Source organism: Ottowia sp., from assembly GCF_035444425.1.
In the GTDB taxonomy this organism is placed as follows: Bacteria; Pseudomonadota; Gammaproteobacteria; order Burkholderiales; family Burkholderiaceae_C; genus Ottowia.
Genome location: NZ_DAOMOQ010000021.1, coordinates 1 through 55,049 on the forward strand (window position 1 = coordinate 1; position 55,049 = coordinate 55,049).

At 68.7% G+C, this 55,049-nt stretch carries 54 protein-coding genes and 1 tRNA gene; 32 read left to right on the forward strand and 23 right to left on the reverse strand.

Features of this window, described 5'->3' with window-relative positions:
- The first annotated feature begins 123 nt into the window (after positions 1 to 123).
- From PK606_RS09710 to PK606_RS09730, 5 genes are read left to right on the forward strand one after another with little or no spacing between them, the layout of a single operon-like run.
- A complete protein-coding gene (locus PK606_RS09710; protein ID WP_324563281.1) occupies positions 124 to 534 on the forward strand; it encodes a DUF1924 domain-containing protein in 411 nt (136 codons plus the stop codon).
- Between the two features lie 15 nt (positions 535 to 549).
- Positions 550 to 1,035, forward strand: a complete 486-nt coding sequence (locus PK606_RS09715; RefSeq protein ID WP_324563283.1) for a diheme cytochrome c — start codon at positions 550 to 552, stop codon at positions 1,033 to 1,035.
- Positions 1,036 to 1,059: 24 nt separating this feature from the next.
- The gene (locus PK606_RS09720; RefSeq protein ID WP_324563286.1) at positions 1,060 to 1,788 is read left to right on the forward strand and encodes a cytochrome b/b6 domain-containing protein; all 729 of its coding nucleotides are present in this window, start codon (positions 1,060 to 1,062) and stop codon (positions 1,786 to 1,788) included.
- Between the two features lie 6 nt (positions 1,789 to 1,794).
- Positions 1,795 to 2,460 (forward strand): winged helix-turn-helix domain-containing protein, encoded by a 666-nt coding sequence (locus tag PK606_RS09725; protein WP_324563289.1) that lies wholly within the window; start codon positions 1,795 to 1,797, stop codon positions 2,458 to 2,460.
- A 15-nt stretch (positions 2,461 to 2,475) separates the two neighbouring features.
- On the forward strand, positions 2,476 to 3,861 hold the full coding sequence (locus PK606_RS09730) for an ATP-binding protein (protein WP_324563291.1): 1,386 nt from the start codon (positions 2,476 to 2,478) through the stop codon (positions 3,859 to 3,861).
- On the opposite strand, the gene PK606_RS09735 is transcribed toward PK606_RS09730, so the two are convergent.
- Positions 3,848 to 5,077 (reverse strand): CaiB/BaiF CoA transferase family protein, encoded by a 1,230-nt coding sequence (locus tag PK606_RS09735; protein WP_324563294.1) that lies wholly within the window; start codon positions 5,075 to 5,077, stop codon positions 3,848 to 3,850. The genes PK606_RS09730 and PK606_RS09735 overlap by 14 nt on opposite strands.
- 52 nt (positions 5,078 to 5,129) lie before the next feature.
- The gene (locus PK606_RS09740; protein ID WP_324563296.1) at positions 5,130 to 6,059 is read right to left on the reverse strand and encodes a hydroxymethylglutaryl-CoA lyase; all 930 of its coding nucleotides are present in this window, start codon (positions 6,057 to 6,059) and stop codon (positions 5,130 to 5,132) included.
- A gap of 142 nt (positions 6,060 to 6,201) precedes the next feature.
- On the opposite strand from PK606_RS09740, the gene PK606_RS09745 reads away from it, so the two are divergent.
- Positions 6,202 to 6,951, forward strand: a complete 750-nt coding sequence (locus PK606_RS09745; protein ID WP_324563298.1) for an IclR family transcriptional regulator — start codon at positions 6,202 to 6,204, stop codon at positions 6,949 to 6,951.
- A gap of 277 nt (positions 6,952 to 7,228) precedes the next feature.
- On the opposite strand, the gene PK606_RS09750 is transcribed toward PK606_RS09745, so the two are convergent.
- From PK606_RS09750 to PK606_RS09770, 5 genes are all read right to left on the reverse strand, one after another.
- Positions 7,229 to 8,047 carry a M90 family metallopeptidase gene (locus tag PK606_RS09750; protein ID WP_324563300.1) on the reverse strand — a complete coding sequence of 273 codons (819 nt, stop codon included), beginning with the start codon at positions 8,045 to 8,047 and terminating at the stop codon, positions 7,229 to 7,231.
- Between the two features lie 27 nt (positions 8,048 to 8,074).
- Positions 8,075 to 8,866, reverse strand: coding sequence for a UDP-2,3-diacylglucosamine diphosphatase (locus tag PK606_RS09755; protein ID WP_324563302.1), 792 nt, complete (start codon positions 8,864 to 8,866; stop codon positions 8,075 to 8,077).
- A gap of 22 nt (positions 8,867 to 8,888) precedes the next feature.
- Positions 8,889 to 9,398 (reverse strand): peptidylprolyl isomerase, encoded by a 510-nt coding sequence (locus PK606_RS09760; RefSeq protein WP_324563304.1) that lies wholly within the window; start codon positions 9,396 to 9,398, stop codon positions 8,889 to 8,891.
- A 146-nt stretch (positions 9,399 to 9,544) separates the two neighbouring features.
- Complete coding sequence (locus PK606_RS09765) at positions 9,545 to 10,222, reverse strand: peptidylprolyl isomerase (RefSeq protein ID WP_324563306.1); 678 nt, start codon at positions 10,220 to 10,222, stop codon at positions 9,545 to 9,547.
- An 81-nt stretch (positions 10,223 to 10,303) separates the two neighbouring features.
- Positions 10,304 to 10,861 carry a tetratricopeptide repeat protein gene (locus tag PK606_RS09770; protein ID WP_324563308.1) on the reverse strand — a complete coding sequence of 186 codons (558 nt, stop codon included), beginning with the start codon at positions 10,859 to 10,861 and terminating at the stop codon, positions 10,304 to 10,306.
- 194 nt (positions 10,862 to 11,055) lie between these two features.
- Here PK606_RS09770 and cysS point away from each other — a divergent pair, with 194 nt between their 5' ends.
- The 3 genes from cysS to PK606_RS09785 all read left to right on the forward strand — a co-directional run bounded on the left by cysS (position 11,056) and on the right by PK606_RS09785 (position 14,358).
- Positions 11,056 to 12,432, forward strand: coding sequence for a cysteine--tRNA ligase (gene cysS, locus PK606_RS09775; protein WP_324563310.1), 1,377 nt, complete (start codon positions 11,056 to 11,058; stop codon positions 12,430 to 12,432).
- Positions 12,433 to 12,481: 49 nt separating this feature from the next.
- Entirely contained in the window at positions 12,482 to 13,132 is a 651-nt protein-coding gene (locus PK606_RS09780) for a DNA-3-methyladenine glycosylase family protein (protein ID WP_324563313.1), read from the forward strand.
- Between the two features lie 251 nt (positions 13,133 to 13,383).
- Positions 13,384 to 14,358 (forward strand): acetyl-CoA carboxylase carboxyltransferase subunit alpha, encoded by a 975-nt coding sequence (locus tag PK606_RS09785; RefSeq protein WP_324563315.1) that lies wholly within the window; start codon positions 13,384 to 13,386, stop codon positions 14,356 to 14,358.
- Positions 14,359 to 14,511: 153 nt separating this feature from the next.
- Here PK606_RS09785 and PK606_RS09790 read toward each other — a convergent pair whose 3' ends face one another.
- Positions 14,512 to 14,805 carry a YkvA family protein gene (locus PK606_RS09790; protein ID WP_324563317.1) on the reverse strand — a complete coding sequence of 98 codons (294 nt, stop codon included), beginning with the start codon at positions 14,803 to 14,805 and terminating at the stop codon, positions 14,512 to 14,514.
- Between the two features lie 201 nt (positions 14,806 to 15,006).
- On the opposite strand from PK606_RS09790, the gene tilS reads away from it, so the two are divergent.
- The 14 genes from tilS (at position 15,007) to PK606_RS09860 (ending at position 28,693) form a co-directional block, all read left to right on the forward strand.
- A complete protein-coding gene (gene tilS, locus PK606_RS09795; protein ID WP_324563401.1) occupies positions 15,007 to 15,963 on the forward strand; it encodes a tRNA lysidine(34) synthetase TilS in 957 nt (318 codons plus the stop codon).
- A gap of 57 nt (positions 15,964 to 16,020) precedes the next feature.
- On the forward strand, positions 16,021 to 17,298 hold the full coding sequence (locus tag PK606_RS09800; protein WP_324563319.1) for an aspartate kinase: 1,278 nt from the start codon (positions 16,021 to 16,023) through the stop codon (positions 17,296 to 17,298).
- 14 nt (positions 17,299 to 17,312) lie between these two features.
- A tRNA-Ser gene (locus tag PK606_RS09805) sits at positions 17,313 to 17,405 on the forward strand.
- Between the two features lie 624 nt (positions 17,406 to 18,029).
- A complete protein-coding gene (gene lepA / locus PK606_RS09810) occupies positions 18,030 to 19,838 on the forward strand; it encodes a translation elongation factor 4 (RefSeq protein WP_324563321.1) in 1,809 nt (602 codons plus the stop codon).
- On the forward strand, positions 19,838 to 20,806 hold the full coding sequence (lepB, locus tag PK606_RS09815; RefSeq protein ID WP_324563324.1) for a signal peptidase I: 969 nt from the start codon (positions 19,838 to 19,840) through the stop codon (positions 20,804 to 20,806). Before lepA ends, lepB begins: the two co-directional genes overlap by 1 nt.
- Positions 20,807 to 20,843: 37 nt before the next feature.
- Positions 20,844 to 21,185, forward strand: a complete 342-nt coding sequence (locus PK606_RS09820) for a DUF4845 domain-containing protein (RefSeq protein ID WP_324563327.1) — start codon at positions 20,844 to 20,846, stop codon at positions 21,183 to 21,185.
- Between the two features lie 3 nt (positions 21,186 to 21,188).
- The gene (rnc, locus tag PK606_RS09825; RefSeq protein WP_324563403.1) at positions 21,189 to 21,905 is read left to right on the forward strand and encodes a ribonuclease III; all 717 of its coding nucleotides are present in this window, start codon (positions 21,189 to 21,191) and stop codon (positions 21,903 to 21,905) included.
- Entirely contained in the window at positions 21,902 to 22,870 is a 969-nt protein-coding gene (gene era / locus PK606_RS09830; RefSeq protein WP_324563328.1) for a GTPase Era, read from the forward strand. Before rnc ends, era begins: the two co-directional genes overlap by 4 nt.
- An 86-nt stretch (positions 22,871 to 22,956) precedes the next feature.
- Positions 22,957 to 23,778: a DNA repair protein RecO gene (gene recO, locus PK606_RS09835; RefSeq protein ID WP_502920821.1), complete on the forward strand. Its 822-nt coding sequence runs from the start codon at positions 22,957 to 22,959 to the stop codon at positions 23,776 to 23,778.
- Positions 23,775 to 24,548 (forward strand): pyridoxine 5'-phosphate synthase, encoded by a 774-nt coding sequence (locus PK606_RS09840; protein ID WP_324563330.1) that lies wholly within the window; start codon positions 23,775 to 23,777, stop codon positions 24,546 to 24,548. The genes recO and PK606_RS09840 overlap by 4 nt, the downstream gene beginning before the upstream one ends.
- Before the next feature lie 58 nt (positions 24,549 to 24,606).
- Positions 24,607 to 25,005, forward strand: coding sequence for a holo-ACP synthase (gene acpS, locus PK606_RS09845; RefSeq protein ID WP_324563332.1), 399 nt, complete (start codon positions 24,607 to 24,609; stop codon positions 25,003 to 25,005).
- A gap of 200 nt (positions 25,006 to 25,205) precedes the next feature.
- A complete protein-coding gene (gene nagZ, locus PK606_RS09850) occupies positions 25,206 to 26,339 on the forward strand; it encodes a beta-N-acetylhexosaminidase (protein WP_324563334.1) in 1,134 nt (377 codons plus the stop codon).
- Between the two features lie 61 nt (positions 26,340 to 26,400).
- A complete protein-coding gene (locus PK606_RS09855) occupies positions 26,401 to 26,808 on the forward strand; it encodes a hypothetical protein (RefSeq protein WP_324563336.1) in 408 nt (135 codons plus the stop codon).
- Between the two features lie 181 nt (positions 26,809 to 26,989).
- A complete protein-coding gene (locus tag PK606_RS09860; protein WP_324563338.1) occupies positions 26,990 to 28,693 on the forward strand; it encodes an AMP-binding protein in 1,704 nt (567 codons plus the stop codon).
- Positions 28,694 to 28,833: 140 nt separating this feature from the next.
- Here PK606_RS09860 and lysS read toward each other — a convergent pair whose 3' ends face one another.
- Positions 28,834 to 30,381 (reverse strand): lysine--tRNA ligase, encoded by a 1,548-nt coding sequence (gene lysS, locus PK606_RS09865; protein WP_324563340.1) that lies wholly within the window; start codon positions 30,379 to 30,381, stop codon positions 28,834 to 28,836.
- A 110-nt stretch (positions 30,382 to 30,491) separates the two neighbouring features.
- Between lysS and PK606_RS09870 the strand changes: the two genes are divergently transcribed.
- Genes PK606_RS09870 through PK606_RS09900 form a run of 7 tightly spaced genes read left to right on the forward strand, consistent with a single transcriptional unit; the run spans position 30,492 to position 37,912 of the window.
- Positions 30,492 to 31,733: a hypothetical protein gene (locus PK606_RS09870; RefSeq protein WP_324563341.1), complete on the forward strand. Its 1,242-nt coding sequence runs from the start codon at positions 30,492 to 30,494 to the stop codon at positions 31,731 to 31,733.
- Positions 31,734 to 31,757: 24 nt separating this feature from the next.
- A complete protein-coding gene (locus PK606_RS09875) occupies positions 31,758 to 32,426 on the forward strand; it encodes a class I SAM-dependent methyltransferase (RefSeq protein WP_324563344.1) in 669 nt (222 codons plus the stop codon).
- A 3-nt stretch (positions 32,427 to 32,429) separates the two neighbouring features.
- Positions 32,430 to 33,443, forward strand: a complete 1,014-nt coding sequence (locus PK606_RS09880; RefSeq protein ID WP_324563408.1) for a glycosyltransferase family 2 protein — start codon at positions 32,430 to 32,432, stop codon at positions 33,441 to 33,443.
- 36 nt (positions 33,444 to 33,479) lie between these two features.
- On the forward strand, positions 33,480 to 34,643 hold the full coding sequence (locus PK606_RS09885; protein ID WP_324563347.1) for a DegT/DnrJ/EryC1/StrS family aminotransferase: 1,164 nt from the start codon (positions 33,480 to 33,482) through the stop codon (positions 34,641 to 34,643).
- Positions 34,644 to 34,651: 8 nt separating this feature from the next.
- Positions 34,652 to 35,398, forward strand: coding sequence for a class I SAM-dependent methyltransferase (locus PK606_RS09890; protein ID WP_324563349.1), 747 nt, complete (start codon positions 34,652 to 34,654; stop codon positions 35,396 to 35,398).
- Positions 35,395 to 36,012 (forward strand): sugar transferase, encoded by a 618-nt coding sequence (locus PK606_RS09895; protein ID WP_324563352.1) that lies wholly within the window; start codon positions 35,395 to 35,397, stop codon positions 36,010 to 36,012. The genes PK606_RS09890 and PK606_RS09895 overlap by 4 nt, the downstream gene beginning before the upstream one ends.
- Before the next feature lie 58 nt (positions 36,013 to 36,070).
- Complete coding sequence (locus PK606_RS09900; protein WP_324563354.1) at positions 36,071 to 37,912, forward strand: polysaccharide biosynthesis protein; 1,842 nt, start codon at positions 36,071 to 36,073, stop codon at positions 37,910 to 37,912.
- 33 nt (positions 37,913 to 37,945) lie between these two features.
- Here the strand turns inward: PK606_RS09900 and PK606_RS09905 are convergent, their stop codons facing one another.
- Complete coding sequence (locus tag PK606_RS09905) at positions 37,946 to 38,587, reverse strand: LON peptidase substrate-binding domain-containing protein (protein ID WP_324563356.1); 642 nt, start codon at positions 38,585 to 38,587, stop codon at positions 37,946 to 37,948.
- Positions 38,588 to 38,734: 147 nt separating this feature from the next.
- Here PK606_RS09905 and PK606_RS09910 point away from each other — a divergent pair, with 147 nt between their 5' ends.
- On the forward strand, positions 38,735 to 39,307 hold the full coding sequence (locus PK606_RS09910; RefSeq protein WP_324563358.1) for a YggT family protein: 573 nt from the start codon (positions 38,735 to 38,737) through the stop codon (positions 39,305 to 39,307).
- Between the two features lie 30 nt (positions 39,308 to 39,337).
- Here PK606_RS09910 and accD read toward each other — a convergent pair whose 3' ends face one another.
- The 7 genes from accD to asd all read right to left on the reverse strand — a co-directional run bounded on the left by accD (position 39,338) and on the right by asd (position 47,840).
- Positions 39,338 to 40,210 carry an acetyl-CoA carboxylase, carboxyltransferase subunit beta gene (gene accD / locus PK606_RS09915; RefSeq protein ID WP_324563360.1) on the reverse strand — a complete coding sequence of 291 codons (873 nt, stop codon included), beginning with the start codon at positions 40,208 to 40,210 and terminating at the stop codon, positions 39,338 to 39,340.
- Between the two features lie 26 nt (positions 40,211 to 40,236).
- Positions 40,237 to 41,046, reverse strand: coding sequence for a tryptophan synthase subunit alpha (gene trpA / locus PK606_RS09920; RefSeq protein ID WP_324563362.1), 810 nt, complete (start codon positions 41,044 to 41,046; stop codon positions 40,237 to 40,239).
- The gene (gene trpB / locus PK606_RS09925; RefSeq protein WP_324563363.1) at positions 41,043 to 42,326 is read right to left on the reverse strand and encodes a tryptophan synthase subunit beta; all 1,284 of its coding nucleotides are present in this window, start codon (positions 42,324 to 42,326) and stop codon (positions 41,043 to 41,045) included. The genes trpA and trpB overlap by 4 nt, the downstream gene beginning before the upstream one ends.
- A 7-nt stretch (positions 42,327 to 42,333) precedes the next feature.
- Positions 42,334 to 43,053 (reverse strand): phosphoribosylanthranilate isomerase, encoded by a 720-nt coding sequence (locus PK606_RS09930; RefSeq protein WP_502920822.1) that lies wholly within the window; start codon positions 43,051 to 43,053, stop codon positions 42,334 to 42,336.
- Between the two features lie 146 nt (positions 43,054 to 43,199).
- Positions 43,200 to 43,982, reverse strand: coding sequence for a tRNA pseudouridine(38-40) synthase TruA (gene truA / locus PK606_RS09935; protein ID WP_324563369.1), 783 nt, complete (start codon positions 43,980 to 43,982; stop codon positions 43,200 to 43,202).
- Positions 43,983 to 44,057: 75 nt separating this feature from the next.
- A complete protein-coding gene (locus PK606_RS09940; protein ID WP_324563371.1) occupies positions 44,058 to 46,541 on the reverse strand; it encodes a FimV/HubP family polar landmark protein in 2,484 nt (827 codons plus the stop codon).
- Positions 46,542 to 46,703: 162 nt separating this feature from the next.
- Complete coding sequence (gene asd, locus PK606_RS09945; RefSeq protein WP_324563373.1) at positions 46,704 to 47,840, reverse strand: aspartate-semialdehyde dehydrogenase; 1,137 nt, start codon at positions 47,838 to 47,840, stop codon at positions 46,704 to 46,706.
- A gap of 590 nt (positions 47,841 to 48,430) precedes the next feature.
- Between asd and PK606_RS09950 the strand changes: the two genes are divergently transcribed.
- Positions 48,431 to 49,516 carry a hypothetical protein gene (locus PK606_RS09950; protein ID WP_324563375.1) on the forward strand — a complete coding sequence of 362 codons (1,086 nt, stop codon included), beginning with the start codon at positions 48,431 to 48,433 and terminating at the stop codon, positions 49,514 to 49,516.
- 79 nt (positions 49,517 to 49,595) lie between these two features.
- Here PK606_RS09950 and PK606_RS09955 read toward each other — a convergent pair whose 3' ends face one another.
- From PK606_RS09955 to PK606_RS09980, 6 genes are all read right to left on the reverse strand, one after another.
- Positions 49,596 to 50,315 (reverse strand): haloacid dehalogenase type II, encoded by a 720-nt coding sequence (locus PK606_RS09955; RefSeq protein WP_324563378.1) that lies wholly within the window; start codon positions 50,313 to 50,315, stop codon positions 49,596 to 49,598.
- Between the two features lie 29 nt (positions 50,316 to 50,344).
- Positions 50,345 to 51,412: a 3-isopropylmalate dehydrogenase gene (leuB, locus tag PK606_RS09960; RefSeq protein WP_324563380.1), complete on the reverse strand. Its 1,068-nt coding sequence runs from the start codon at positions 51,410 to 51,412 to the stop codon at positions 50,345 to 50,347.
- 145 nt (positions 51,413 to 51,557) lie between these two features.
- A complete protein-coding gene (leuD, locus tag PK606_RS09965; RefSeq protein ID WP_324563383.1) occupies positions 51,558 to 52,208 on the reverse strand; it encodes a 3-isopropylmalate dehydratase small subunit in 651 nt (216 codons plus the stop codon).
- A 69-nt stretch (positions 52,209 to 52,277) separates the two neighbouring features.
- Positions 52,278 to 52,412, reverse strand: a complete 135-nt coding sequence (locus PK606_RS09970) for an entericidin A/B family lipoprotein (protein WP_324563385.1) — start codon at positions 52,410 to 52,412, stop codon at positions 52,278 to 52,280.
- A 37-nt stretch (positions 52,413 to 52,449) separates the two neighbouring features.
- The gene (gene leuC, locus PK606_RS09975; protein WP_324563387.1) at positions 52,450 to 53,904 is read right to left on the reverse strand and encodes a 3-isopropylmalate dehydratase large subunit; all 1,455 of its coding nucleotides are present in this window, start codon (positions 53,902 to 53,904) and stop codon (positions 52,450 to 52,452) included.
- Positions 53,905 to 53,930: 26 nt separating this feature from the next.
- On the reverse strand, positions 53,931 to 54,875 hold the full coding sequence (locus PK606_RS09980; RefSeq protein ID WP_324563389.1) for a LysR family transcriptional regulator: 945 nt from the start codon (positions 54,873 to 54,875) through the stop codon (positions 53,931 to 53,933).
- Between the last annotated feature and the right edge of the window lie 174 nt (positions 54,876 to 55,049).

Below are 55,049 nucleotides of genomic sequence, written 5' to 3' on the forward strand. Positions count from 1 at the left end.
TTCGCTCGTTCTTCAAGCATCCAAGTGTCGCCTATATTACTGACTTATGAGTAAGACCGCCTTCAGGTGCGCTGGGGATCATGAACCCGTCCGGCCGAATCGCAGGCCGGCCAGGAGAAGCTCATGGTTCTATTTCGGCCCGTCGGCATGGCTGCCGCACTGTTGGCCACGCTGGTGCTGCCGCCGGGCGCGTTCGCCCAGGGCACCAGCGCCAGCGCGCAACTGCAGCGCTGGCAGGCTGCGGCCGGTGCTCCCGCCGATGCGGCGCGCGGGCAGAAACTGTTCAACACCAAGGCCGGCAACGAGCTGAGCTGCGCCTCCTGCCATGGCCAGCCGCCGACCAAGGCGGCGCGCCACGCCAGCACCGGCAAGCCGATCGACACGCTGGCGCCGGCCTTCAATGCCGAGCGCTTCACCGACCAGGCCAAGGTCGACAAGTGGTTCAAGCGCAACTGCAAGGACGTGTTCTCGCGCGAGTGCAGCGCGGCCGAGAAGGCCGACCTGATGGCCTACCTGCTGAGCCTCAAACCCTGAAAGGAGTGTCGAGTCATGCGAACCCATCACCGCACCCTGTTGCCCGCCCTGTTCTGCGTCGCCGTCAGCCTGCCGCTGGTGACACGTGCCGATGACGAGGGCGCCCGCATGCCGGCCCAGGTGCCCAAGGCCTACACGCAGGAATGTGCCGGCTGCCACATGGCCTTCCCGCCCGGCCTGCTGCCGGCGGCGTCATGGCGGCGCATGATGAACAGCCTGGAACAGCATTACGGCAGCGACGCCTCGCTGGAGCCCGCGGTGGTGAAGGAGCTGTCCGACTGGCTGCAGGCCAACGCCGCCCAGGGTCGGCGTGCCCGCGCCGACAGCGCGCCGCCCGAGGACCGCATCACGCGCACGCGCTGGTTCGTGCGCGAGCACCGCGAGATCGCGCCCAGCGTGTTCCGGCGCCAGTCGATCAAGAGCGCCGCCAATTGCATGGCCTGTCATGCGGATGCCGAGCGCGGCGACTTCGATGACGACGGCGTGCGCATCCCCAAGTGATCTTCTCAAGGACGGGTACCGACCATGAACGCTGCTGAATCCATGGCCGCAGGCACCATCTCCACCACGGGTCTGCCTGCGAAGGCTCCAAGCCGGCGCGTGGTCGATGCACCCACGCGCGCGATGCACTGGCTGCTGGCGCTGAGTTTCCTGGGCGCCTACCTGACCGCCGACGGCGAGCGCTGGCGGCTGGTGCACGTCACGCTCGGCTACACGCTGGCTGGCCTGTTGGTGGCGCGCATCCTGTGGGGTCTGTTCGGGCCGCGTCCTGCGCGCCTGTCAGTGCTGTGGTGCAAGCTGCAGCGTGGGCCGGCCTGGCTGAAGTCGGCCGTCCGTGGCCGCATCGACTGGCGCCAGGGCCAGAACCTGATGCTGGCGGCCAGCATCGCCTTGCTGCTGCTGGTGATCGCACCGCTGACGCTGAGCGGCTTGGGCCTGTACCAGGAGTGGATCGATGCCGAGTGGCTGGAAGATCTGCACGCGCTGCTGGGCGACGGCATGCTGGTCGTCGCACTGGCGCACATCGCCGCGGTGCTGGCGCTGTCGCTGCTGCGGCGGCGCAACCTGCTGACGCCGATGATCACCGGGCGCATGGCGGGCGCGGGGCCGGACCTGGTCAAGCGCTCGTTCGCCGGCCTCACCGCGCTGCTGCTGGCCACGGTGCTGGCGTTCTGGACCTGGCAATGGCAAACCGCGCCGGCGCCCATGGATGATGCCCAGGCTGCACAATCGCTGCACCTGGACGATGATTGACTCGAGATGCGCATCCTGCTGGCTGAAGACGACGATCTGCTCGGCTCGGGCCTGAAGGCGGGCCTGGGTCAGCACGGCTTTGCCGTTGACTGGGTGCGCGACGGCGTCGCCGCCGAGCGCGAACTGCTGACCGGCAACTACGAGGCCCTCGTGCTCGACCTCGGCCTGCCGCGCCAGGACGGCATGGACGTGCTGCGCGCGGCGCGCCAGGGCGGCAACCGCACGCCGGTGCTGGTGCTGACCGCGCGCGACGCCGTGCCCTCGCGCATCGAGGGGCTGGACGCCGGCGCCGACGACTACCTGGTCAAGCCGGTCGACCTGGGCGAACTGGCGGCGCGGCTGCGCGCGCTGGTGCGGCGTGCCCATGGCGTGCCGCAGACGCGGCTGGCGCTCGGCGCGGTGACGCTGGACCCGGCCGCGCGCCAGGTCTGGCGCGGCGATGAACTGGTCGAGCTGTCGCTGCGCGAGTTCGACCTGCTGCACGTCTTCGTGCTGAACGCCGACCGCGTGCTGTCGCGCGAGCAGCTCGAGCAGCACCTGTACAAGTGGGGCAGCGAGGTCAGCAGCAACGCGGTCGAGGTGCACATCCACAACCTGCGCCGCAAGCTCGGCGCCGAGCTGATCGAGACCGTGCGCGGGGTCGGCTACATCGCGCGCCGGCCCGCAGCCTGAAGCCCGAAGCGAAGCATGGCGCGCCGCAACTGGTCGCTGGCCCAACGCCTGACGGCGATGGTGCTCGGCTTCGTGCTGTTGGCCTGGGCCGCCACGGTGGCGATGGCCTGGTTCGTCACCCGGCATGAGTTGAACGAACTGCTGGACGCCCACCTGGCCCAGACCGCCGCGCTGCTGGCCACCGGCGAGGTCGATGACGCCGACGACGACGATGCCTTGGTGCAGGCGCCGGTGCTGCTGCACAAGTACCAGTCGCGCGTGGCGTTCCAGATCTGGCACAAGGGCCGCCTGCGCGCGCGCTCGGTCGATGCGCCCGAGTTGCCGCTGGCGGCGTCCGATGCACGCGGCCTGTCGGACCAGCGCATCGACGGCACCGCCTGGCGCGTATTCACCACCACGCGCAGCGAGGACGGCAGGGTCAAGGATGTGATCCATGTTGGCGAGCATGTCTCGGCGCGCCGCCACGTGCTGCTGGCCAGCCTGCGCGGGTCGCTGATTCCGTTGCTGCTGGCGCTGCCGCTGCTGGCCGCCGGCATCTGGTGGAGCGTGCGGCGTGCGTTGCGGCCGCTGCGCCAGCTGGGCCGCAGCGTAGCCGCGCGCCAGCCGCAGGCACTGGACCGGTTGCCTGAAGCGGGCGTGCTGCCCGAAGTGCGGCCGCTGGTGCGCGCGCTCAACGACCTGTTCGAGCGCGTCGGTGCGCACCTGGCCAGCGAGCGCCGCTTCACTGCCGACGCGGCGCACGAGCTGCGCACGCCGATCGCTGCCATCCGTATGCAGGCCCAGGTGGCGCAGGGCGCGCACGATGATGCCGGGCGCGCGCAGGCGCTGGCGGCCACCATCGCCGGCTGCGACCGTGCCACCCACCTGGTCGAGCAGCTGCTGCAACTGGCGCGGCTGGAAGCCGATACCGCCGACGGCACGCCCGCGCGCAGCCTGCCGACCGACCTGGTCGCGTTGGCCGCCGAGCAGGTGCGCGAACTGCAGCCCGTCGCCTCGGCGCGCGGCCAGCGCATCGTGTTCGAGTCTCCGGCGCAGCCGGTACCGGTGCCGATGGGGGCGACCCTGTTGGCGGTGCTGCTGCGCAACCTGCTCGACAACGCGCTGCGCTACAGCCCTGAGGGCGCGACGGCGCGTGTTGTCGTCGAACCAGGTGCGGCGGGCGAGGGCGCCTTGCTCACGGTCGAGGACAGTGGCCCCGGCCTGGACGACGAGGCCATGGCGCGGCTGGGCGAGCGCTTCTTCCGCGTCCTCGGCAGCGGTCAGACCGGCAGCGGCCTGGGCTGGTCGATCGTGCGGCGCCTCGCGCGCCTGCACGAGCTTCGCCTGGAGCTGGACCGCGGCCCCGAGCTGGGTGGCCTGCGCGTGCGGGTGGGCTGGCCGGCGCCGGTCAGGTCGGCGTAGCTGCCGTGTCGGGCGCCAGCCCGATCACGCCGGCGGCGTGCAGTTGCGCGATCTCGTCCTCGTCGCGACCGAGCTGCCGCAACCAGCGGCGGGTGTCGGCGCCCAGCACCGGCGGGCTCGACGGCGGCGGCAGCGCCTCGTCAAGCAGGAAGCCAGGCCGGGTGACGCGCAGCGGCTGGCCCGCCGGCCCGTGCATCGGCAGCGACTCGACAAAGCCGCGCTCGCGCAGCTGGGGCTGCGCCAGGATGGCCGGCACGCTCATCACCTGGCCGGCCGGCACGCCATGCGCGTTGAACAGCGCCTCCCATTCGGCGGCGCCGCGCATGACCAGGCGCTGCTCGATCAGCGCGCGCAGCGTTTCGCGGTGCTGCTTGCGCGACTGGCGCTCGGCAAAGCGCGGGTCGGTCTTCAGCTCGGGGCTGCCGATCAGATCGCACAGCGTCTCGTACTGCTTCTGCTCGTTGGCCGAGATGTTCAGCGGGCCGTTGCCGGTGCGGAAGGTGCCCGAGGGCGCGGCGGTGAAGTTCTCGTTGCCGATCGGTGTCGGCACCGCGTCGGCGTTGAGGTAGTTGGACACCACCCAGCCCATGGTGGCCAGCGTCGATTCCAGCAGCGAAACGTCGATGCGGCGCCCCCGGCCCGTGGCGCGCTGCTCGACCAGCGCGGCGCAGACCGTGAACGCGGCGGTGAGGCCGCCCACGGTGTCGCTGATCGGGAAACCCGCGCGCAGCGGCGCGCTGTCGGCATCGCCGGTGACGCTCATCACGCCGGCCAGCCCCTGCACGATCTGGTCGTAGGCCGGGCGCCCGGCCCAGGGGCCGGTCTGGCCGAAGCCCGAGATCGCGCAATAGACCAGGCGCGGGTTGCGCGCGGTCAGCACCGGGTAGTCCAGCCCGAGCCGCTGCATCACGCCGGGGCGGAAGTTCTCGATCAGCACGTCGGCGCTTTCGACCAGCTCCAGCAACAGCGCCTTGCCGCGCGCGTCCTTCAAATCCAGCGCCACCGACTGCTTGCCGGCGTTGACGGCGACGAAGGACGCGCCCATGGCCTGGCGCACCATCTCTGCATCGGCGCCCAGGCGCCGCGCCAGGTCGCCGCCCCTGGGGTTCTCGACCTTGATGACCTCGGCGCCCATGCGGGCCAGCTGGTAGCCGCAGAACGGACCGGCCAGTACGTTGGTCAGGTCGATGACGCGGATCTTGTCGAGGGGCAGCATGGAATCGGTTCGTTCGTGTAGGGTGGATGAAGCTCGGATCGTTGCCGGCCGTTCAGGCGAAGCCCTTGGGCAGGCCGGCCTCGGCCGTCATGCCGTACAACGGCTCGCCCGGCAGCCCGGCGGCCAGTGGTGCGCGCGCGGCCAGCAGGCGCTCGAGATCGACGCCGGTGTCGATGCCCATGGCCTCGAACATGAACACCAGGTCTTCGGTGACCACGTTGCCCGACGCGCCCGGCGCGTAGGGGCAGCCGCCCAGGCCGGCCAGGCTGCTGTCGAAGGTGCGCACTCCGACGTCCCAGGCGGCCAGGCAGTTGGCCAGGCCGAGGCCGCGCGTGTTGTGCATGTGGGCGGCGCCGGCCTTCTCGCCCAGTTCGCTGCGCAGGCGCGTGAACAGGCGCCGCACCTGCGCCGGGTTGGCCATGCCGGTGGTGTCGGACAGGCCGACGTCGCCAGCACCGGCCTCGGCGCAGGCGACGGCGATGCGGATCACCTCGTCTTGCGCCACCTGGCCCTGCAGCGTGCAGCCGAAGGCGGTGGAGATGCCAGCCTCGATGGCCACATGCGGCGCGGTCTCGTCGCGCAGGCGGCAGATGGCGTGCAGCTTGCCCACCATCTCATCGGGCGTGCAGCGCACATTGGCTAGCGAATGCGCATGGCTGGCCGACACCGGCAGGGTCAGCTTGTGTGCGCCGGCGGCCATCGCCGCCTCGGCGCCACGCAGGTTGGGCACCAGCGCCATGACGGTGATGCCGGGGTGGCGCACCACCGTCTGGCGCACCACCTCGGCCGCGTCGGCCATCTGCGGCAGCAGGCGCGGCGGCACGAAGGACGCGACCTCGATCTCGCGCAGGCCGGCTGCGATCAGTGCGTCGATCCAGCGCAACTTGTCGGCGGTGGGCATCGTGGTCTGGACCGACTGCAGGCCGTCGCGTGGACCGACTTCGCTGATCAGGACTGAATGGGTGCTGGATGGCGACGGCACGACGGTCTTCTCTTAAATTCTGGTAGACAGAATAATAATCTGATAGATAGAATTATCGGATCGTGGCTGTGGGCTGTCAAGCCGCCTGCTCGGCCACAATGCGCAGTCGCCGGTCGCATGACCGGATTGCGCACGCTTCCAGATGCCCCGCAAAGCCCAGACCCCCTCGCTGGCCGACCAGCGTGCCGCCGCCGGTGGTGCCGCCGCCGTGGACCGCGCGCTGACGCTGCTGTCGGTATTCGGCGACGGCGACACCAGCCTGTCGCTGGCCGAACTGGCCGAGCGCACCGGCCTGTACAAGAGCACGGTGCTGCGCCTGCTGGCCTCGCTGGAGCACGCCGGCTTCATGCAGCGCCAGGACGACGGGCGCTACCGGCTGGGCGCCGAACTGGCGCGGCTGGGTGGCCTGTACACGGCCTCGTTCTCGCTCGGCGCGGTGGTGGTGCCGATGCTGCGCGCGCTGGTCGAGCAGACCGGCGAGAGCGCGGCGTTCCACGTGCGTGAGCGGCGCGGCGATGAATGGCTGCGCCTGTGCCTGTACCGCGTCGATTCGCCGCAGTTGGTGCGCGACCACGTGCGCGCCGGTGACGTGTTGCCGGCGGACCGGGGCGCGGGCGGGCGCGTGCTGCAGGCCTTCAGCGAACCGGCGCCGGGTGAGGCACGCGGGTCGGCCGCCGGGCGCGAGCTGCGCGCGCTGATCCGCGAGCAGGGCTACTACGCGGCCATCGGCGACCGCACGCCGGAGCTGGCTGGCATCTCGGCGCCCGTGTTCCAGCGCGACGGCCGGCTGGCAGGGGCCATCACCCTGAGCATGCCGTCGCAGCGCTATTCAGAAGACCACGTGGCGCCGGTGGTGGAAGCGGCGCACCGCCTAAGTGGCCTGATCGGCTGATCAGTCACCTTGCGGGAGCGGCGGATCCCAACATGGCTTTCCTCAGGCGCAGACGGGCATTGATGCCCGTGTGATCCACTGGATGCGTCGCTGGCCGGGACTTCGCCCCGACCGGCAATCTGCTTTCTCCTGTCCCGCCAAGAGAAGGTAGGCAAAGCCAGAGGGGTGAAGCCGCCTCTCGAACGATCGGTGGGCGGTGCTTCGCATGTCGGTCCACGTGCTTTCGCGACTTCCGCCACCCCTTCGCGATCTTTGCGTGCGGACGTTCTGGACAGCTTCAGCCCTGCCGAAAAAACGCCCGTAGCGTCCGCGCCAGCTCGGGAAATTCCTGCGCGAAGCGTTCCGGCTGGACGAAGTGCGCCTCGCACGCGACCGCAAAGAATTCAGCCGGGGCGGTGGCGCCGTAGGGATCGAGCCAGGGCGCGGGGGCGCCGAAGCGCTCAGCCATGATGAGTTGCTCGCGAAAGCGTGCATAGGCGGGCGCCCAGGTGGCGGCCCAGTGGCGCGCCGCCTCGCGCGCGCTGGTGGCGCCCATGAAGCCGCGCGGCAGTGGCGGCGCGCCGTCGGGGCCGCCGTCCTGCATGTCCATCTTGTGCACGAACTCGTGGATCACCACGCTGTAGCCGGCGTCGGCGTGCGCCCCGGCGCTCTGCACGGCGGGCCAGCTCAGCATCACCGGGCCGTGCTGCATGGCCTCGCCCGACAGCACCTCGTCGTAGTGGTGCAGCACGCCGGCGTCGTCCATCACCTGGCGGCGCGCCAGCGCGGCGTCGGGGTGCATCACGATGCCGACGAAGTCGTCGTACCAGTGCAGCGCGTCTTCCGGCGTCTCGGCGGGGCCCAGGTGCAGCAGCGGCAGGCAGGCCTGGGCAGCGACCGCGACCGCCATCTCGTCGGTGATCTCCAGTTCGTGCGCGCCGATGAATTCCTTGCGGTCGAGGAAATGCGTGGCCAGCCGGTGCAGGCGCTGTCGCTCATCGACTCCGAGCCGGGCCAGGAAAGGGTAGTGCGCCAGCGTTGCCTGCCACAGCGCATCGGGGATCGGTGTCGGTCCGCCGGTGGCGCGGTGCATCCAGCGTCTGAAGGTCTTGAGCATCGCGTCAGGCTACCGCAGGCGCGCGATTCATGCGCGCGGCTCGGGTGCGAGACGCTGCAGCCCGTCGGCGCTCAGGCGCAGCACCTGGGCGCGCTGCTCGTCGGCCGTCACGTGCCAGTCGCTCAGCACCCGGCGCACCAGGCGCTGGCCGCTGGCGTCCTGGCCCAGCACATGGTCGCCCGGCCGGTGCGTGTGGCCGTGGATCAGGGTGGTGGCGCTGGCGGCGACCAGCCAACTGCGCGCCAGTTCGGCATCCACGTCGGCGTAGACGCCTTGTGCGGCCTGGTGCTGCTCGCTCTGCGCGCGCATCTGGCGCGCCGCGGCCTGGCGCTCGGCCAGCGGACGGGCCAGGAAGGCGCGCTGCCAGTCCTCGGTGCGCACCTGCTGGCGGAATCGCTGGTAGTCGAGATCGTCGGTGCACAGCAGGTCGCCGTGCGTCAGCAGGTAGCGCCGCCCTTCGAAGCCGAGCACCGTCGGGTCGGCCAGTTCACGCATGCCGCAGTGCGCGAGAAAGTCGGGGCCGAGCAAGAAATCGCGGTTGCCGTGCATGAAGAACAACTCGGCGGTGGTGCTGGCGGCGTGCAGCACCTGTGCGCACCGGTGCTCGAAACTGCCGGGCACGGCGCAGTCGTCGCCGACCCAGGCCTCGAACAGGTCGCCCAGGATGAACACGGCGTCGGCCGGCACGTGGCGCAGGTAGCTGGCCCAGGCCTCGAAGGTGTCGGGCTCCTCGGCCTTCAGGTGCAGATCGGAAATGAAATCGACCGTGCGCCAGCGCGCCGGCGCATCCAGCGCGGCGAACCGGGGCACGGCCGTCATGGGGTGGACGCGGAGGCGGTCGTCAGCCGACCACCACCGCCTTCTCGATCAGCACGTCCTCGCGCGGCACGTCGTCGTGGAAGCCGCTGCGCGTGGTCGGCACGGCCTTGATGGCGTCGACCACGTCCTGGCCTTTCGTCACCTTGCCGAATACGGCGTAGCCCCAGCCCTGCGCGGTGGGCGCCTTGAAGTTGAGGAAGTCGTTGCCGGTCACGTTGATGAAGAACTGCGCCGTGGCCGAGTGCGGGTCGCTGGTGCGCGCCATGGCCACCGTGTAGACGTCGTTCTTCAGGCCATTGTCGGCCTCGTTGGTGATCGGCGCCTGCGTGGGTTTCTGCTTCATGCCGGGCTCGAAGCCGCCGCCCTGGATCATGAAGTTCTTGATGACGCGGTGGAACACCGTGTTGTCGTAGTGGCCGCTGTTGACGTAGCCAAGGAAGTTGGCGACCGACTTGGGCGCCTTGGCTTCGTCCAACTCCAGCGTGATGACGCCGTGGTTCTTGATGTGCAGTTCGACTTGGGGATTGGCCATGATGAAAGCGTTGTTGGTTGTTTGACGTGAAGGGAGTCGCGGCGGCGCCGCGACGACTGTTCCAGCGCGGGCGTGGCCGGGGTCCCCCCGGCCACTGCGCGCGTCCCCCTGGGGGGAAGGCGGCCGTCAGGCCGACTCAGGGGGGATCACATGATATTTGCGGACTCGATCACCACCTGCTTCTGCGGCACGTCGGTCGGGAACGGACCACCCTTGCCCGTCGGCGTATTGCGGATCTTCTCCACCGTGTCCATGCCGCTGACCACCTTGCCGAACACGGTGTAGCCGTACAGCTGCGGGTGGTTGATGACGTTCTTGCGCGGGATGTCCTTGTGGGTCTGGCCCTGGAACTCGAAGGTCACCGGGTCGCCGTCGGGAATGATGACCGGGTCGAGCCGGCTGTTGTCCACCACGTTGATGAAGAACTGTGCGGTGGCCGAGTGCGGATCGCCGGTGCGCGCCATGGCGACGGTGCCGGGCGCGTTCTTCAGGCCCTTGGCCAGCGCGTCGCGGCCTTCGTGCTTTATCGCCGGGCGGGTGGGTTTCTGCTTGTAATCCTTGTCAAAGCCGCCGCCTTGCACCATGAAGCTGGGGATGACGCGGTGGAAGATGGTGCCGTCGTAGTGCTTGTCCTTGACGTACTGCAGGAAGTTCTCCACGGTCTTGGGCGCCTTGTCGGGATAGACCTCGATCACGAACTCGCCTTCGCTGGTGACGAACTTCACGCGCGGGTCGGCGGCGAAGGCGGGCAGGGCGGTGCCCAGCGCGGCAGTGGCGGTGAGGGTGGCTGCCAGGCGCGACAGCGTTCTTCTTGACATGGACATGCGTTACGACTCCTGGAACGAAAAGGATTTGGTGGCCTGCCGGGTGTCACAAGTTCCCGTGCGGCAGGCTGCGGGCCCGGCTCAGCCGCCGGGTTTCGGCGTCAAGCTCAGCGCGCCGCGCAGCGACTCGATCTTGGGCGCCAGGCGTGCATTGCCGGCGTCCAGCCGGCGCGCCCGCTCGTAGGACTGGATGGCCTGGCGCAGCTGGACGTCGCCCAGGTTCTCCAGCGCGGTGGCGTAGTCGGGGTTGATGCGCAGTGCTGCCTGCAGCGCCTGCTGGGCCAGGTCGAGCTGCCCCTTGCCGGCATGCAGCACGGCCAGGTTGTTCCAGGGTTCGGCCAGTTCCGGGTAGTCGAGCGTGAGCTGCTGCAGCAACGCCTGGGCTTCGGCGCCGCGCCCGGAGGCACTCAGCACATTGGCCTTGATGAAGCGCATCTGCGGGTCGCGCGGATGGGTGCCGATGTACTGGTCGGCACGCGCCAGCGCCTCGCTGGTCTGGCCGGCGCGCTGCAGGCGCTGCACCTCGGCGTACTCGTCGGCCAGCGCCAGCGCCGGCGCCGCCAGCCACAGGCCACAGGCGATCAGCGCCGGCAGCAGTCGGCGCGCGCGCCATCGTGAGGGTGTCGGGGGGTGATTCATCGACTGTGGAACCGCCCGGGGCGGCGTCGCACCCATCCTGTCGGAAGGTGCTTGCCGAGTCCGGGCAGCGTCATATACTGAGGTTCATTGTAGCCAAGCAGGCCTTCTGGCAAGGCTCTGCGGCATCGCAGGATTTCCCGTTAACGCCGACGGCCGGGCGCGCCCCAGCGCTGCCTGCCACCAACCGCTGTTCCATGGTTTTGCGCATCTACAACACGCTGACGCGTGCATTGGAAGACTTTTCGCCGATCGAGCCCGGTCATGTGCGCATGTACGTGTGCGGCATCACCGTCTATGACCTGTGCCACATTGGCCACGCGCGCTCGGCGGTGGCTTTCGACATCGCGCAGCGCTGGCTGAAAAGCAGCGGCTACCAGGTCACCTTCGTGCGCAACATCACCGACATCGAGGACAAGATCATCCGTCGCGCGGTGGAGAATGGCGAGACCATCCGCCAGCTCACCGACCGCATGATCGCCGAGATGTATCGCGACTTCGACGCCCTCGGCATCGAACGCCCGACGCACGACCCGCGCGCCACCGACTATGTGCCGCAGATGCTGGACATCGTCGGCAAGCTCAAGGCCAAGGGGCTGGCCTACCAGAGCGGTGATGGCGACGTGAACTACGCGGTGCGCAGGTTTCCCGGCTACGGCAAGCTGTCGGGCAAGTCGCTCGACGAGTTGCAGGCCGGCGAGCGCGTCGCGGTCAGCGAAGGCAAGCAGGACCCGCTCGACTTCGTGCTGTGGAAGTCGGCCAAGCCCACCGAACCCGAGGGTGCCAAATGGGACAGCCCCTACGGCCTCGGCCGGCCCGGGTGGCATATCGAATGCTCGGCCATGAGCTGCGCGCTGCTGGGTGAGACCTTCGACATCCATGGCGGCGGCGCCGACCTGATCTTCCCGCACCACGAGAACGAGATCGCGCAGAGCGAGGGCGCCGACGGCGTGCCGCTGGCCAAGGTGTGGATGCACAACGGCTTCGTCAACATCGACAACGAGAAGATGTCGAAGTCGCTCGGCAACTTCTTCACCATCCGCGAGGTGCTGCAAGCTTTCGACGCCGAGACCATCCGCTTCTTCATCGTGCGCAGCCACTACCGCAGCCCGCTGAACTACAGCGATGTGCACCTGCAGGACGCCCGCGCCGCGCTGAAGCGGCTCTACACCGCGCTGGACGCGGTGCCGGCGGCTGATGTGGCGATCGACTGGGCCGACCCCTTCGCCGCGCGCTTCAAGGCCGCGATGGACGAGGACTTCGGCACGCCGGAAGCGGTGGCGGTGCTGTTCGAACTGGCGGCCGAGGCCAACCGCACGCGCGATGCCAGGGTCGCCGGCCTGCTGAAAAGCCTGGGCGGCACGCTCGGCCTGCTGCAGGATGATCCCAGGGCCTTCCTGCGTGCCGGCAGCACACTGGACGAGGCGGCGATCCAGGCGCAGATCGATGCCCGCGCCGCGGCCAAGCAGGCGCGCGACTTCGCAGAAGCCGACCGCATCCGCGCCGAGTTGCTGGCTGCCGGCATCGCGCTGAAGGATTCGGCGGCTGGCACCACCTGGGAGGTAGCGCAGTGATGCCGGCTGGCCTGATCGGGCCGGCTTCCCGCGGATCGGCAGGGCGGTGATGGCAACCACGAGGAAGACCGCCGTCAAGATCGTCACGCCCGGCTACTGGCCCGAGGCGTGCGAGCACCTGGCGCGGCGCGACCGCGTCATGAAGCGACTGATCCCGCAGTTCGGCGATGCCTGCCTGGAGTCGCGCGGCGATGCCTTCGTCACGCTGGCGCGCTCCATCGTCGGCCAGCAGATCTCGGTCAAGGCGGCGCAGTCGGTGTGGAACCGCTTCGAGGCGCTGCAACGCCGGATGACGCCGGCCAGCGTGCTCAAGCTGAAGGTGGACGACATGCGCGCCGCCGGGCTGTCGGCGCGCAAGGTCGAGTACCTGGTGGACCTGGCGCGCCACTTCGCCGACGGGCACATCCATGCCGGGCAATGGCAGGCGATGGAGGACGAGGCCATCATCGCCGAACTGGTGGCGATCCGTGGCATCGGCCGCTGGACCGCCGAGATGTTCCTGATGTTCCATCTGCTGCGCCCGGACGTGCTGCCGCTGGACGACGCCGGCCTGATCAAGGGCATCAGCCAGAACTATTTCTCCGGCGAGCCGGTCAGTCGCAGCGATGCGCGCGAGGTGGCCGAGGCCTGGGCGCCCTGGCGCAGCGTGGCGACCTGGTACATGTGGCGCTCGCTGGAGCCGTTGCCGGTGGCGTATTAAGGGCGCATTCCCCTGAGCCGCTCACGCGGCTTCCCCCTTCTCTCTGCGGGAAGGGGGACACAGCCAGTGCGCGGCACGGGTCCGCGCACGGCTGTCGCTGGAATGGCCTGCTCCGCGGCCGCTTGACTTCGGGGAGTGGCGACGTTCGGCTGCCTGGGATCGACTTTCCGGTGATGAGAAAGCAGTTGCCGCCAGCGGAGGGAGCCACATCCGCTAACATTGCCGCGTGATTCGACACCAAGGAGCCGATATTGGCGAAACGGACATTTCTTGATTTCGAGCAGCCCATCGCGGAGCTGGAAAACAAGATCGAGGAACTGCGCTACGTGCAGAACGAGAGTGCGGTCGACATCTCGGAGGAGATCGACCAGCTCGACAAGAAGAGCCTGCGGCTCACCAAGGACATCTACTCCGACCTGACGCCGTGGCAGATCACCAAGATCGCGCGGCATCCGGAGCGGCCGTACACGCTCGACTACGTGCGCGACTGCTTCACCGACTTCGTCGAGATGCACGGCGACCGCCACTTCGCCGACGACCAGAGCATCGTCGGCGGGCTGGCGCGCTTCAACGGCAACGCCTGCATGGTGATCGGCCACCAGAAAGGCCGCGACACCAAGGAGCGCACGCTGCGCAACTTCGGCATGGTGCGGCCCGAGGGCTACCGCAAGGCGCTGCGGCTGATGAAGACGGCCGAGAAGTTCAGGCTGCCGCTGTTCACCTTCGTCGACACGCCCGGCGCGTTCCCGGGCATCGACGCCGAGGAGCGCGGCCAGAGCGAGGCGATCGGGCGAAACATCTACGAGATGGCGCAGCTGGAGGTGCCGATCATCAGCACCATCATCGGCGAGGGCGGCTCCGGCGGTGCGCTGGCGATCGCCGTGGCCGACCAGGTGCTGATGCTGCAGTACTCGATCTATTCGGTGATCAGCCCCGAGGGCTGCGCCTCGATCTTGTGGAAGACCAGCGACAAGGCGCAGGACGCGGCCGAGGCGCTGGGCATCACCGCGCACCGCCTGAAGGCGCTGGGCATGGTCGACAAGATCGTCAACGAACCGGTGGGCGGCGCACACCGCGACCCGCGCCAGATGTCGGCCTTTCTCAAGCGCGGACTGGCGGATGCCTGGCGGCAGATCAGCGACCTGAAGCCGCGCGAACTGCTGGACCGGCGCTACGAGCGGCTGATGAGCTACGGCCGCTTCAACGACACCAAGGCCGAGCGCTGACCCGGAGGCTCAGCGTTGAGCGTTCGGCGTGACTGCCAGCCCGCAGGTTGGTGGTGATTGAACTGAAGCCCAACGAACGGCCCTGGTTCGTTGGCGCCGTCCGGTCGGGTTTCGCTGCGCTCGACGCGATCTGCCCGAATCAACGCCGAGCGCTCAACCACCCACCGGCCGCACGCGCGTCTCGACCTTGCTGCGCAGCGCCGCCATCAACTCCGGCGGCAGGAACCTGAACGCGGCCTGCAGCAGCAGGTAGGCGATCACGCCATCGTCCAGCCAGCCGAGGATGGGGATGAAGTCCGACACCAGATCGATCGGACTGATCACGTACAGCACGGCAAGGATCGTGGTCAGCTTGGCCGCATTCGGCGTGCGTGGGTCGCGCAGCACGGCCCACGCCAGCAGCAGTTCCTTGCGGAACATCGCGATGATCCGGCCCAGTTTCCACATGTGAAGACCTCCAGTCTGCCGTGCGTGCAACCACCACGGTTGCCTCAGTTCATAACGTGAGGGTGCATGGGCGGATGACAAGGCCGTGCAGAACCGTGAACTTTCCAACGGCTACCATGCCGCGTGAACACCGTCATGGATGCCTTGCCTCCCGTTCCCGCGCCATCGGCCGCCGAGCGCCCGGCGCTGCTCGACGCCGCAATGGACGCTTTTGCCGCGCTGCCGCCGGCCTTGCCGCTGGCGGTGGCCCTCAGCGGCGGCGCCGATTCGACCGCGCTGCTGCTGGCCTGCGTCGAGCGCTGGCCGGGACAGGTCCAAGCCTGGCATGTGCACCATGGCCTGCAGGCGGCCGCTGATGATTTCGAGCGGTTTTGCGCCGGGCTGTGCGCGCGCCTGGAGGTGCCCTTGCAGGTGCGGCGCGTCGATGCGCGCCATGCGCCGGGCGAAAGCCCGGAAGACGCGGCCCGGCAGCACCGTTACGCAGCCTTCGACGCGCTGGCCGACGCCAGCCGTGCCGCCCAGCCGATCCGTACCGTGCTGCTGGCCCAGCATGCCGACGATCAGGTCGAAACCATGCTGCTGGCCTTGTCGCGCGGTGCCGGCCTGCGGGGCCTGGCGGCCATGCCGGCGCAGTGGCAGCGTGACGGCATGGCCTATCGCCGCCCCTTGCTGCAGGTGCCCGGACCGGCCATTCGCGCCTGGCTGCGCGCGCGCGACGAGCGCTGGATCGACGACCCGACCAACGTCGACGCCCGCTACACGCGCAACCGGATTCGCGCCGATCTGCTGCCGGCGCTGGAAGCGGCGTTCCCGCAGTTTCGCGCCACCTTCACGCGCAGTGCCCAACATGCGGCGCAGGCGCAGCAACTGCTGACTGAACTGGCCGAACAGGATCTGCAATCCGTCGGCACGCCACCACGGATCGAGGCGCTGCAGGCGCTGTCCATGGCCCGCCAGGCCAACCTGCTGCGCCACTGGCTGGCGAGCATGCATGGGCAGACGCCCAGCAGCGCACAGCTGACCGAACTGCTGACCCAGATCGCCGCCTGCCGCACGCGCGGGCACCGCATCCGGCTCAAGGTCGGCCTCGGCCATGCCGAGCGGCACGGCGACCGGCTGCTGTGGCGGCCTGGCAATGGCGGCACAGGCACAAGCTAAAATTGCCGGTTTGCCGGCCGCGCAGGGGGCGCGGCCGGATCTCTCGACAAGACTCTCATGGGACTGTTTGTTCACAAGTACGGCGGCACGTCGATGGGCTCGACCGAGCGCATCGCCCAGGTCGCCAAGCGTGTCGCCAAGTGGGCGCGCGCCGGCCATCAGATGGTGGTGGTGCCCAGCGCCATGAGCGGCGAGACCAACCGCCTGCTGGCGCTGGCCAAGGAACTGGCGCCGGCCAAGCCGACCCAGGACTACTGGCGCGAGCAGGACATGCTGGCCGCCACCGGCGAGCAGGCCTCGTCGGCGCTGCTGGCCATCGCGCTGCAGGCCGAGGGGTTGCCGGCGGTCAGCTACGCCGGCTGGCAGGTGCCGATCCGCACCAGCAACGCCTACACCAAGGCGCGCATCGACAGCATCGACGACGCCCGCGTGCGCGCCGACCTGGACGCCGGCAAGGTAGTCATCATCACGGGCTTTCAGGGCATCGACGAGGGCGGCAACATCACGACCCTGGGCCGCGGCGGCAGCGACACCTCGGCGGTGGCGGTGGCGGCGGCACTGAAGGCCGATGAGGCGCTGATCTACACCGACGTCGATGGCGTCTACACCACCGATCCGCGCATCGTGCCCGAGGCGCGGCGCCAGAACACCATCAGCTTCGAGGAAATGCTGGAGATGGCCAGCCTCGGCAGCAAGGTGCTGCAGATCCGCTCGGTCGAATTCGCCGGCAAGTACAAGGTGCCGATGCGCGTGCTGTCGAGCTTCACGCCGTGGGACATCGACATCGCCGAGGAAGCCCAGTCCGGCACCCTGATCACTTTTGAGGAATACGAACACATGGAACGCGCCGTTGTTTCCGGCATCGCCTTCAGCCGTGATGAAGCAAAGATTTCCGTGCTGGGCGTGCCCGACATGCCGGGCATCGCCTACCAGATCCTGGGCGCGGTGGCCAACGCCAACGTCGAGGTCGACGTCATCATCCAGAACGTCAGCAAGGACGGCAAGACCGACTTCTCGTTCACCGTCAACCGCAACGACTACGCCAAGACGGTCGATCTGCTCAAGGACACGGTGGCACCGGCGATCGGCGCCGCCGACGTCATCGGCGACCCGAAGATCTGCAAGGTCAGCATCGTCGGCATCGGCATGCGCAGCCATGTCGGCGTGGCGTCGAAGATGTTCCGTGTGCTGAGCGAGGAGGGCATCAACATCATGATGATCTCCACCAGCGAGATCAAGACGTCGGTGGTGATCGACGAGAAATACTTGGAGCTCGCCGTGCGCGCGCTGCACCGCGCCTTCGACCTGGACCAGCCGGCGCCCGCGATGGCATAATGCGACCCTTCGCTGGAGACGTGACCGAGTGGCCGAAGGTGCTCCCCTGCTAAGGGAGTATGGGGTGTAGAGCCTCATCGAGGGTTCGAATCCCTCCGTCTCCGCCAAGCGTCGATGCAAGAGAGATCGGCGCCGAATGGCCGGATTTTCGAGAAACCCCGTCAGCGTCAGCTCGCGGGTTTTTTTGTTTCTCGTGCCGCGTGCTGGGTCGTCAGGCTGTCGAGCGGAAACTCGTGGTTTCTGCACGCCTGGATCTGGCTTGGGTCGACGCCCCTGGCCCGAAGCAGTAGCGGGGCTTTTTCGACACAGTAACTGTTGGTAACTGGCGACGGAAGCTCCCCGCCGGTGCGTCGGAGATCGGTCGGTCGGTTACATACGAGTTTGGATAGAATTGGCGGTCTTCTGAGGCGGTTGACGGTAATAAGAATGCGCATTCGGCCCACATGGTGGGATGCGGCCGCGCAATCCACTGGAAGTCCACAGCGCGCCCACAGCTTTCCCCGTGTTGTCTTTTTGAATCTGTTGATAACCTGTAGATAAAACATTCGCCGCCGCGTCACGACGACAGGGGAGTTCGGTTGCAAGGCTGGGATCCAGCCGCTTTTTGCCTACAATGAAGTCCCAACTATCGCAGTTGCCATAGATTGTTGGTTGAGGGCGCGTCGCATCGTTGACGCGCCCTTTTTTCATGTGCGTCTCGCGCCAATTCAGATACTTGCCCGCATCCCTTGATGGACCACATCAGAAATTTCTCAATCATCGCGCACATCGACCACGGCAAGTCGACGCTGGCCGATCGGCTCATCTCGCGCTGCGGCGGCCTGTCGGATCGCCAGATGAGCGCGCAGGTGCTGGACTCGATGGAAATCGAGAAGGAGCGGGGGATAACCATCAAGGCGCAGACCGCCGCACTGCAGTACCAGGCGCGTGACGGCCAGGTCTACAACCTCAACCTGATCGACACGCCGGGCCACGTCGATTTCTCGTACGAGGTGTCGCGTTCGCTGTCTGCGTGCGAAGGTGCCTTGCTCGTCGTCGATGCCTCGCAGGGTGTCGAGGCGCAGACAGTGGCCAACTGCTACACCGCGCTCGAGCTCGGCGTCGAGGTGCTGCCGGTGCTCAACAAGATGGACCTGCCGCAGGCCGATCCCGACAACGCCAAGACCGAGATCGAGGACGTGATCGGCATCGACGCCAGCGAGGCGATCGCCATCTCGGCCAAGACCGGCATGGGCATCGACGAGGTGCTCGAGCAGATCGTCGCCAAGGTGCCGCCGCCGCGCGGCAAGCCCGATGCGCCGCTGCGCGCCATGATCATCGATAGCTGGTTCGATGCCTACGTCGGCGTGGTGATGCTGGTGCGCGTGGTCGATGGCCGGCTGCAGAAGGGCGAGCGCTTCCGCATGATGGCGTCCGGCAGCGTCTACGACGCCGACAACCTGGGCGTGTTCACGCCGGCGCAGCAGCCGCGCGAGGCGCTGGAGGCGGGCGAGGTCGGCTACATCATCGCCGGCATCAAGGAGCTGAAGGCGGCCAAGGTGGGCGACACCATCACGCTGGAGAAGAAGCTGCCCAACAACCTGGGCCCGGCGGACAAGGCGCTGCCGGGCTTCAAGGAAATCCAGCCGCAGGTGTTCGCCGGCCTGTACCCGACCGAGGCCAACCAGTACGACCAGCTGCGCGACAGCCTGGAGAAGCTGCAGCTCAACGATGCCTCGCTGCACTTCGAGCCCGAGGTGTCGCAGGCGCTGGGCTTCGGCTTCCGCTGCGGCTTTCTCGGCCTGCTGCACATGGAGATCGTGCAGGAGCGGCTGGAGCGCGAGTTCGACCAGGACCTGATCACCACCGCACCGAGCGTGGTCTACCAGGTCGAGAAGGCCGACGGCGAGGTCGTCATGGTCGAGAACCCGTCCAAGATGCCGGATCAGGGCAAGATCAACGAGATCCGTGAGCCGATCGTCACCGTGCACCTGTACATGCCGCAGGACTACGTTGGCCCGGTGATGACGCTGGCCAACCAGAAGCGCGGCGTGCAGATGAACATGCAGTACCACGGCCGCCAGGTGATGCTGACCTACGAGCTGCCGCTGGGCGAGATCGTGCTCGACTTCTTCGACAAGCTGAAATCCGTCAGCCGCGGCTACGCGTCGATGGACTACGAGTTCAAGGAGTACCGACCGTCCGACGTGGTGAAGGTCGACATCCTGCTCAATGGCGAGAAGATCGACGCGCTGTCGATCATCGTGCACCGCAGCCAGGCGCAGTACCGCGGCCGCGCGGTGGCGGCCAAGATGCGCGAGATCATCAGCCGGCAGCAGTTCGACGTCGCCATCCAGGCGGCGATCGGCGCCAACATCATCGCGCGCGAGAACATCAAGGCGCTGCGCAAGAACGTGCTGGCAAAATGCTATGGCGGCGACATCACCCGCAAGCGCAAACTATTGGAAAAACAGAAGGCGGGCAAGAAACGCATGAAGCAGATCGGTTCGGTCGAGGTGCCGCAAGAGGCGTTCCTGGCGATCCTGCAGGTGGAGGACTGATGCCGCTGCTGACCGCTGTCGTCCTGGCAGCCTTCTTCGGCTACGGCGCCGCCTGGTACGTCGGCGCCATCGAGGGCAATTTCGCGCTGCTGCTGTTCATGGCCACGCTGGTCACTGGGTTGTACTGGCTGGCCGAGCGCTTCGTGTTCCTGCCCCGGCGGCGCGCGGCGGCGCAGGTGCTGCAAGGCCAGCTCGACCAGCGCCGCAGCGAGTTGGCGGCGCAAGGCATCACCCGGGTCGACGAGAGCGACGCCGCCGCCACGCGCGAGCGCATGCTGGCGCAGCCCTGGTGGCTGGACTGGACGGCCGGGCTGTTCCCGGTGATCCTGATCGTGTTCCTGCTGCGCTCGTTCGTGTTCGAGCCATTCAAGATCCCGTCTGGCTCGATGATTCCGACGCTGCTGATCGGCGACCTGATTCTGGTCAACAAGTTCACCTACGGCCTCAAGGCGCCGGTGATCAACAAGCGCCTGACCGCCGGCAACCCGGTGCAGCGCGGCGATGTGGTGGTGTTCCGCTACCCGCCCAAGCCCAGCGTGGACTATATCAAGCGCGTAGTCGGCCTGCCGGGCGACGAGGTGGCCTACATCAACAAGCGGATCAGCATCAACGGCCAGCCGATGGCGCAGACGCCGGCCTCCGACTTCTTCGACGAGTCGTCGATGGAGTACTTCAAGCAGTTCAACGAGCAGCTGGGCGAGCAGCGCCACCGGATCATCGTCGATGGCCGGCGCCCCGCCTTCGTCGCCGGAGCGGATGAGTTCAAGTACAAGAACGGCTGCGCCTACAGCATCGAGGGCGTGAGCTGCAAGGTGCCCGAAGGGCACTACTTCGTCATGGGCGACAACCGCGATAATTCGCTGGATTCGCGCTACTGGGGCTTCGTGCCCGACGCCAACATCGTCGGCAAGGCGTTCTTCGTCTGGATGAACTTCGGCGACCTCAAGCGCATCGGCTCGTTCAACTGACAAGGGCTGGGAGGCAGGGATGGAGATCAGGAGTCGGATGTCGCAGCGCGGCATATCGCTGCTCGGCTTGCTGCTGCTGGGGGTGCTGCTGGCGCTGATCGGCATCGTCGGCGCGCGGGTGGTGCCCACGGCGACCGAATACATGGCGATCCAGAAGGCGGTCGACAAGGCGGCCGGAGCCGGCGGCGTGGCGGCGGTGCGTGCGGCGTTCGACCGCTCGGCATCGGTCGACTACATCTCCTCGATCGCCGGCCGCGACCTCGAGATCTCCGGCCAGGGTGACCAGATGGTGGTCAGCTTCGCCTACGACAAGGAAATCCCCTTGTTCGGCCCGGCCTACCTGGTGATCAAGTACCGCGGTTCGTCCAAGGGTGGTTGAGCGCTGACCAAGCCGCCGTCACCTTCGCGGCGGGCGCCGACGGCGCTCGCAGCCCTGCAGGCGCGGCTCGGCCACGAGTTCGCGCGCCCCGGCCTGCTCGAGCTGGCGCTGACGCACCGCAGCTTCTCGGCCGACCACAACGAGCGGCTCGAGTTCCTCGGTGACTCGGTGCTGAACCTGGGCGTGGCCCACATGTTGTTCGAGGCGCTCGACGAGCTGCCGGAGGGCGACCTGTCGCGCGTGCGCGCCCAGCTGGTGCGCCAAGACAGCCTGCACCGGCTGGCGGTCGAGCTGGACCTGCCGCCCCTGCTGCGGCTGGGCGAGGGCGAGTTGCGCTCGGGCGGCCAGCGGCGGCCGTCGATCCTGGCCGATGCGCTGGAAGCCATCATCGGCGCGGTCTACCTGGACGCCGGCTATGATGCCGCCAGCGCCCTGGTGCGCCGCCTGTTCGACGGGGTGCAGATCAATCCGGCGCTGTCGGCCGCCGCCAAGGACGCCAAGACCAGCTTGCAGGAATGGTTGCAGGGGCGAAAGATGCCACTACCGCAGTACGAGGTGACCCAGATCCACGGTGTCGCGCACCGGCAGACCTTCGAGGTCGCGTGTTCGGTGGCCACGCTGGGCCTGCGGCAACTGGGCCAGGGCGCGTCGCGTCGCGCCGCCGAGCAGGCCGCCGCTGCGGCCATGCTGCAGGCGCTTGACCAGCGACCGAACGCATGAGCAAGTCGAGCCATTCAGTCGCCGCGGCCGAGCCGGCTGAAGCCGCCGATGGCGGCGCCCAGCGCTGCGGCCTGATCGCCATCGTCGGCAAGCCCAACGTCGGCAAGTCGACCCTGCTGAACGCCCTGGTGGGGCAGAAGATCAGCATCACCTCGCGCAAGGCGCAGACCACGCGCCACCGCATCACCGGCATTCGCACCCTGGCCGACGGACAGGGCGGCGGCACGCAGTACGTGTTCGTCGACACGCCGGGCTTCCAGACCAAGCACTCGGCCGCGCTCAACAAGTCGCTGAACCGCACGGTGCTCGGTGCCATCGACGGCGTGGACCTGATCCTGTTCGTGGTCGAGGCCGGCAGTTTCACGCTCGGTGATGCCAAGGTGCTGGCACTGCTGAAGGAGGGCACGCCGGTGCTGCTGGTGGCCAACAAGCTCGACAACGTGCACCGGCGCACCGAGATCGCCCCCTGGCTGCGCGACATGCAGGCGCGTTTTCCGTTCAGCGAGTTCGTACCGATGTCGGCCAAGCAGCCGAAGGACGTGAAGAAGCTGCTCAAGATCTGCGAGGCCTACTTGCCCGAGCAACCCTGGTGGTACAGCGAGGACGAGCTGACCGACAAGAGCGAGAGGTTCCTGGCCGGCGAGGTGGTGCGCGAGAAGCTGTTTCGCCTGACCGGCGACGAGCTGCCCTACAGCTCCACCGTGGTGGTGGACCAGTTCAAGGAAGAAAAGAGCAAGGCGCACGGTCGCCTGCTGCGCATCGCCGCCACCATCGTGGTCGAACGCAGCGGCCACAAGGCGATGGTCATCGGCGAGAAGGGTGAGCGCCTCAAGCGCATAGGCACCGAGGCGCGGCAGGAACTGGAAAAGCTGATGGATTGCAAGGTGTTCATCGAGCTCTGGGTCAAGGTGCGCTCGGGCTGGGCCGATGACGAGGCCCGGGTGCGCAGTTTCGGCTATGAATAGGCCCCCCCCTGAGCCGCTGACGCGGCTTCCCCCCAGGGGGACGACGCCAGCAGCCTGGCAAAGCCAGCTCCGCGGCGTCCGCTGGCATGACCTACTCCGCAGTCCTCTTCGGGGCTTGCTGCGCAGCCCCACCGTTGGAGCCTGAGCTGAGACGCGTTGCGCACGAGCCGGGGTACGTGCTCCACCACTACGACTGGAGCGAATCCAGCATCATCGTCGAAGCCTTCACGCGTGCGCACGGCCGCGTGGCGCTGGTGGCCAAGGGCGCCAAGCGGCCGTCGTCCAACTTCCGTTCGGTGCTGCTGCCGCTGCAGCCGCTGTCGCTGAACTGGAGCGGCGACGGGGAGATCCGCACGCTGAAGGGCGCCGAGTGGGGCGGCGGCGAGGTCATGCCGACCGGCGACGCGCTGCTGTCGGGCTACTACGCCAACGAGTTGCTGCTGCGCCTGCTGGCGCGCGAGGACGCGCATCCGCGCCTGTTCGATGCCTATGCGGCGCTGGTGCACGTGCTGGCCACCGACCGCGGTGAAGTGCTGCACGCCGCCGCGCTGCGCGCGTTCGAGCTGCTGCTGCTGCGCGAAACCGGCCAGCTGCCGGCGCTTGATCTGCAGACGCTCACCCTGACGCCCGTGTCGGCGCAGGGGCGCTACCGCCTGCTTGCCGAGGCCGGTGTGCGCGCGGCGCATGCCGATGACGACGCCTGGCTGATCGGCGCGCACTGGCAGGCGCTGGCCGAGGCCGTGCAGGACGAGGCGCCGTTCGTCGCCACCCTGCATGCGGTCGCGGGCTTGCCGGGCGAGGCGCGTGGCCATCTGCGCCAGCAGCTGCGCGAGCTGCTCCACTACCATTGCGGCATCGGCACGCTGCGCACGCGCCAGCTGATGATGGATTTGCAGGCCCTCTCGTGAACATCTCCCAGAAGACCCAGCTTTCGGTCAATGTCAACAAGGTCGCCCTGGTGCGCAACACGCGCCACCTCGGCATTCCAAGTGTCACCCGCGCGGCGGAGATCTGCCTGCGGGCCGGCGCGCACGGCATCACGGTGCATCCGCGGCCCGACGAGCGCCACATCCGCGCGGCCGATGTGCGCGAACTTGCCGCGCTGATGAAGGACTGGCCTGGCCGCGAATACAACATCGAGGGCAATCCGACGCAGAACCTGATGGGCTTCATCCGCGCCGTGCGGCCTGACCAGTGCACCTTCGTGCCCGACAGCGAGGACCAGTTCACCAGCGATCACGGCTGGTCGCTCGGCGATGCGGCAGTGCGTGATCGGCTGCGGCCCCTGGTGGCCGAGGTACGGGCGCTTGGCGTGCGGGTCAGCCTGTTCATGGACCCGGTTCCCGAGCTGATGGCGCTGGCCAGGGAGCTTGGCGCCGACCGGGTCGAGCTGTACACCGAACCGTACGCCGCCGCCTGGTCGGGTGGTGACGAACAGGCACGCCGCGCCGAACTGGACCGCTACGCGGCTGCCGCGCGCGCGGCGCTGGCAGCCGGGCTGGGCGTCAACGCCGGCCATGACCTGAGCCGCGACAATCTGACGCCCTTCCTGCGCGCAGTGCCGGGCGTGGCCGAGGTGTCGATCGGCCACGCGCTGATCGCCGACGCGCTGGAGCTGGGCTACGAGGCCACCGTGCGCGGCTACCTGCACTGCATCGAGGCGGCGTTCACCGCATGACGCCAGGTGCGGAACCTGTGGGCCGGGGTGCTGGCGCAGCTCCGGATCAGCTCGCGCCATGATCCACGGCATCGGCACCGACATCTGCGACATCCGCCGCATCCGCGCCAGCTTCGAGCGCCATGGCGAGCGCTTCGCGCTGAAGATCCTGAGCGAGGGCGAGTTGGTGGTGTGGCGCCGCCGCAGCGCACGCTGGCCCGAGCGCGGGCTGCGCTACCTGGCGACGCGCTTTTCCGCCAAGGAGGCGTTCAGCAAGGCGATCGGCCTGGGCATGCGCATGCCCATGCACTGGCGCCTGTGCGAGATCGCCAACCGGCCGAGCGGCGAGCCGGTGATCGTCTTGCATGGCGGGCTGAAGGACTGGTTCGAGGCACGCGGCCTCACCGCGCACATCAGCGTGACCGACGAGAGCGAGTACGCGGCGAGTTTCTGCGTGGTGGAGCAGTTGCCGCGCTGACGCTGGCGGGATTCGCCGCATACTTCGAGGCTTGAACAGCCGAACGCAAAGGACGCGATAGTCACGAAAAGCCACGAGAAGCACGCAAGGAACTCAAGAAGAAGATCGAATGGTCTACTTTCACGTTTCCTGAGAAACCTTTGCGTCCTTTGCGTACGGTCTCGAGGCTGTTGAAGCTCATCCAAAGCGAAATCCCCACGATGCAGCACGCTCCCCTGATCATCGACATCGCCGGCACCGCGCTCAGTGATGACGACCGTCGCCGCCTGGCGCATCCGCTGGTGGGCGGCCTGATCCTGTTCACCCGCAACTGGGAAAGCCGCGAGCAGCTGACGAAGCTCACCGCCGCCATCAAGCGCCTGCGTCCCGATCTGCTGATCTGCGTCGACCACGAAGGCGGGTGCGTGCAGCGCTTTCGCACCGGCGGCTTCACCCACCTGCCGCCAATGCGCGCATTGGGCGAGCTGTGGATGCGCGATGCGATGCGCGCGCAGGATGCGGCCACCGCCTGCGGCTACGTGCTGGCAGCCGAGTTGCGTGCCTGCGGGGTGGATCTGTCGTTCACGCCGGTGCTGGATCTGGACTGGCCAATCGATGCCGCCATGCCCGCGCGCAGGCAGTCTGCCGCCCGAACGGGCGCGGGAGATCTGGGATGGCCCGGCGTTTCGCGGAGCCGCGTCATCGGCGACCGTGCCTTCCACGCCGATCCGCGTGTGGTCACGCTGCTGGCCAAGAGCGTCGCGCACGGGCTGCTGCGTGCGGGCATGAGCAGCTGCGCCAAGCACTTCCCTGGTCATGGCTGGGTGGTGGCCGACTCGCACGTGGCGCTGCCGCGCGACACGCGCTCGCTCAAGGCCATCCTGGCCGATGACGGCGCGCCTTATGGCTGGCTCAGCGCTGCGCTGGACGCGGTGATGGCAGCGCACGTGGTCTATCCGAAGGTGGACGCGCGCCCAGCCGGCTATTCGGCGCGCTGGCTGCAGGCCGTGCTGCGCGGGCGCCTGGGCTTTGGCGGCGCCATCTTCACCGACGACCTGAGCATGGAAGCCGCGCGCCACGTCGAAGGCCGCACCGTGACGCCGGTCGAAGCGGTGCTGGCGTCGCTGCAGGCCGGCTGCGATCTCACGCTGCTGTGCAACCAGTCGCTCGGCGACGGCGGCGTGATCGACGAGGTGATCGACGGACTGGCCGAGGCGCAGATCAAGGGTGCGTGGACGCCGTCCGCCGCCAGCGACCTGCGCCGGCAGGCGCTGCTGCCGCGCCAGGCGGCGCCGGACTGGGCGCAGCTGATGCGCTCGCCGGACTACCTGCACGCGCTCGCGCTGATTCCTTAAGCCGACTTGAAGTGGTGACAAACGGACCGAACTTTCCGTGTCATCCACGTTCTCACTGGACATGAACGGTATGTTTTTTCGTCAACTGCCGCCGCCATCATCCGCTGGTGGCGGGGCTTTCGAGCGCGTCATGGCGCGCGTGCTGGGCCTGCTGGTGTGGGTGACACTGGCCGCGATGGCGCTGGTGTTCGCACTCAGCTTGGCCGTCTGGCTGGTCGTGATGGTGGTCGTCAGCTTGGTGGCCAGCGTGTTCACCGGGCGTCCGGCCGCCGTCACCGTGCTGTGGCGCCGCTACCGCGAACTGACGCGCCAGCGCTGGCCGCAGCGCCCGGATGCCAGCAGCACGCCGCGTGCCGATGCGGCGAGCGCCACCGGTGCGGCGCGGCCGACCGGTGTCGAGGACGTGGCCTGGCGCGAGGTGCCAGCCGCCCGGGACAAGGCCGGGGCGCGCGACGATCCGGCTGGCTGACGGCTTCCCCGAACAGTCGGCCATGATGCCGCTGCGGCTTGATGCCAGGCAAGAAATCCGGCTGATGTCTGCGTCGCATGCGAGCGCACGCGGGCGACGCGGCTAAGATGCCCTGGTAGACCGCCGCGCCACGGTCGGCGTGGCGGTTTGGTTGACGACCACCTACCACCGGAGACGATCCATGGCTGCCACTGCCCATGCTGCCTTCATCCAGGCGCGCGACTTCCTGCTCCAGCACCGCACCGACTACGACACCGCCTACCGCGATTTCCGCTGGCCGCAGCTCACCGAGTTCAACTGGGCGCTCGATCATTTCGACGTCATGGCGCGCGGCAATGAGGCCACCGCCCTGCACATCGTCGGCGAGGACGGCAGCGAGCTGAAGCGCAGCTTCGCGCAGATGAGTGCGCGTTCGGACCAGGTCGCCAACTGGCTGCGCGGCGCCGGTGTCAAGCGCGGTGACCGCGTGCTGATGATGCTGGGCAACGAGCTGGCGCTGTGGGAACTGATGCTGGCCTGCATCAAGCTGGGCGCGGTGATGATTCCGGCCACCATGCTGCTCACCACCGATGACCTGCGCGACCGGCTGGAGCGTGGCGGCGTCAGGCACGTCGTCGTCGCCAGCGAGCAGGCGGCCAAGTTCGCCGATCTGCCCGGCGACTACACGCGCATCACGGTCGGCGCCGCGATCGAAGGCTGGCTCAGCTTCAGCGGCAGCGTGCAGACCGCGACGACCTTCACGCCCGACGGCCCGACGCAGGCCGATGACCCGCTGCTGCTGTACTTCACCAGCGGCACCACCTCCAAGCCCAAGCTGGTGCTGCACACGCAGCAGAGCTACCCGGTCGGGCACCTGAGCACCATGTACTGGATCGGGCTGCAGCCGGGCGACGTGCACCTGAACATCTCCTCGCCCGGCTGGGCCAAGCACGCCTGGAGCTGCTTCTTCGCACCCTGGAATGCGGGCGCCACCATCTTCATCTTCAACTACGCGCGCTTCTCGGCGCCGGCGCTGCTCGGCGTGCTGGAGCGCTACAAGGTGACCAGCCTGTGCGCACCGCCCACCGTCTGGCGCATGCTGATCCAGGAAGACCTGAGCGCATGGAAGGGCCGGCTCAGCCTGCGCGAGGTGATCGGCGCGGGCGAGCCGCTCAACCCGGAGATCATCGACCAGGTGCAGGGTGCCTGGGGCCTGACCCTGCGCGATGGCTACGGCCAGACCGAGACCACGGCGCAGATCGGCAACCCGCCGGGCCTGCCGATCAAGCCCGGCAGCATGGGACGGCCGCTGCCTGGCTACGAGGTGGTGCTGCTGGATCTGGACGACCAGCCGGCCGGCGAGGGCGAGGTGTCGCTGACGCTCGCCGTGCGCCCGCTCGGCCTGATGACGGCCTACGAGGACAGCCCGGAGAAGACCGCCGAGGTCATGCGCGGCGGCTGCTACCGTACCGGCGACACCGCCGCGCGCGATGCCGACGGCTACATCACCTTCGTCGGCCGTGCCGACGACGTGTTCAAGGCCAGCGACTACCGCATCAGTCCGTTCGAGCTGGAAAGCTGCCTGATCGAGCACCCCGCAGTGACCGAGGTTGCCATCGTGCCCAGCCCCGATCCGGTACGACTGGCGGTGCCCAAGGCTTTCCTGACGCTGCTGCCCGGCGAGACGCCGAGCGCCGAGCTGGCCGAGGCCATTTTTGCCTTCTCACGCCAGAAGCTGGCGCCGTACAAGCGCGTGCGCCGCATCCAGTTCGTCACCGAGCTGCCCAAGACCATCAGCGGCAAGATCCGGCGCGTCGAGATGCGCACCAGCGAGAACGCGCGGCAGGAGGGCAGCCGCGCCGAGCACGAATACTTCGAGGACGATTTCCCGGCGCTGAAGGGTTGACTGCGCTCGAACTGGTGCGCGGGCGCGGCTCGATGCAGGCGATCCGATCGATCGAAGCTCCTGGTCCAGCGCTTGCGCGGAAGGGCGTGACCTGACCCCTTTGATGAGGAGGAGGCGCAACAGCGCCTCGGGGCAGGGTGTCAGGCCTCGTGCCGCAGCGCCGGGAACAGGATCACGTCGCGGATGCTCGGGCTGTCGGTCAGCAGCATCATGAAGCGGTCGATGCCGACGCCGCAGCCGCCGGTGGGCGGCATGCCGTATTCCAGCGCGCGGATGAAGTCGGCGTCGTAGAACATGGCTTCCTCGTCGCCGGCGTCCTTGGCGCTGGCCTGGGCGGCAAAACGCGCGGCCTGGTCCTCGGCGTCGTTCAGTTCGGAGAAGCCGTTGGCCATCTCGCGGCCGGTGATGTAGAGCTCGAAGCGCTCGGTCACCTCGGGCCGCGCATCGTTGGCGCGTGCCAGCGGGCTGATCTCGGTCGGGTGCTCCATGATGAAGGTCGGCTGCCACAGGTGCTGCTCGACCTCTTCCTCGAAGTACATCACCTGCAGGCTGGCCAGGCTGCGCTGCGACAGCCGGTCCTTCTCTTCTGTCAGGCCGAGCTTCTTCAGCCGCCGCGTCAGCTCGGCCGCGTCGTCCACATGGGCGCCGATGTCGGTGTGCGCGTGCAGCGCCTCGCGGATGGTCATGCGCTTGAACGGCTGGCCCAGGTCGATCTCGCGACCCTGGTAGCTCAGCTGCAGCGTGCCGACCGCCTGCTGCGCGCTGTCGCGGATCAGCGCCTCGGTGAAATCCATCAGGTCCTGGTAGTTCCAGTACGCGGCGTAGAACTCCATCATCGTGAACTCGGGGTTGTGCCGCACGCTGATGCCCTCGTTGCGGAAGCTCCGATTGATCTCGAACACGCGCTCGAAGCCGCCGACGATCAGGCGCTTCAGGTACAGCTCGGGCGCGATGCGCAGATACATGCGCTGGTCGAGCGCGTTGTGGTGCGTGACGAAGGGCTTGGCGTTGGCGCCGCCCGGGATCGGGTGCAGCATCGGCGTCTCGACTTCCATGAAGCCATGGCCGGTCATGAAGCTGCGCATCGCGCCCAGCATCGCGCTGCGGGCGCGGAAGCGCTCGCGCGCGGCCTCGTCCATGATCAGGTCGACGTAGCGCTGGCGGTACTTCAGCTCCTGGTCCTGCATGCCGTGGAACTTGTCCGGCAGCGGACGCAGGCTTTTCGTGAGCAGGCGGATGCGGCTGGCGTGGATCGACAGCTCGCCGGTCCGGGTCTTGAACAAATGGCCTTCGGCGGCCACGATGTCGCCCAGGTCCCAGTGCTTGAAGGCCTCGTAGTCGGCCTCGCCGACGTCGTCGCGGGCGACGTAGATCTGGATGCGGCCGGTGGCGTCCTGCAAGGTGGCGAAGCTGGCCTTGCCCATCACGCGCTTGAGCATCATGCGGCCGGCCACGCTGGCTTTGATCTTGTTGCCGGCGGCGATGTCGGCGTCCAGCGCCGGCTTGTCGGCGTCGCCATGCGCCGCATGCAGGGCGGCGGCGCGGTCGCGCGGCTTGAAGTCGTTCGGGAATGCCACGCCACCGCCACCGGCCTGCTGCTCGCGCAGGCTGCGCAGTTTCTCGCGCCGCTCGGCGATCAGCTTGTTCTCGTCGGGCGCTTCGGCGGCGGGGCTTGGTTCCTGGGACATGACGGTTCAGTGGAAAATAAATGGCCAGCCATGACGCCAGCCAAACCCATGATTTTACTTGCCGCTGTCTTGGGCGCGCATTGTCGTGCCTGCGTGCGGCCGGGCACTGCATGCAGCGCGTGCTAGGCCCGCTGCGGCGCTGGCTGGGCGCCGCCGTGGCGTGGACGGCGGCGCAGCATCTGGCCTACTTCGCCAGCGCCTGGCTGGTGACGGCGCTGGCCGGCGCGGCGGCGTTCGGCGCGCTCGGGCAGGCGCTGGTGCTGGCGCTGATCGGCAGCCTGGCGGCCGGTCTGCGGCTCGATTACGCGGCGCAACTGGCGCGGCGCGAGGGACTGGCCCAGCCGCTGTTCGTGCTGGCCGAGCGGCTGGCATGGGCGATTGGAGCGTTGGCTGCGGCGCTGGCGCTGCCGGCCTGGTGGCTGGGCTGGGCGCCGATGTGGCTGCCGGCCGGCGCCCTGGCGATCACGCCGCTGGCCCTGCTGCAGGTGCTGGCGGCGCGCCATGTGCGCGCGGGCGCAGTGGTGCCGGCCGCCGCCGTGCGCGCCGGGCCGGCGCTGCTGATGCTGCCCCTGCAGGCCCTGCTGGCAGGTTCGCCGCGCTTCGATGCGGTGGTGTGGTCGGTGCCGCTGGCGGCCTGGCTGGTCTGGCTTGTGCTGCGCCGGCGCCATCGCGGCAGCCGGGGTGCGCCAGCACCGGGCGATTGGCGGCGGTTGCGGCGTGCAGCCCGTGCACGCTGGCCGTTCGTGCGCGCCGAATGGCCGAGCCTGATGCTGAACACCGCCGCCAACCACGGCCAGGTGCTGGTGGTGGGTGTGCTGGCGGGCGACGTGGCCGCGGGTGTGATGGCGCTGGCGCTGCGCATCGCCATGCTGCCGACCAGCCTGCTGGGGCCGGCCCTGGCCGACGCCTTGCGCACGCGCGTGGTTGCCGCCCGCACCCGGGCGGCGGCGCGGGCGCTGGTCACGCGCGTGCTGCCCTGGCTGGTGGGCGGATCGCTGGCGGTGCATCTGCTCGCCTGGCTGGCCGTGCCGCTGTGTGCCTGGTTCTTCGCGCCGCAGGGGCTGGAGCTGGTGCAGGCGGCGCGGGTGCTGCTGGCGCTGGGCCTGCTGCGGCTGGCGATCAGCCCGGTGACTTTCCTGCTTGCCTGGCGTGGCTGGGTCGGCCTGAACCTGCTGGGCCAGTCGCTGCTGTTCCTCGCCGCCCTGGGTGCGGCCTGGTGGGGCGTGCAGCGTGGCGGCGTATCCACGGTGGCCTGGGGCTACACGCTGGTCGCGGCCGGCATCTACCTGGGCTACCTGTGGGCCAGCTGGCAGGCGGTGCAGGGCGGTGTTCAGGGTGACAATCGCGCATGAACACGAACGGATGATGCGGACTTCATGAGCAGGCACGGCAACGTCGGCGCGGCGCGCGAGGCCTCACTGGCGCGCGAGTTCTACATCGCGGCGCACAACTTCACGCCCGAGCACCTGCATTCGCTGTCATTCCAGGTGCTGCAGATCCATGGCTTCATGCCGCGGCGCGTGCTCGAAGTGGGCATCGGCAACGGCTTCGTCTCGACCTATCTGCGGCAAAGCGGGATCGAGGTGGTGACGGCCGACATCAATCCGGGGCTGGGTGCCGACATCGTGGCGCCGCTGGCCGAGTTGCCGCAGAAGCTGACGGATACGCGCCCGTTCGACGTGGTGTCGTGCTGCGAGGTGCTCGAGCACATGCCGCTGGCGCAACTGGATGACAACCTGCGCACGCTCGCCGGCCTGGCGCGCAACGCCTTCATCTCGCTGCCGGGGCACTGGCCCTGGCTGGGCTTCAGCGGCCGCCTCGGACTGCACAACCGCTTCGTCGACGTCTGCCTGGGCGTGCGCATCCCCAACCGGCGCCGGCTCACCGACGGCCACTACTGGGAGATCCATTCCGAATGGGCGACGCGCCGCTCGGCCCTGATCGCGCGCATGCGGCGGCATTTCGGCCGTGTCGAAGCAGGGGTGTTCCCGATGCACCGCTACCACTACTTCTTCCGCTGCCTGGGCAGCAAGGGCGTGGCCTGAGTGCTGCTGTCGGTGATCGCCCCCTGTCGCAACGAGGCAGCGCATATCGGGCCGTTCTGCGAGAGCGTGGCGGCGCAGCAGCTGCCGCCCGGGGTCGAGCTGGAGGTGCTGATCGCCGACGGCCGCAGCGATGACGGCACGCGCGATCGGCTCGATGACTGGTGCATGCGTGATGCACGCTTTCGCTGGCTGGACAACCCCGATCTGATCGTCTCCAGCGGCCTCAACCGCTGCATTGCTGCCGCGCGCGGCGAGGTACTGGCGCGGCTGGACCTGCACAGCAGCTATGCGCCCGACTACCTGGGGCAATGCCTGGCGGCGCTGCAGCGCAGCGGTGCCGACAACGTCGGCGGTCCGTGGCGGGCCGTCGGCCACACGCCGATGCAAAGCGCCATCGCGGCGGCCTTCCAGTCGCGCTGGGTGGTCGGCGGTGCGCGCTCGCGTGACCTGGACTACGAGGGCGAGGTGGACACGGTCTACCTCGGCTGCTGGCCGCGCGCCAGCCTCGAGCGCTTCGGCGGCTTCGACGAGCAGCTGGTGCGCAACCAGGACGATGAGCACAACCTGCGCATCCGCCTGCAGGGTGGGCGCATCTGGCAGAGCAGCGCGATCCGCTCCACCTACACGCCGCGCGGCTCGCTGCGGCAGCTGTTCCGCCAGCAGTTCCAGTACGGCTACTGGCGGCCGTTCGTGATGCGCAAGCACGGGCAACCGGGCTCGCTGCGGCAACTGGTGCCGGCGGCCTTCGTGGCGGCCATCGCGCTGGCTCTGCTGCTGCTGCCGTGGTGGCGCTGGCCGCTGGCCGGCCTGGCGCTGGCCTATGGTGGTTATCTGGCGACGGCGACAGTGCTTGCAGCACTGCAGGCGCCAAGAGAGAGGTCGGCGAGTGTGCTGCTGCGGCTGCCGCCGGTGATTGCCGCGTATCAACTCGGCTACGGCCTCGGTAGCTGGCGCGGGCTGCTGGATCTGCTGCGCGGGCGGCGCGTGACGGGTGCGTCGGCGAAAATGAGCCGTTGATCCACCGCCGTGCGTTGCATTCCCTGACTTGGCTCCATGACCGACGCCAACCCGCCGTTCCTGCCCTTCGCACGCCCCGACATCGGCGACGCTGAAGTCGAGGCGGTGGCGCGCGCCCTGCGCTCGGGCTGGGTGACGACCGGACCCGAGACCCGCGCGTTCGAGCAGGAATTCGCCGCCTGCCTGGGTGGCGGCGTGCACGCGGTCGCAGTCAACTCGGCCACGGCGGGCCTGCACCTGGCGCTGGAGTCGATCGGCGTCGGCGCCGGCGACGAGGTGATCGCGCCGACGCTGACCTTCACCGCCACGGTCGAGGTGGCGCGCTACCTGGGCGCGGACGCGGTGCTGGTCGACGTCGATCCGGTCACGCTCAACATCGACCCGGCGGGCATCGCCGCCGCCATCACGCCGCGCACCCGCGCCATCCTGCCGGTGCACTACGGCGGTCTGGCCTGCGACATGGACGCGATCTTCGCGCTGGCACGCAGCAACGGCCTGCAGGTGGTCGAGGATGCCGCGCACGCGCTGCCCGCCACGCACGGTGGCAGGCTGGTCGGCAGCTTGCCGAGCGCGGCGTCGGTGTTCAGCTTCTACGCCAACAAGACCATCACCACCGGTGAGGGCGGCATGGTGGTGACGCGCGACGAGCGGCTTGCCGCGCGCATGCGCGTGATGCGCCTGCACGGCATCAGCCGCGATGCCTTCGACCGCTTTTCCAGCCGCACCCCGGCCTGGTACTACGAGGTCATCGCGCCCGGCTTCAAGTACAACCTGACCGACGTCGCGGCGGCGCTGGGGCGGGTGCAGCTGGCGCGCCTGCCGACCTTCGTGCAACGCCGCCGGCAGCTGGCGGCGCGCTACCTGCACGAGCTGAAGAGTCTGCCGCTGCTGCTGCCCGCCGATGCGCCGGCCGGCGAGACCCACGCTTGGCATCTGTTCGTGATCCGCCTGCGCGAGGATGCCAAGGTGACGCGTGACGGAGTGATCGGGGCCTTGAGCGAGGCCGGCATCGGCACCAGCGTGCACTATGTGCCGCTGCACCGCCAGCCCTACTGGCGCGATCGCTATCGCCTGACGCCGGAGCAGTTTCCGGTGGCGGAGCAGGCCTACCAGCGCATGCTCAGCATCCCGCTGTTCACGGCGATGAGCGACGACGAGCAGACGCGCGTGATCGCGGCGCTGAAGGCGGTGGTGCGATGAGCGGCGTCTTGCCGGGATCACCCGCGGGTGCCGGCCGGGGGCTGCTGCGCCGTGATCCGGTCGGCGCCAGCCGGGCACGCCTGGCCTGCTTCGGCTGGAGCGCGCGCGCCTGGTCGCGGCCGTGGCTGGATTTCGTGCGCGCGCATCCGGGCCTGCAGCTGCGTGAGGCACTCGAGATCGGCGCCGGCTCGCGCTCGTCGCTGGCGCCGCTGCTGCTGGACCTGGCGCAACGGGTGGAATGCTCGGCGCACGATGCGGCGATGCTGCCGGCGATCGAGGCGCTGAATGCACGCGTGCTGAGCGCCGACGAGCGCCAGCGTGTCGTCTACACGCGGCAGGACGCGCGGGCGCTCAGCGGGTGCTGGGATCTGATCGTGCTGAAATCCGTGCTCGGCGGATTGCACCGCATGCACGACTCGTCGATCAGCGATGTGCATGCCACCATCGAGGGGCTCCAGGCGCACCTGAACCCGGGCGGGCTGCTGGTGACGCTGGACAACGGACGCACCGCGCTCGAGCCGTTGCTGACGCGGCTGGGTTCGCGCCGCAATGGCTGGCGTTTCCTTCGCCACGAGGATTTCCCGCCGGCCGATGCCTGCTACGGCTTCGGTGTGCTGAGTGTCGGCTCGGCCGCGACCCGGCTCGGCTGGCTCGGGCGCCGGATCGACGACGGCTTGTTCCTGCTCGACTGCGTGCTGTCGCCGTGGGCACGTCGCCATGCGGTGCTGCTGCATGTCTACCGGCGACCCGCATGAATGCGGCGCTGGCGCAGCGGCAGGCCGGCAAGCGGGTTATGGATCTGGTGCTGACCGTGCTCGCTTTGCCGCTCGCGCTGCCCTTGATGGCGCTGCTGGCGCTGTGGGTTCGGCTCGACTCGCCGGGGCCGGCGCTGTTCCGGCAGCAGCGCGTCGGGCTGGGCGGACGCTTGTTTCGCATCCACAAGTTCCGCACCATGCGGCTGCACGACGCCAGCGGACCGCAGCTGACGGCGGCGGGCGATGCACGCATCACGCGTGCCGGGCGCTGGCTGCGGCGCACCAAGCTGGATGAGTTGCCGCAGTTGATCGACGTGTTGAAGGGGGACATGAGCCTGGTCGGGCCGCGCCCCGAGGTGCCGCGCTACATGGCGCTGTACCCGGACGATGTGCGCCAGCGCATCCTGTCGGTGCGCCCCGGCATCACCGACCGCGCGGCGATCGAGTTCCGCGACGAGGAGCGCCTGCTGGCGGCCAGCGACGACCCGGAGCAGACCTATGTGCAGGCCATCATGCCGGTCAAGCAGCGCTACTACATCGACTACGTCGAGCGGCACAGCGTCGTCGGCGACCTGCGCATCCTGCTCGATACCGCGCGGGCGGTGCTGCGATGAACCGGTGTGCAAGCTGCGACACGTGCACGACATGGCGGGCGCAGCGCGGGGCGCCGGCATGCTGAGCACCTGGCGCCACAACCTGGTCAGCAAGAGCTGGCTGGTCGATCTGCCGCTGATCGCCCTGGCCTGGTGGGCGGCGTTCTGGCTGCGCTTCAATCTGGAACTGCCGCCGCCATACCTCGGCCACGCGCTGCTGACCACGCCGATCGCGCTCGGCTGCATGGCGCTGGGGCTGGCGCTGGCGCGCGTGCCGCGCCAGTCGTGGCGCTACGTCAGCCTGGCCGATCTGCGCCAGCTGGCGGCAGGCGTGGCACTGGGGCTGGTGTTGACGACGGCGCTGGTGATGGGGTTGCGCATCGAGGGTTTTCCGCGCTCGGTGTTCCCGATCGGCGGCATCCTCGCCCTGGTGCTGCTGGCCGGCGCACGCGCAGCCTGGCGCACGCTGACCGAGCGTGCCCGCGTGCAGGAGCTGCCGCCGGGCCCGCGCCAGCCACTGCTGATCGCCGGCACGCTGGAGGAGGCCGACCACACCCTGCGCACGCTCAAGGGCGTGAGCGGCTGGCGCGTGACGGGCATCGTCTCGCCGCAGGCGCAGGACGTGGGCCGCACGCTGCATGGCGTGCCGGTGCTGGGCGCGCCCGACGCGCTGGCCGGGATCGCCGCTGAGCAGCGGGTCGGCACGCTGCTGCTCGCCAGTCCGCCGGGCGCGGCACTGCGGCGTGAACTGATGCTGCGCTGGTCGGGAGCCGCCGAGCTGAAGCTGCTGACCCTGCCCTCGGCCGACGAACTGCTGCGTCCGGGCGCCGTGCCGGCACCGCGCCAGGTGCGGCTGGAGGACCTGCTGGGCCGGACTCCGGTGCAGCTGGACGAGCAGGGTCTGGCCGGGCTGTTCAGCGGTCAGACCGTGCTGGTGACCGGTGCCGGCGGCTCGATCGGCGCCGAGCTGTGCCGCCAGGTGGCGCGCTTCGGCGCCGCGCGGCTGGTCTGCGTGGACGTGTCCGAGTACGCGAGCTACCGCCTGGAGCAGGAGCTGCAGCGCAGCTTTCCTGCACTGGAAGGCATTTACTACACCGCCAACGTGCGCGATGCGGACCGGCTGCGCGCCATCGTGCGGACGCACCGACCGGCGGTGCTGCTGCACGCGGCGGCCTACAAGCACGTGCCGCTGATGGAGGCAGACAACCAGATCGAGGCGCTGCATACCAACGTGCTGGGCACGCTGAACGCCGTGCGGGCCGCTGGCGAGGCCGGGGTGGCGCGCTTCGTGCTGGTCTCGACCGACAAGGCGGTGAACCCGACCAGCGTGATGGGCGCCAGCAAGCGGCTGGCGGAACAGCTGGTGCAGGCGCTGGCCGGCCGTTATCCGGCGACGCAGTTCGTCTCGGTGCGCTTTGGCAACGTGCTGGGTTCCAGCGGCTCGGTGGTGCCCTTGTTCACGGCGCAGATCGAGCAGGGCGGGCCGGTCACCGTGACGCATCCCGAGATCGTGCGCTACTTCATGACTATTCCCGAGGCCGCGCAGCTGGTGCTGCAGGCCGGTTTGATGGGACGCTCAGGCCAGATCTTCGTGCTCGACATGGGCGAGCCGATCAGGATCGTCGACCTGGCGCGGCTGCTGATCCGGATGTCGGGCCAGAGCGAGCGCGAAGTGCCGATTGCCTTCACCGGCCTGCGCCCGGGCGAGAAGCTGTACGAGGAGTTGCTGGCCGATGATGAAACCAGCGCTGCGACGCCGCATGCCAAGTTGCGCGTGGCCAAGGTCGCGCCGGCGCCGGTGGAGGCGGCGGGGCGCATCGAGGACTGGATTACCACGCTCGGCTGGGCGCCGGACGCAGACCTAGTGCGCACGGGGCTGGCGCGGCTGGTGCCCGAGTTCCGCCCGCCAGCGCGCGGGTAGCTGCGAGCAGCGGTGTTGCTTGCGAGCGCGCGCTCAAGCGGCGCCGGAACCGATCGAGGCCCGGGCCAGCAGATCGGCCACCAGTTCTAGCCGCAGCAGGGGGTTGTCCAGCGCCAACAGCCGCTGCCGTGTCATCAGCGGCAGCGGCAGCAGTTCGCACCAGCGGTTGGCGACCCAGGCGCAGTCGCTGTAGTCGGCATTGTCGGGCGCCGGCGGTGCGATCGGCGTGCGCTCGCGCAGGCGCTGGTGGAACTGGCGCAGCGTTTCGGCGACGTGGCGCAGGTCGTCAGGCACTTGCACCGCCGGGTCATCGGGCAACAGGCGGATGTCGGCGACCCACAGGCCGTGCTTGAGTCGGCTCGAGCGCTCGATGCGAAAGCGCTGCGCGCCGCGACACTCGATCAGCATTAGCCCGGCCTGCGGTTGTTCCAGCCGCGTGATGCGGGCCAGCGTGCCGACTTCGTGCAGCCGCTCCTCGGCGGCGCCCGCCTGGCGCACCTCGTGACCCTGCGCCAGCGCGACCACGCCGAACGGCTGGTCCATCTTGTGGCAGCGGCCGATCATGTTCAGGTAGCGCACCTCGAACACCTGCAAGGGCAGCAGCCCGCCCGGGAACAGCACGGTGCCGAGCGGAAACAGCGGCAGTGGCTCGTCGGGAGGTGGGTCGTTGCTCATGGGGACGTCCACGGTGACACAGCGGTGCCAAGGTTCGGCTTGGGGATGATCCATGTCAAGCGGCCTCGTTATCATCGCACGCGTGCGCTGCTGGCTGGCCCGGTCGAGATCCGTACCGGGCCAAGGCGACGCAGAGCGCGAATACCCATGCTCTACCAAGTGATGACTTTTCTGCTCGAGGTGGCGGTGACCCTGATCGGGGGCGCCGCGCTGGTGCGGCTGTACATGCGCTGGCGCCGGATGTCGATGGGCAATCCGGTCGGGCGCCTGGTGCAGGCGCTGACCGACTGGCTGGTGCTGCCGCTGCAGCGTGTGCTGCCGCCCGGCGACAAGCTCGACGGCGCCAGCCTGCTGGCCGCGTGGCTGCTGAAGCTGCTGCAGTACGCGGCGCTGATGGGCATGCTCGGCCAGGCGCGCTGGACCGTCCTGCCGTTGCTGGCGCTGCTGGGCGTGGCGAAGCTGGCGGTGTCGGTGATCACGGCGCTGGTGATCATCGCGGCGATCCTGTCGTGGACGCAGAGCCCCTCGCTCATCTCCGACGTGCTGGAGCGCCTGTGCGAGCCGCTGCTGGCGCCGGTGCGCCGCGTGGTGCCGCTGATCGGCGGGCTGGATCTGTCGCCGCTGGTGCTGATCATCGGCCTGCAGGTGGTCAGCATCGTGCTGGGCTCCCTGCAGGCCAGGCTGCTCGGCTCGGCGCTGCTGGCCGGTGCCGGCCTGTAGCGTGTGTAGCGCGGCGGGCGGCCGCCGAGCCTACTGCACCGCGTCGGCGGGCTGGCGCTGCAGCATGGCAAGGATGCGGGCGATCTTCTGCCGCAGTTCGCGCCGGTCGCAGATGAAGTCGATCGCGCCCTTGGTCTGCAGGAACTCGGCGCGCTGGAAGCCCTCGGGCAGCTTCACGCGCACGGTGTTCTCGATCACGCGCGGGCCGGCAAAGCCGATCAGCGCCTTGGGTTCGGCGATCACCACGTCGCCGACGAAGGCGAAGCCGGCCGACACGCCGCCCATGGTCGGGTCGGTGAGCACGCTGATGTAGGGCAGCCCCTTCTTGGCCAGCCGGGTGAGCGAGGCGTTGGTCTTGGCCATCTGCATCAGCGACAGCAGGCCTTCCTGCATGCGTGCGCCGCCGGTGGCGGTGAAGCAGATGAAGGGCACCTTCTGCTCGATCGCGGTCTCGACGCCGCGCACGAAGCGCTCGCCGACCACCGAACCCATCGAACCGCCCATGAAGTCGAACTCGAACGCCGCCGCCACCACGCTGATCGAGTGCACGGCGCCGCCCATGACGACCAGGGCGTCGGTCTCGCCGGAATTCTCCAGCGCCTCCTTGAGCCGCTCGGGGTACTTGCGGCTGTCCTTGAACTTCAGCGCGTCGACCGGCAGCACCTCCTGGCCGATCTCGTAGCGGCCCTCGTTGTCGAGGAACACGTTGAGCCGCTCGCGCGCGCCGATGCGGTGGTGGTGGCCGCAGTGCGGGCAGACGTTCTGGTTGCCTTCCAGGTCGGTCTTGTAGAGCACGGTGTCGCACTCGGGGCACTTGACCCACAGGCCCTCGGGCATCTGGCGACGCTCGGAGGATTCCGACTTCTGGATCTTCGGCGGCAGCAGCTTTTCCAGCCAACTCATGGTTTGCTCCTTGAGTGATAGCGCGATTATGCGTCCAGCGCGGCGCGGATCGGGCGCAGGAAGTCCATCGCGGCAGCGGCCACGCGCTCGTGCGGCTGCGTCTCGATGACCTGGATCAGCCGGCTGCCGATGATGACGGCATCGGCCGACTCGCCGATGGCCCGGGCGGTCTTGGCGTCGCGGATGCCGAAGCCGACGCCGACCGGGATTTGCACGTGCTCGCGGATGCGCGGCAGCATGGCGGCGACCTCGGCTGTGTCCAGCGTGCCCGAACCGGTCACGCCCTTGAGCGAGACGTAGTAGACGTAGCCGCTGGCGACGTCGGCCACCTGCTGCATGCGCTCGGGCGTCGAAGTCGGCGCCAGCAGGAAGATCAGGTCCATGCCGGCGGCGCGCAGCGCGGCGGCGAACGCGGTGCATTCCTCGGGCGGGTAGTCGACGATCAGCAGGCCGTCGATGCCGGCGGCGGCGGCATCGCGGATGAAGGCGCCCTCGCCGTGCTTCTGGTCGTAGCGCTCGACCGGGTTGGCGTAGCCCATCAGCACCACCGGCGTGACCATGTCCTTGTCGCGGAAGGTTTTCACCATGACCAGCACCTGGGTCAGGCCGATGCCCAGCGCCAGCGCACGCTCGCCGGCTTTCTGGATCACCGGGCCGTCGGCGCTGGGGTCGGAGAACGGCACGCCCAGCTCGATGATGTCGGCGCCCGCATTGACCATGCCGTGCATCAGTGCCGGCGTGATGTCGGCATAGGGGAAGCCGGCGGTGACGTAGGGGATCAGCGCCTTGCGGCCCTGCGCCTGCAGCGCGGCCAGGGTGGTCTGGATCCGGCTCATGGCTTGACCCCCAGCGCGCGCGGCGCGCCCTTGACCACGTGGCCACGCATCGACGGGCGGTCGAACACCTCGGCGCCATGGAGGTCGGCCACGGTGCCGATGTCTTTGTCGCCGCGGCCTGACAGGCAGACCAGGATCGACTGGTCCTGCCGCATGGTCGGCGCCAGCTTCATCGCGTAGGCCATGGCGTGGCTGGATTCGAGCGCGGGGATGATGCCTTCGGTGCGGCACAGGTGGTGGAAGGCGGCCAGCGCCTCGGCGTCGGTGGCGCCCACATACTCGGCGCGACCGGTGTCCTTGAGCCAGGCATGCTCGGGGCCGACGCCGGGGTAGTCCAAACCGGCGCTGATCGAGTGCGTCTCGGTGATCTGGCCGTTGTCGTCCTGCAGGATGTAGGTGCGGTTGCCGTGCAGCACGCCGCTGGAGCCGCGCTGCAGGCTGGCCGAGTGCTTGCCGCTGTCGAGCCCTTCGCCGGCCGCCTCGACACCGATCAGGCGTGTGCCCTCGTGCGGGATGTAGGGGTAGAAGATGCCCATGGCGTTGCTGCCGCCGCCGACGCAGGCCACCACCACGTCGGGATGGCTGGCGGCGATGTCCTGCGCTGCCAGCAGCTCGGGCATCTGCGTCAGGCATTCGCGCCCGATCACGCTCTGGAAGTCGCGCACCATCATCGGGTAGGGGTGCGGCCCGGCCACGGTGCCGATGATGTAGAAGGTGTTGTCGACGTTGGCGACCCAGTCGCGCATGGCTTCGTTCAGTGCGTCCTTCAGCGTCTTGCTGCCGGACTCCACCGGCACCACGGTGGCGCCGAGCAGCTTCATGCGGTAGACGTTGGGCGACTGGCGTTTGACGTCCTCGCTGCCCATGTAAACCACGCATTCGAGCCCGTAGCGCGCGCAGATGGTGGCCGTGGCCACGCCGTGCTGGCCGGCGCCGGTCTCGGCGATGATGCGCGGCTTGCCCATGCGCTTGGCCAGCATGGCTTGGCCGATCACGTTGTTGATCTTGTGCGCGCCGGTGTGGTTGAGATCCTCGCGCTTGAGGTAGATCTGCGCACCGCCGAGTTCACGGCTGGTGCGCGCGGCGTGGTAGACGGGAGACGGTCGGCCGACGTAGTGCGCCAACTCGTAGCGGAATTCGGCCAGGAAGTCCGGATCGTGCTGGTACTTCGCGTAGGCGTCCTTCAGCTCGTTGATGGCGTAGGTCAGCGTCTCGCTGATGAAGCTGCCGCCGTAGCGGCCGAAATGCCCGCTCGCGTCGGGCTGCTGGTAATCGATCATGGATTCATCAAACTGAGGCGTCCGCCGCACGCACGGCGGCGACGAAACGGTGGATCTTGTCGGCGTCCTTGATGCCCTTCACGGGCTTGCCGTCCGGGCCAACGGCCTCGACGCCGGAGGAAACGTCAACTGCGAGCGAGTAGCCCCGCCCGCGCAATGCGGCGATCCCATCGCTCACGTTTGCAGGTGCGAGCCCACCAGACAAGACGAGGTGAGCGGGTACGTTTGGTGGCAGGCGTGACCAATTAAATGTCTTTCCCCCGCCGCCGAAGCCGGGTGTTTCCGCGTCGAGCAGAATGGCCTGGGCGGCTGTATAGTCGTGGCTGAAGTTTACCAAGTCGAATGGCTCGGCTGCCCGTGGGGAAATGCGCGCCGCGCGCCAGAACGGGCGGCCGCAGTGTGCCGCGATGGCAGCGCACTCGGCGGCCGATTCATCGCCGTGGAACTGCAGCGTCGCCCCCGGCACGCCCGCGCTGGCAGCCAGGATGTCGTTAGCCCGCGCATTCACGAACAGCAGCACCGGCGTCAGCATCGGCGGCAGGCGGCGTGCCAGTTCGGCTGCGCGCCCGGGTGCGACGTAGCGCGGGCTGGGCGGGTAGAGCACGAAGCCGATCGCATCCACCCCGGCGGCGACGGCGGCATCGACGTCCTGCTCGCGCGTCAGACCGCAGATCTTGATGCGGGTGCGCGGCGAAACGATGACCGCGCTGCCGCCGCGCCGTCCCAAGGCGGCGAGCGCCCCCTCGGGGGGCAGCGCACCATGTGCAGCAGGAAGCGTGGGGGCCTCCGAGCCGCCGCTGGGCCGCCCCGAGGCGGCGAGCGCCCCCTCGGGGGGCAGCGCACGATGCGCAGCAGGAAGCGTGGGGGCCTTGTTCATGGTAACCAATCATAGGCCGCGCTGCGCTCGGGGAGGCCCCAGTGCGGCTCGTAGCGCGGACCCAGGAAGTACAGGCCGTCGGCCGCGAAGGTGGGCGCGGCGGCGTCTCGGCTACGCGCCTCGCGCACCTCGCGCAGCCAGTCCGGCGCCTGCAGCCCCTGGCCGACCTGTAGCAGGCAGCCCATGATGTTGCGGATCATGTGGTGCAGGAAGGCGCTGGCCTCGAAATCGAAGCGCCAGTAGGCGCCGCGGCGCGTGATCTCGATGCGGCGCAGATCCTTGACCGGCGACAGCGCCTGGCATTCGCTGGCGCGAAACGAGCTGAAGTCGTGCTCGCCGTGCAGGTGCACCGCCGCCGCCCGCATGGCCGCGTCATCGAGCGGCCGGAACACCCAGCCGACGCGGCCGGCTTCCAGGCTGGGCCGCACGGGGGATTCGAGCACCACGTAGGCGTAGCGCCGTGCCAGCGCGCTGGCGCGGGCGTGGAAGGTGTCCGGCACGGCTTGCGCCCATTGCACCGCGATGTCGGCCGGCAGGAAGCGGTTGGTGCCGCGCACCCAGGAGAAGGGTTCGCGGCGCAGCGGGGTATCGAAGTGCACCACCTGCATCAGGCCGTGGACACCGGCATCGGTGCGGCCGGCGCAGAGCGTCGACACCGGCTGGGTGCTGAACTCGGCCAGGGCCCGCTCCAGCCGGTCCTGGACAGTGCGTCCGGAGGGCTGGCTTTGCCAGCCCTGGTAGGCGGTGCCGAGGTAGCTGATGCCGAGCGCGATTCTCACGGCCTGCATTGTCGCCGCAGCGGCGTGGCGCGCGCGCCGACGATCAACGCCGGCGTCCGGCCGTCGGTCAGGCGATCAGCCCAGGTCGGTGAGCAGCCGTTCGGCTTCGGCCTTGACGCTGCCGGCGGGCGCCTCGGCGACCAGTGCTGCCAGCAGCCTGCGTGCGGCGTCCAGGTCGCCATCGGCTTGGTGCCGGCGTGCCTGTTCGAGCTTGGCAGCGAGGGCGTCATCGAAATCCCTGATCGGGCTGCTGCCGGCCAGGCTCGCCGCCACGCCTGCCGTCGCCAGCCCGGCATCGTCGTCCAGCTTGAAATCGATGGTGCCGAAATCGAGGCGCTCGGCCGCTGGTGTGCTGCTGGCGGTGCTCGGGATCGGCGTGGGTTCAGAGTCCGACGCGAAATCCAGGTCGAGATCGAAGTCCAGCGGCGGCAGGTTGGGCTCGGTGGGTGCGGTCGGCGCCGCTGCGGCGCTGTGCGTGGGGTCGCCCGGATCGAGGTCGAGATCGAAGTCCAGCGGCATGAGCGTGGGCTCGGTGCTTGCGCCAGGTGCCGGTGCGCCCAGGTCGGAATCGAGGTCCAGCGACACGTAGAGCTCGTCCAGGCTCTTGCCAGCGGGCAGGACAGCCGCGGCCGCGAGCGCCGGCCCACCGATCAGGTACAGCTTGTTGCCAGGATCGAGTTCCTGGCCCAGGCGGGCGATCTCCTGCCAGTCCGGACCTTCGCCTTGGGTGATGTCGTAGGCTTCCACCGCGATGGCTTCCAGCGCCAGCGCATCACCGCGCTGGGCGTAGAGTTCGGCCAGCTTCAGGTGGTTGGGCACGCGTCCGCGCTCGGCGCGAATGGCGTCCTTGAGCCGTTGTTCGGCATCCAACTCGCGATCCCGCGCCAGGATCGCCGCGGCGGCCGCGGCCGGCAGCACGGCTGGTGGCTCGGCGGTGGACGCGACAGCGGCCTGGCCGGAGTCGGTGCCCGGCGGCGTCACAGCGCCCGCATTGCGCACGCCATCGGGGCCGGCATGGCGGTCGGCCGCGGGTTGCGGCCCCAGAAACGGTGGCGTGGGCGCTGCTGCGGCATCGCTCTCGCGCCGACGGGTGCGCACGAAGCCCCAGGCCGCCAGCAGGGCCAGCAGGCCGGCACCAGCCCACAGCAGTTGCGGATAGCCCGGCAGCGAATCGAGCAGCGAGGGGTTTTCGGCGGCCACGGGTGTGGCCTTCTCGGCAGGGCTTGCGGCGGGTGCTGCTGCAGAACTGGTCGTGGTTGCGGGTTCGGCAGCCGGGCTGGCTGCCTCGGCGTCTGCCGCCGGTGCCGTCGGTGCCGCTGCAACTGGGGTCACGGCCGATTCGGCTGGGGATGAACTGCTGGCGGCGTACGCTGGCACGGTTGCCGCCGCGGCGCCAGGCGCCTGTCCCGCCTCGCTCTGCAGCCGCGCCAGGTCGCTGATGTTCTGGTTCAGTTTGGCGACCTGTTCGCTTTGCGCCTGGGCCTGGCGCGCGGCCGCCAATGCGGCTTCCTTGTCGGCCGACTGCAGGTCGCGCGACAGCGTCAGCCGGTCCTGGCTCGGCACCGGTGCGGCGGCATCACGCAGCTCGGTCTGCACGCTGCCGGCGGCGCTGCGTTCGGCCGCGGCCGGACGTGTTGCCCGCGCGCTTTGCGCCAGGCTGCGCCGGTAGGCCTGGAAGTCGCGGCTGTGTGTTCGCAGGGCACGTTGCGCGGTATCCTGCGGCACGGCGGCTGCCTGTTCGGCGGTCGGGATGGTCAGCACCGCGCCGGCCTTCATGCGGTTGACGTTGCCGCGCATGAAGGCGCTGGGGTTGGCGCGCAACAGCGCCACCAGCATCTGGTCCAGCGAGACGCCTTCGGGCGCATGGGCGGAGACGATGCGGTAGGCGGTGTCACCGCGCCGCACGGTGACCTGCCGTACCCCATCGGCGACGGGCGCCGGCGTCGTGACGGTCGCGCGCGCCGGGGCCGGGCGAGCCGAGCGGTCAGGAGCGGTGGCAACGGGTTCGCGGCTTGCCGGTGGTGCCTGCACCACCGCGGGTGCCGGCGTCGACCGGGGTGCGGCGGCCGGCGCCGTTGCCGGCGCGGCGATCCGTGGCGGTGTGACGAGCACCGGCGCCGCCGCCGCGCGGCCCGGCGGATCGACCAGCATGGTGTAGTGGCGGACGATGCGCCCACTGGCCCAGTTGGCTTCGATGACCAGGCCGATCACCGGCTCGTTCACCGGCTGGTCTGCGGCGACGCGCAGGTAGGCCTGGCCGTTGGCGCGCCGGTGCAGGCTCACGCGCGCGCCCGACAGGGCGGGTGTGTACGGCACGCCGATGGCGCGAAAGGTGTCGGCCGAGGCGACTGAGGCCTGCAGCGAAGCCGCCTCGTCGGCATTGATCTGCGGCACCTCGATCTCGGCGCGCAGCGGCTCGCCGAGCGAGGACCGCATCGCGACCGCGCCCAGCACCAGCGCCTGTCCGTCCAGGCTAACGCCCATCAGCGCCAGTGCGCTGGCGGCTGCCAGTGCCGACCGGCGCCATGCGCCGCGCTGCCCGTGTTCTCCCTGTGCCATCGGTGTCATCCTAGTCATGCGCGCATGGTATCCCTGAAATCCCGCCTGCCGGCGCGCAGCGTGGCGCGGCACGGGCATCACGACCCGTCTGTTACCGGCAGAAACGAATCAGCCCGGTCGCGTCCGGAGTCGCGCCGGGCTGTGGCCGATGGCGGGCGGCGTTCAGGCGTCGAGCAGGATGCGCAGCATGCGGCGCAGCGGCTCGGCAGCGCCCCACAGCAGCTGGTCGCCGATGGTGAATGCGCCGACGTACTCGGGACCCATCGCCATCTTCCGAATGCGGCCGACCGGGATGTTCAGCGTGCCGGTCACCGCCACCGGCGTCAGGTCGCGCATGGTGTCGTCACGGTTGTTCGGCACCACCTTCACCCACTCGTTGTCGGCTGCGATCATGGCCTCGATGTCGGCCACCGGCACGTCCTTCTTGAGCTTGAAGGTCAGTGCCTGGCTGTGGCAGCGCATGGCGCCGATGCGCACGCAGAAGCCGTCCACCGGCACCGCGGGCGCATCGAAGCCGTCGCCTTGGCCCATGATCTTGTTGGTTTCGGCCATGCCCTTCCATTCCTCGCGGCTGACCCCGTTGCCCAGATCCTTGTCGATCCAGGGAATCAGCGAACCGCCCAGCGGCACGCCGAAGTTGGCCTTCTCGGCGTCGCCCAGCGTGCGCTGGCGGCCGATCACCTTGCGGTCGATCTCCAGGATGGCGCTGGTCGGGTCGGCCAGCAGGTCGCGCACCTCGTGGTTCAGCGTGCCGAACTGGGCCAGCAGCTCGCGCATGTGCTGGGCGCCGCCGCCGCTGGCGGCTTGGTAGGTCTGCGTGCTCATCCACTCGACCAGGCCAGCCTTGAACAGCGCGCCCACGCCCATCAGCATGCAACTGACGGTGCAGTTGCCGCCAATCCAGTTGTTGCCGCCCTTGGCCAGGGCGTTCTCGATCACCGGCATGTTGACCGGGTCGAGGATGATGACGGCGTCATCCTTCATGCGCAGTGCCGATGCGGCATCGATCCAGTGGCCTTTCCAGCCGGCCGCGCGCAGCTTCGGGAACACCTCGTTGGTGTAGTCGCCACCCTGGCAGGTGATGATGATGTCGCAGGCCTTCAGCGCCTCGATATCGTGTGCGTCCTTCAGCGTCTTCTCGTTCTTGGCCATCGCCGGGGCCGCGCCGCCGGCATTGCTGGTGGAAAAGAAGATCGGCTCGATCAGGTCGAAATCTCGCTCGTCCTGCATGCGGTCCATCAGGACCGAGCCGACCATGCCGCGCCAGCCGACGAGGCCTACAAGGTTACCGACTTTCATTTTCTTTCGCGCCTTTCAAACAATGTGAAAACTGTCTGACCTGCCGGGCTCGTCTGGCTCCGGAAGGCGGCGCGCACGACGAACCTGGGCTGGTCAGCCCTTCTTGGTGGTCGTGGTAATGCGGGGTGCGATGAACGCCAGAGCCTGCGACGCACCGGCCGCGGCGGTGGGATCGAAGCGATCAGAGACGTTCATGGTGGCACCCATTGTAATGGAGCGGGCTTACGCCGGCTGACAGTGCGGTTGCAGGGCCCGGGCGCCGTGTGCGATTTCTCCGCAGTGATTGAGGGTCTTCGGCATGGATCCAAGAAAAGGCACGCTCCATCACTACGAAAATCATAGCTTATATGGCGCCGGTGCCGGCCATCCCCCGGCCATGGGTTGCGTAGCCGGATGCGGCGCTGATACAACAGCTGCTGTGGCTGGCAGCGCGCCGGTCGAGGAGGGTGGGCATGCGACGACTTCATCTCCTGCTGCTGGCGGCCGTGTTTGGCCTGGCTGGCTGCGCCGGCCTCGCGGGCGCCCCCGAGGCGGCCAAAGACCGCTCGCCGGCGTTTGACGGCCTGGCGCAACTGCTCGGCCCCGACGACGTGGACGTGCTGCTGGTGCACGGCATGTGCACGCGGGACATGGAGAACGAGCCGGAACAGCGCTGGTCGCACCAGGCGTTCCTGCGGTTGGGCATGGCGCTGGGTGTGCCACCGACCGGGGCGGAACAGGGCCAGCAGGACGGTATCGCGATCCACCGCCGTACGTTCAATCTGGAGCGCGGCACGGTGCGCGCCAGCGCCATCGTCTGGTCGCCGCTCACTCAGGGCCTGAAGCGGCGTCTGTGCTATGACCAGACGCACGCCTCGCCCTTGTGCCAGCCCCAGTCGGAGGCCGCTGACCACCCATCGGAGGCCAAGGGTCGGGCGCTGGTCAATGCCTTGCTCAAGGACCGCCTGCTGGACGACTGCCTGGCCGACGCGATGGTGTTCTCGGGCGTGGCACACGCCGAGATGGTGGCACGCATGCAGGGCGCCGTGCTGCGTGCGCTCGACCCGGCACGGCTCGACGCCACACCGCGCAGCCGCGATGAGGCCGCGGCCGCCGTGCGCGAGCTGCCGCTGCAGCGCCCGCTGGTCTTCGTCACCGAAAGCCTGGGCAGCACGCTCACCTTCGATGCGCTGGCGGATCTGCAGCAGCCCGACGCGATCGCGAGCGCGGCGGTCGATCGCGCCAGTGCCCGCACGGCGCTGGTCTTCATGTTCGCGAACCAGTTGCCGATCCTGCACCTGGCAAGGCAGGCGCTGGAGCTGTCGGAGCCTGGCGTCGGCGCGGAAGGCGGGCGCACCGGCAGCCGGCCGACGGCGCTGCAAAGCAGTCTGGCGCGCTTTCTCATGCGGTCGACGCCGGAAGTCCCGGCCCGGCGGGCGACGCACCCGGTGCGCGTGATCAGTTTCAACGACCGCAACGACCTGCTCTCGTATCGGCTGTTGAGTCGGGGCGAGCCGATAGCAGAACGGCTTGATGTCATCGAAGTGCCGGTGCGCAACGCCGTTTCCGTGCTGGGGCTCTTCGCCGCGCCGACGAAGGCGCACAACGGCCATTGGAGCAACCCCGCAGTGCTGCGCCTGCTGGTCTGTGGCCATGACAGTCCGACGCCCTGCGGATCGGGCCCAGGGCAGCCCTGAACGGATGCTTCAACAGGCGCCCGAATCCGATTCGGCTTGAGCCGCTCGCTGTTTCAGCGACTGCGGCGGCCCGTGCTGGTCACGCCGCTGACGGCCGCGGTTCTTGTTCCAGCTGGTCTGCCAGGTCGATGAAGTCGCGCGCGTGCAGCGTGTTGGCCGGGTCCGGTGACACGTCCTTGGGGTGCGCGGCGCCGAACTCCAGCCGGCGCTCGACATAGGCTGTCTGCAGGCCGCAGGCGCGCGCCGCGGCCAGGTCATCCTGGTGCGCGGCCACCATCATGACGTCGCAGGGCGCGACGTCGAACACCTCGGCCACACCCAGGTACACGCGCGGATCGGGCTTGTAGGCGCGGAACACCTCGGCCGACAGCACGCAGTCCCAGGGCAGGCCGCCATGCCTGGCCATGTTGGTCAGCAGGCCGATGTTGCCGTTGGACAAGCTGGTGAGGACGTGCCTGCGCTTCAGTCGCGTCAGACCCTCGACCACGTCCGGCCACGGGTTGAGCCGGTGCCAGACGCGGTTGAGCTGGCGCCGTTCGTGCTCGGGCAGATGCTGCAGGCCGAAGTCGGCCGCGATGCCGTCCAGGATCAGCCGATGCAGCTCATCGATCCTGGTCCAGCCGAGTTCGCCTGACCTGACGCGCGCCATCGCCGGCTGGTAGCCGTCGCGCCAGGCGCGTGCGAAGGCATCGCCATCGACCTGCGGATACAGGCGTGTCATCTCGGCCACGATCGAGCCGTGCCAGTCGACCACGGTGCCGAAGACGTCGAAGGCGAGGATCTTCGGTGGTGTCGACATGGGTGCTGTGTCTGCCGGACTGGCGCCGATCAGAGTGCCTTGACCACCGCCTCGCCCATCTCGCGCGTGCCGACCCTGGTCGTGCCTTCGTTCCAGATGTCCGGCGTGCGCAGGCCCTGCGCCAGCACCTTCTTGACGGCTGCCTCGATGCGGTCGGCGGCCTCGGGCTGGCCGAGCGAGAAGCGCAGCATCATGGCCGCGCTCAGGATGGTGGCCAGCGGGTTGGCCAGCCCCTTGCCGGCGATGTCGGGCGCGCTGCCGTGGCTGGGCTCGTACAGGCCCTGCTTCTTGTCGTTGAGCGAGGCCGAGGGCAGCATGCCGATCGAGCCGGTCAGCATGGCGGCCTCGTCGCTGAGGATGTCGCCGAACATGTTGCCGGTGACGACGACGTCGAACTTCTTCGGCTCCTTGACCAGCTGCATGGCGGCGTTGTCCACATACATGTGGTCGAGCTGCACGTCGGCGTAGTCCTGATGCACCTCGGTTACCACGTCCTTCCAGAGCTGGAAGGTCTCCAGCACGTTGGCCTTGTCGACGCTGGTGACGCGTTTGTTGCGCTGGCGTGCAGCCTCGAAGGCGACGCGGGCGATGCGCTCGATCTCGGGGCGCGTGTAGCGCATGGTGTCGAAGGCCTCCTCGGCGCCGGGGAAGTGCCCGTCCGGCGCCACGCGGCGGCCGCGCGGCTGGCCGAAGTAGATGTCGCCGGTGAGCTCGCGGATGATCAGAATGTCCAAGCCCGCCACCAGCTCGGGCTTGAGACTGGAGGCGTGCGTGAGCTGCTCGTAGCAGATCGCGGGCCGGAAGTTGGCGAACAGGCCCAGGTGCTTGCGCAGGCCCAGGATGGCCTGCTCGGGACGCAGCGCGCGCTCCAGCTTGTCGTACTTCCAGTCGCCGACGGCGCCGAACAGGATGGCGTCAGCGTCCTTGGCGAGCTTCAGGGTCGCTTCGGGCAGCGGATGGCCGTGCGCGTCGTAGGCCGCTCCGCCGACCAGCGCCTGTTCCAGTTCGAACTTCAGGTCCAGTGCCTTGAGGACCTTGACGGCTTCGGCGACGATCTCGGTGCCGATGCCGTCACCGGGAAGAACTGCGATTTTCATGGGCTTTGTGCGGTTGAAAGGGCTGCATCAAACAGCCGGACGCGAAGGACGCGAAAGGTGCGCGAAGAACACGAGAAACGAGAAAAGGCTCTTTCGCGCTTTTCGCGAAACCTTGGCGTTCTTCGCGTTCGGATTTCTTGGGTGATCAGGGAGCCAGCGTACGTGCCAGCCAGGGTTTGGCAGCCAGTCGGCTGGCCTCGAAGGCCTCGATCTTGTCCTGGTGCTTCAGCGTCAGGCCGATGTCGTCGAGGCCGTTCAGCAGGCAGTACTTTCGGAAGGGTTGCACGTCGAAGCTGATTTCAGTGCCATCGGGTTTGACCACCACCTGGCGCTCCAGGTCCACGGTGAGCCGGTAGCCGGGGAAGGCGTTGACCTCGTCGAACAGCCTAGCGATGGCGCTCTCCGTCAGCACCACCGGCAGCAGGCCGTTCTTGAAGCAGTTGTTGAAGAAGATGTCGGCATAGCTGGGCGCCAGGATGGCGCGAAAGCCGTACTGCTGCAGCGCCCATGGTGCGTGCTCGCGGCTCGAGCCGCAGCCGAAGTTCTTGCGTGTCAGCAGGATCGAGCCGCCGGCATAGCGCGGCTGGTTCAGCACGAAATCGGGGTTGGGCCGGCGCGTGGCCGGGTCCATGCCGGGCTCGCCATGGTCCAGGTAGCGCCATTCGTCGAACAGGTTGGGTCCGAAGCCGGTCTTCTTGATCGACTTCAGGAACTGCTTCGGGATGATGGCATCGGTATCGACGTTTTCTCGGTCAAGCGGGACGACGAGACCCTGGTGGACAGTGAATTTTTCCATGGCGCTGCATGCCGCGAGGTGGGGCGAGCAGCCCCGCGGCCAGTTTGAATGAGGAAAGAGCGGGGCGGCTTACTTCTTGCCGGCCTGCTCGACGGCGGAGCCGGCCTTCTGCACGTCCTTGCCGACACCTTGCACGGTGTTGCAGGCGCTCAGGCTGGCGATGAAGGCAAGAGTGCCCAGGGCAGCTGCGATTTTCTTCAACATCTCACATCTCCTTGATGCAAGGGCCCGTTGCCGGGCATCACGAAAACGCACGGATATCGACGAAATGCCCGTGCACGGCGGCCGCCGCGGCCATTGCCGGGCTGACCAGATGGGTGCGGCCGCCGGTACCCTGGCGTCCTTCGAAGTTGCGGTTGCTGGTGGAGGCGCAGCGCTCGCCCGGCTCCAGCCGGTCGGCGTTCATGGCCAGGCACATGCTGCAGCCGGGTTCGCGCCATTCGAAGCCGGCGGCGGTGAAGATCTTGTCCAGGCCTTCGGTCTCGGCCTGGCTTTTCACCATGCCTGAGCCGGGCACGACCATGGCCAGCTTGACGTTCGGGGCTGTCTTGCGGCCCAGTTTCTTCAGCAGGGCGGCGGCCTCACGCAGGTCCTCGATGCGGCTGTTGGTGCAGCTGCCGATGAAGACCTTGTCGATGTGGATGTCGCTCATGGCCTTGTTGGGTTCCAGCCCCATGTAGGTCAATGCGCGCTCGATGGCGCCGCGCTTGCTCGCATCCTTTTCCTTGTCGGGATCCGGCACGCGGCCGTCGATGCCGGTCACCATCTCGGGGCTGGTGCCCCAGGTGACCTGCGGCACGATCTTGGCGGCATCGAGTTCGACCACGGCGTCGAACTTCGCGTCGGGATCGGAGTGCAGCGTCTTCCAGTACGCCACCGCCTGGTCCCATTCGGGGCCGCCGACGAACTTGCCGGTGGCGCGGTCGGTGCCCGGCGCCAGCAGGCGGCCCTTGAAGTAGTCGATGGTCTTGTCGTCGACCGCCACCAGGCCGGCGCGCGCGCCGGCCTCAATCGCCATGTTGCAGACCGTCATGCGGCCTTCCATCGACAGCGCGCGGATGGCGTCGCCTCCGAATTCGATGGTGTAGCCGGTGCCGCCGGCGGTGCCGATCTTGCCGATGATGGCCAGCACGATGTCCTTGGCGGTGATGCCGGGCGCGACCTGGCCATTGACCTTGATCAGCATGTTCCTGGCCTTCTTGGCCAGCAGCGTCTGCGTCGCCAGCACGTGCTCGACCTCGCTGGTGCCGATGCCGTGCGCCAGTGCGCCGAAGGCGCCGTGGGTGCTGGTGTGGCTGTCGCCGCAGACCACTGTCATGCCGGGCAGGGTGGCGCCGTTCTCGGGGCCGATCACGTGCACGATGCCCTGGCGCTGGTGCAGGAACGGGAAGTACACCGCCGCGCCGGCTTCCTTGATGTTGGCGTCGAGCGTGGTGATCTGCTCCTTGCTGATCGGGTCCTCGATGCCGTCGTAGCCGCGCTCCCAGCCGGTGGTTGGCGTGTTGTGGTCGGCCGTGGCGACCACTGAGCTGGTGCGCCACACCTTGCGCCCGGCCTGGCGCAGGCCTTCGTAGGCCTGCGGGCTGGTGACTTCGTGCACCAGGTGGCGGTCGATGTAGAGCACGGCGGTGCCGTCTTCCTCGGTGTGGACGACGTGGTCGTCCCACAGCTTGTCGTACAAGGTTCTTGCAGTCATGGCGTGATTCTCTTCGGGTTCAAATTCTATGCCGCGCCAGCCGTTGGCGTGGTTTCGGCACGCAGGTGATCGACCAGGGTGCGCGCGGTCACCGGCAGGGTGTCGAAGTCGCGCGCGATCAGGCTGATCTCGCGCTGCGCCCAGGCATCGGTCAGCGGCACGGCGCGCAGTTCGCCGGCCCCGTGCATCAGCTCGAACGCGCGCATTGGCATGATGCCGACGCCTAGGCCGTTGTCGATCATGCGGCACATGGCATCCAGCCCGGTGACGCGGATGCGCAGGCGGATCTGGCGCCCGGCCCGCAGCGCGGCCTGGTGCATGGCCAGGGCGATCGAGCTGTTGGCATGCAGGCCGACGTGATCCTGGTCCAGCGTGTGCTCGAAAGCGATCGCGGCCTGCGCGGCCAGTGCATGCGCTGCAGGCACCACCAGCGCCAGCCGGTCGTGCCGGTAAGGCTGCACCTGCGGGGCCGAGCCATGGGATGCCAGGGCGCTGGCGTTGCAGATGCCCAGGTCGGCCGCGCCTTCCTGCACCGCGCGCACCACGTCGCTGGACAGGTGTTCTTCCAGATCGATGCGGATCTGCGGGTGCAGGCGCACGAAGCGTCCCAGGTCTTCCGGCAGGAACTGCACGATCGCCGAGATGCTGGCGTGCACACGCACATGACCGCGCACGCCCTCGGCGTATTCGCTCAGCTCGCCCTGCATCTTCTCCAGCCCGTACAGCACGCTGCGCGCGTGGTGCAGCAGGCTCTGCCCGGCCGGCGTCAGGTCGACGCCGCGCGCATGGCGGTAGAGCAGGGCGGTGCCAAGCGCGCCTTCCAGATCGGCCAGTCGCTTGCTGATGGCCGAGGCGGCGATGAATTCGCGCTCCGCCGCCCGGCCGATGCTGCCGGCCTCGCACACGGCGACGAACAGCTGCAGCGACGTCAGGTCGATGCGGCGGGCGAAGCTGCGTTCGGTGGGTTTCACGACGGGAGGCGGCGGGTATCTCGTTTGACGATGGATCAACGTGATTTTCTCAGTAATCCGATGTCAAGACATCTTCAATGACGATGGCCAGGGTAATGGGTGGGCATGGCTGAGGGTGCGGTGGTGCTTGGAAAGCGTCGAGGCCGCGCGAGGGAACTGGCTGCGCCCGCGATC

Bases quoted from the DNA above. Each gene is read 5' to 3' on its own strand.
- PK606_RS09710 (WP_324563281.1), top strand. From the start codon at position 124: ATGGTTCTATTTCGGCCCGTCGGCATGGCTGCCGCACTGTTGGCCACG.
- PK606_RS09715 (WP_324563283.1), top strand. From the start codon at position 550: ATGCGAACCCATCACCGCACCCTGTTGCCCGCCCTGTTCTGCGTCGCC.
- PK606_RS09720 (WP_324563286.1), top strand. From the start codon at position 1,060: ATGAACGCTGCTGAATCCATGGCCGCAGGCACCATCTCCACCACGGGT.
- PK606_RS09725 (WP_324563289.1), top strand. From the start codon at position 1,795: ATGCGCATCCTGCTGGCTGAAGACGACGATCTGCTCGGCTCGGGCCTG.
- PK606_RS09730 (WP_324563291.1), top strand. From the start codon at position 2,476: ATGGCGCGCCGCAACTGGTCGCTGGCCCAACGCCTGACGGCGATGGTG.
- PK606_RS09735 (WP_324563294.1), bottom strand. From the start codon at position 5,077: ATGCTGCCCCTCGACAAGATCCGCGTCATCGACCTGACCAACGTACTG.
- PK606_RS09745 (WP_324563298.1), top strand. From the start codon at position 6,202: ATGCCCCGCAAAGCCCAGACCCCCTCGCTGGCCGACCAGCGTGCCGCC.
- PK606_RS09750 (WP_324563300.1), bottom strand. From the start codon at position 8,047: ATGCTCAAGACCTTCAGACGCTGGATGCACCGCGCCACCGGCGGACCG.
- PK606_RS09755 (WP_324563302.1), bottom strand. From the start codon at position 8,866: ATGACGGCCGTGCCCCGGTTCGCCGCGCTGGATGCGCCGGCGCGCTGG.
- PK606_RS09760 (WP_324563304.1), bottom strand. From the start codon at position 9,398: ATGGCCAATCCCCAAGTCGAACTGCACATCAAGAACCACGGCGTCATC.
- PK606_RS09765 (WP_324563306.1), bottom strand. From the start codon at position 10,222: ATGTCCATGTCAAGAAGAACGCTGTCGCGCCTGGCAGCCACCCTCACC.
- PK606_RS09770 (WP_324563308.1), bottom strand. From the start codon at position 10,861: ATGAATCACCCCCCGACACCCTCACGATGGCGCGCGCGCCGACTGCTG.
- cysS (WP_324563310.1), top strand. From the start codon at position 11,056: ATGGTTTTGCGCATCTACAACACGCTGACGCGTGCATTGGAAGACTTT.
- PK606_RS09780 (WP_324563313.1), top strand. From the start codon at position 12,482: ATGGCAACCACGAGGAAGACCGCCGTCAAGATCGTCACGCCCGGCTAC.
- PK606_RS09790 (WP_324563317.1), bottom strand. From the start codon at position 14,805: ATGTGGAAACTGGGCCGGATCATCGCGATGTTCCGCAAGGAACTGCTG.
- tilS (WP_324563401.1), top strand. From the start codon at position 15,007: ATGGACGCTTTTGCCGCGCTGCCGCCGGCCTTGCCGCTGGCGGTGGCC.
- PK606_RS09800 (WP_324563319.1), top strand. From the start codon at position 16,021: ATGGGACTGTTTGTTCACAAGTACGGCGGCACGTCGATGGGCTCGACC.
- lepA (WP_324563321.1), top strand. From the start codon at position 18,030: ATGGACCACATCAGAAATTTCTCAATCATCGCGCACATCGACCACGGC.
- lepB (WP_324563324.1), top strand. From the start codon at position 19,838: ATGCCGCTGCTGACCGCTGTCGTCCTGGCAGCCTTCTTCGGCTACGGC.
- PK606_RS09820 (WP_324563327.1), top strand. From the start codon at position 20,844: ATGTCGCAGCGCGGCATATCGCTGCTCGGCTTGCTGCTGCTGGGGGTG.
- era (WP_324563328.1), top strand. From the start codon at position 21,902: ATGAGCAAGTCGAGCCATTCAGTCGCCGCGGCCGAGCCGGCTGAAGCC.
- recO (WP_502920821.1), top strand. From the start codon at position 22,957: ATGACCTACTCCGCAGTCCTCTTCGGGGCTTGCTGCGCAGCCCCACCG.
- acpS (WP_324563332.1), top strand. From the start codon at position 24,607: ATGATCCACGGCATCGGCACCGACATCTGCGACATCCGCCGCATCCGC.
- nagZ (WP_324563334.1), top strand. From the start codon at position 25,206: ATGCAGCACGCTCCCCTGATCATCGACATCGCCGGCACCGCGCTCAGT.
- PK606_RS09855 (WP_324563336.1), top strand. From the start codon at position 26,401: ATGAACGGTATGTTTTTTCGTCAACTGCCGCCGCCATCATCCGCTGGT.
- PK606_RS09860 (WP_324563338.1), top strand. From the start codon at position 26,990: ATGGCTGCCACTGCCCATGCTGCCTTCATCCAGGCGCGCGACTTCCTG.
- lysS (WP_324563340.1), bottom strand. From the start codon at position 30,381: ATGTCCCAGGAACCAAGCCCCGCCGCCGAAGCGCCCGACGAGAACAAG.
- PK606_RS09870 (WP_324563341.1), top strand. From the start codon at position 30,492: ATGCAGCGCGTGCTAGGCCCGCTGCGGCGCTGGCTGGGCGCCGCCGTG.
- PK606_RS09875 (WP_324563344.1), top strand. From the start codon at position 31,758: ATGAGCAGGCACGGCAACGTCGGCGCGGCGCGCGAGGCCTCACTGGCG.
- PK606_RS09885 (WP_324563347.1), top strand. From the start codon at position 33,480: ATGACCGACGCCAACCCGCCGTTCCTGCCCTTCGCACGCCCCGACATC.
- PK606_RS09895 (WP_324563352.1), top strand. From the start codon at position 35,395: ATGAATGCGGCGCTGGCGCAGCGGCAGGCCGGCAAGCGGGTTATGGAT.
- PK606_RS09900 (WP_324563354.1), top strand. From the start codon at position 36,071: ATGCTGAGCACCTGGCGCCACAACCTGGTCAGCAAGAGCTGGCTGGTC.
- PK606_RS09905 (WP_324563356.1), bottom strand. From the start codon at position 38,587: ATGAGCAACGACCCACCTCCCGACGAGCCACTGCCGCTGTTTCCGCTC.
- PK606_RS09910 (WP_324563358.1), top strand. From the start codon at position 38,735: ATGCTCTACCAAGTGATGACTTTTCTGCTCGAGGTGGCGGTGACCCTG.
- accD (WP_324563360.1), bottom strand. From the start codon at position 40,210: ATGAGTTGGCTGGAAAAGCTGCTGCCGCCGAAGATCCAGAAGTCGGAA.
- trpA (WP_324563362.1), bottom strand. From the start codon at position 41,046: ATGAGCCGGATCCAGACCACCCTGGCCGCGCTGCAGGCGCAGGGCCGC.
- trpB (WP_324563363.1), bottom strand. From the start codon at position 42,326: ATGATCGATTACCAGCAGCCCGACGCGAGCGGGCATTTCGGCCGCTAC.
- PK606_RS09940 (WP_324563371.1), bottom strand. From the start codon at position 46,541: ATGGCACAGGGAGAACACGGGCAGCGCGGCGCATGGCGCCGGTCGGCA.
- asd (WP_324563373.1), bottom strand. From the start codon at position 47,840: ATGAAAGTCGGTAACCTTGTAGGCCTCGTCGGCTGGCGCGGCATGGTC.
- PK606_RS09955 (WP_324563378.1), bottom strand. From the start codon at position 50,315: ATGTCGACACCACCGAAGATCCTCGCCTTCGACGTCTTCGGCACCGTG.
- leuB (WP_324563380.1), bottom strand. From the start codon at position 51,412: ATGAAAATCGCAGTTCTTCCCGGTGACGGCATCGGCACCGAGATCGTC.
- leuD (WP_324563383.1), bottom strand. From the start codon at position 52,208: ATGGAAAAATTCACTGTCCACCAGGGTCTCGTCGTCCCGCTTGACCGA.
- PK606_RS09970 (WP_324563385.1), bottom strand. From the start codon at position 52,412: ATGTTGAAGAAAATCGCAGCTGCCCTGGGCACTCTTGCCTTCATCGCC.
- leuC (WP_324563387.1), bottom strand. From the start codon at position 53,904: ATGACTGCAAGAACCTTGTACGACAAGCTGTGGGACGACCACGTCGTC.